Genomic DNA, 54,454 nt, shown 5'->3' on the forward strand with positions numbered 1-54,454 from the left:
CCCAGCGTGAACCGGAGTCTTTTCCGCCGGCCCGGTGAAGGGCACGGGAGTTGGACTCTGATTTTCGAAGGGGTTTGGCCGCCATGCTCGGGCGCTTTTTCAGCGTCCCTGCCGCGGCGACTTAGAAGACTTTACACAGGTTCGAGCCCACGTGCAACTCGGATCCGGGGTGACCCCGGACACCCTCTTTTTGCCCCATTCCAGGTGCTGGCTTGTGCGCCGTCACGAGGCATTCGGCCCGGCATGTTCGAGGTCTGTCCGCGCGATCGAGGCATGGATGAACCCTTGAATCCCCCGCCACGGGTCGCTCGGGTATACCCTCCCCTGACGGGACTGTCCGGGCTTCTCCGTTCCGACGCCCCATATCCATTTCCCCGGCACTTCTTATTGGGCTGAACCCGCCATAAGGCAGAACCGTCTATAGGGCTGCCCTCTCTACACGGCAGGACCGCCTCCAGTGCACTGCCGCCGACACTGACGGGGGTAGGACCTCACCGGCGTCGGGGCAACTTGGCAGCGGCAGGCAATCCGGGCCCGCGCCTGACCCCTTATAGGTGCCAGTCCGTATAGGTGCCACTCCTTATAGGTGCCACTCCTATAAGGCCGCTCGCCCGAATGCCGAATCCGAATGTTCCGTCTTATAGGGATGCCCCCGGCAGACGGGGCGCCCAGGCCCTGAGTCCCCTACCTATGGGCGCCCTGTGAGCGGGCGACATATAGGGGACAGATAGGGGACACCTCTATAGCTGCCGGCCCTACGGCAACCGTCGCCCTGTATGTGCTGCCCCGTATGTGTAGACCCGTATGTATACCGTTGCCCCGGTGTAGTAGTCCCGCAGATGTGAGGGCTTCCGCCGAGATCCGGGCGGCAGCACCTGGTGCGCCTTCCCATGGGGAGGTCCACCAAAGCGGCTCGGGAGCGGGCCCCCGGCACCCCAGACCAAAGCTCGGGAAATTTCGGGTAGACTTGTTCGCGGCCCCTCATGTGGTGTCATCCTGTGAACTCCCCCAGGACCGGAAGGTAGCAAGGGTAAGCGGGCTCTGGCAGGTGCATGGGGGGTCTTTAATTTTCCCCGGATAGTGCTTCGTCACCGCGCCGGGAGCCGGAGTGAAAACCGTCAGTGCCAACCGATAGGCTTCTATCTGTGAGTACAGCCCTTTACCGCCGCTACCGTCCCGAAAGCTTCGCGGATGTGATTGGCCAGGAGCATGTAACGGAGCCGCTGATGGCGGCCCTGCAAAAGAACCGCGTCAATCATGCGTATCTCTTCTCCGGACCCCGCGGCTGCGGTAAAACCACCTCCGCACGCATCCTGGCGCGCTGCCTGAACTGCGCCCAGGGCCCCACCCCCGTCCCTTGCGGCGAATGCGACAGCTGTGTCGAACTTGCCAGGGACGGATCCGGCAGCCTGGATGTCATTGAGATTGACGCGGCAAGCCACGGCGGCGTCGACGACGCCCGTGATCTGCGGGAGCGGGCCACCTTTGCACCCGTCCGGGACCGCTACAAGATCTTCATCATTGACGAGGCCCACATGGTCACGTCCGCCGGATTCAACGCGCTCCTGAAGATCGTTGAAGAACCGCCGGAACACATCAAGTTCATCTTTGCCACCACGGAACCGGACAAGGTCATCGGGACCATCCGCTCCCGTACGCACCACTACCCCTTCCGGCTGGTTCCGCCGGAGCCCCTGCTGGCCTACCTGGAAAAGCTCTGCACACAGGAGAACGTCAGCGTGGCTCCCGGCGTTCTCTCCCTGGTTATCCGCGCCGGAGGCGGGTCCGTCCGTGACACCCTCTCCGTACTGGACCAGCTCATGGCGGGAGCCGGCCCCGAGGGCCTGGATTATGAGCTGGCCGTGTCGCTGCTGGGCTACACACCTGTATCGCTGCTTGACGACGTCGTGGACGCCGTCGCCGCCGCGGATTCAGCCACCGTTTTCCGTGCCGTGGACCGGGTTATCCAGACTGGCCAGGACCCGCGCCGGTTCGTGGAGGACCTGCTCGAACGCTTCCGCGACCTGATCATTGTCAACGCCATGCCGGACAGCGCCGCCGCTGTACTCCGCGGCATGCCGGAAGACCAGATCAACCGGATGCAGAGCCAAGCTGCGCAAATGGGCGGCAGCGAGCTCTCCCGTGCTGCCGACATCACCAATACCGCACTCACCGAAATGACCGGTGCGACTTCTCCGCGCCTGCATCTTGAACTCCTTTGCGCCCGCATCCTGCTGCCGGCGGCTGACCAGACCGAGCGCGGCACCGCTGCCCGGGTGGACCGCCTTGAGAGGCGGCTCAGCTACGCCGGTGATCCCACCGAAGCCATGGGCCGCGCCGCAGCCGCAGCTTCACCGGTAAACACAGTCCCCGCGGCGGCGCCCACGGCGTCCCAGGCCGCTTCCCCTGCTCCGGCTGTGGACGAGGCGCCCTCAGCCCCGCGGGGAACTGATGTTGCAGCCACTCCGGCCCCCGGCAGCGAATCGCGGGCATCAGCAAACCGGAGCGACGACAGCTCTGCGGTGTCCTCCGGAAGCCAGTCCTCCGGCAGCTCCCTGGACTGGGGCGGCACCTGGTCCACTCCGGTGGAATCCCCGGCCGCATCTGCTTCCCCGACTGCAGCGTCCCAGGCTGCACCCGCCCAGCCGGAATCACCTCGCTCCGGCGCCGATCACAACAGCGCCTCACCGCAGGGCCCGGGGCAGCAGGGCCAGGGGCAGCGGGCTCCTGGACAGCACAGCCCGGCGCAGCAGGCTCCCGGACAACAGACGCCGCCAGCAACAGCTCCGCACCAGCCGGCAGCACAGCAGGGCCAGTTTCCCGCGCAGGCACAGGCTGCACGCCAGCCGGCATCTGCTGCCGGTGGCGGCGGCGGTCAGATTGAGATGATCCGCCGCGCCTGGCCGGAAATCATGGATGCCCTGACCAGCATCCGCCGCGCCACCTGGCTGAACGTCAGCAAGAACTCCAGCCCTCGGGCTTTCGACGGGAAAGTCCTCGAACTGGCGTTTACCAACCCCGGCGCTGCAACCAACTTCAACCGCCCAGACCATTTGGAGAACCTGCGTAAGGCCATCCACCAGGTCCTGGCGCTGGACTGCCAGATCAATCCGATCCATGACAGCTCGGCGTCAGCGGGTGAGTCGGGCCCAAAAGCCGATAGCCGGCGCGCGCCGGCATCCGCACCGGCAGCACAAGCCCCGGCTGCTGCCACCGCGCCAGTAGCCCCGGCTGCACCGGCTCCGATGGCTCCCTCGGCTCCCACGGCTCCCCCGGCCGGTGGAACCTCGGCAGCTGATTCAGCAGTGCGCGGAGCTTCCGCATCCGCACCTGCTTTCCAGAACAACCCGGGCCAGGCACGGACGGTTCTGGCTCGTTCGGACCAGAGCGCGCCGGCAGGGGCGGCGTGGGATAACCCCGCGACTCGGCCTGCGGCACAGGGCGCAACAGCGCGGACAGACGTTACAGCACCCGTTCCTGCTACCCCGGATTCCGCCACCCCGGCCAGTACGGCAGGGGCGAATGACACGGCGCGGAAAGCTTCTCCTGCGGCCGGCGATACCAGCGGCGCGGCATGGCCGATAGCCGCTGCGGGCACCACTACGGCGGGCACCCCTGCGGCCGGCGATACCAGCGGCGCGGCATGGCCGATAGCCGCTGCGGGCACCCCTGCGGCCGGAACCACTGCTGGAGCACCGGCGAACGGCGCACCGCCGCAAGCAGGCCCCGCGAACGGCGCGACCGTGAATGCGGCGTCCGCAGCACTTCGCCGCCGCTCTGGCGGTGCCCCCGGCGGTTCCGACCCCGCAGGGCCCGGCTCCGGCCGCAGCGGCGGGCGCCCCTCCCGCGGCACCGGCACCGACGGACCGCCCGACGCGCCATGGCCGGACGAGCCCTCCGATCCGTTTAACGACGCGCCTGAAAGCAACGCCTGGGAAACCGCGGAAGCGCCGACTGACGTGTACTCCGGCGGCCACCTGTCGGACTCCGAGTGGGCCACCACCAACTGGGCCGGCACCGGGTCCACCACCCGGCCGGGCGCGGCACCGGCACAGAACGCACCGGCGCCGTCCGGTCCTGCTTCCGTGCCCGGCACGCCGCGGGGGACCCCGGATGCCCGCGGCACAGCGGCTCGGGGCACAGGGGCTCAGGGCACAGCGGCTCACGGCCCCGCAGGACAGGGTGCGGGAGGACTGGGTGCGGCAGGTCAGCGATCCGCGGTTCCCGGTTCACCGGCATCAGCGGCAGGAGCCAGAGGGTCCGTTGCCGCGCCGTCTGCCCCTGCAGCACCTACCGCACCGGCGGGCAACAACCCGAACCAGCCGCTCAGCCGCTACCAGAAGCTGCTTAATGAAGCAGCCCAGCGCGGTGGCGGCGCCCCCGTGCGTGGAAGCCGGCCAGTAGAATCGTCCTACGTTGAAGACGTTCCCAGTGCTGATGACATCACGCTGGAGGATTCCGGATTGGTAGGCCGCAAGGCCATTGAGCGGATCCTGGGCGGACGGCTCATCGAGGAACGTAGCCTCGACGGCCGCTGACCGTCGCGACGGTCAGCCCACGCATCCGGTGCCGGCCGGCAGCACCCGCAGCAGCGCTTCACCGGCCAGGCGCCGGCAACAGGCTCACCTGAGCTCCAAACGCAGATCAACCCAGCAGAGAAGGTTACGTGTACGAAGGTGCGGTTCAGGAACTTATCGACGAACTAGGCCGGCTTCCCGGCGTAGGACCGAAGTCTGCCCAGCGCATCGCGTTCCACATCCTGGAGTCCGATCCCGACGACATGAAGAAGCTGGCCACCGCCATTGTCACCGTGAAGGACCGGGTGAAGTTCTGCAGCGTCTGCGGGAACGTGACGGAGCAGGAAACCTGCAGCATCTGCCGCGACCCGCGCCGGGATCCGACCATGATCTGCGTGGTGGAGGAATCCAAGGATGTCATCGCGGTGGAACGTACCCGCTCCTTCCGCGGCCGGTACCACGTGCTGGGTGGCGCCATTAATCCGATTGCGGGCATCGGCCCGGACCAGCTGCGCATCCGTGAACTGCTGAGCCGGCTCTCTGATGAACAGATCTCGGAAATCATCATCGCCACCGACCCGAACCTCGAAGGCGAAGCCACCGCCACCTATCTGATGCGCATGCTGAAAACCCTGGGCATCACGGTCACCCGCCTCGCCTCCGGGCTGCCGGTGGGCGGCGACCTGGAATACGCCGACGAAATCACCCTTGGCCGCGCCTTCGAAGGCCGCCGGAACATGTCCTAGCGGTCCGCCGGGGGCTAGGCGATCCGCGTTCCCACTGACAGCCGGCGTACCGGCGTGACCAGCCGCCGTCGTCCGAGGGCCAGGAGCAGCGCTGCCAGGGCCGCCTGAACCGTCAGGCCCAGCGGCCAGATGGGCAGGACGTCGGGCGCACCGGCTTGCTGTTCCTCACCGTTGAAGCAGGGAACGGAGTAGGCGGGGCCCGCCTGCGCGTAACGGACCAGGGAACTGATGCCCTCCATGACGCCGGTGGAGCCGTTCCGCTCAGCATCGGCTGATTCTGCGGGCATCGCATCGGCAACAATGACAAACGGGTTCGCGGACAGCATCCAGGCAACCCGTTCGGTGTGGACCACGGATATTGGCGTTAGCGGGCCCTCGCAGGTGTATTCGCCCAAATCCTGGTCTCCGGAATACAGCTCGTAGTTATACCGGGGACTGTTGGATGAGCCCGTACCCTCCGTCAGCGTGACGCTGAGCCCGAAGCCGATCAGTGTGCCCAGACCCAGCAGTGCCACGAGCATGTACGTCACCACAATGGAGAACAGCGGGCGGGAAGCCAGGACGGAGACACCCACCCCAATGGCGCAGACCATCCCCAGTTCCACCGCCAGCATCAGCACCGCCACCAGGGCGGAGAGCGGGCGCACCCCGCCCAGGGCCAGGGCCCAGAGCAGGAAGGGAATGCTGGCAACCAGGAACCCCAGCGACGCCGTCCAGGACGCGAGCCATTTCCCCGCAAGGATCTGCCCGGGCCGCAGCAGGGTCACCTGCAGGATGGCCAGGGTCCCTGCAGCCCGGTCCCCGTTGACGGCATTGGCGGAAAACGCGGGCGCCACCAGCAGGCCGAAGAACAGGACAAAACCGACCATCAGTTCAAACAGGACCGGCCCGCCCTCCCCCGCCCCGGCGTTCAGCGCGGTCAGCACGGCCACCAGGCCGATCACGAAGAACCAGACGGTCAGCAGCACATACCAGCTCCGTGAGCGCACCCGCTGCTTGATCTCGAGGAAAAAGACTGACCGGACCCCGTTCCAATAGCCGAGGGACGGTGCGGCCATGCCGGGATTCTGCGTGCTCATCGGCGATCGGTGTCCAGACTCATGTAGGTTTCCTCCAGTGCCCCGCTGGCCGGCGCGAAGGCCGTGACCGCGACGTCGGCCAGTACCAGGGTGCGCAGCAGGTCCGCCGCGGCGTCCTCACCGGCCAGCCGGACCTGCACCTGCGGTCCGTGCCGGTCCCCGGGTTGGCGGTACTCGATGCGCTGCTCATCGATCTGGCGCAGCAGGGACCCCGTGTTCAGGGCACGGATGGTGTACCAGCGCGCCTGGGCGCCGGCGTCGGACAGGGACTGGGCCTTCACGGTCTCGCCGCGGGCAACAAACACGGCACGGTCGGCCATTTCATCCAGCTCGGACAGGACGTGCGAGGAGACCAGCACCGTTTTGCCCTCTGCGGCCAGCCGGCGCAGCAGCACCCGAAGGTCCACCCGCGACCCCGGGTCCAGGCCCGACGCCGGTTCATCCAGCAACAGCACTGACGGATCGTGGATCAGGGCCCGGGCCAGGCTCAGCCGCTGCTGCTGGCCGCGGGAGAGCACTCGGGCCGGCTGGTCGGCGAAGTCTTCAAGGTGGACGGTTTCCAGCAGTTCGGCAGCACGGGCCGCGGCATGGGTGCGGGTGAGCCCGTAGAAGGTGCCCACGGTGGCCAGGATTTCCGCGGACGTCAGCGCCTCCCACGTGCCCAGTGTGTCCGGCATCCAGCCCACCGCTGAACGGACCTCCGCGGGATGGGTCAGCGGATCAAACCCGTTGATCCGCACCGATCCGCTGTCCGGGGCCAGCAGGGACGCCAGGATGAGGAGCAGGGTGGTTTTGCCGGAGCCGTTGGGGCCGATCAGTGCGGTCACTTCGCCCGCAGGCGCAGTGAAGTCCATGTTCCGGACCGCCTGCACATTGCCGAAACTGCGCTGGATGCCCTCGGCAACTATGCCGGTACCTGTCTCGGCTCTCTTCCCCATGGCGCCAGCCTAGGTTGCCGGATTGCAGCTTGCGGGACAGACTCACCACAACGTGACGTTAAGTGCATATTTCCCTTCTGTTTCGGCACTGCAGCAGACCGGCTATAGACTTTTTGGACGGACGCAGTGGGTCCCGCGGTCCGGTTTCCCGGGAAAAGACCCGGAACAATCCTGCCGCGCCGAAGATGCCGGGCACCAGCAACCACAACGAAATTTGGGAAAGTGTACGCATGAGCCTGATAGTGCAGAAATTCGGCGGGTCCTCCGTGGCGGACGCCGAAGGCATCAAGCGCGTCGCCAAGCGCGTGGTGGACACGCACGCTGCCGGAAACGAAGTTGTGGTGGTGGTTTCCGCCATGGGTGACAGCACGGACGAGCTGCTGGACCTGGCCGGACAGATCACTTCCCTGAGCAACGCGCGGGAAATGGACATGCTGCTCAGCGCCGGCGAGCGTATTTCCATGGCACTGCTGGCCATGGCCATCAACGAGCTGGGCGGCTCCGCGCAGTCCTTCACCGGCAGCCAGGCCGGCATGATCACCGACGCCATCCACGGCAAGGCCCGGATCATCGACGTCTCCCCGCACCGGATCAAAACGGCCATCGAAAAGGGCGACATTGCCATTGTGGCCGGTTTCCAGGGTGTCAGCCAGGAAAGCCACGACATCACCACCCTGGGCCGCGGCGGCTCGGACACCACCGCCGTCGCGCTGGCCGCTGCCCTGGAAGCGGACGTCTGCGAGATCTACACGGACGTCGACGGCGTGTACACGGCTGATCCGCGCGTGGCCCCGAGCGCACAGAAGATTGCCACCATTTCCAGCGAGGAAATGCTCGAGATGGCGGCCTCCGGCGCGAAGATCCTGCACCTGCGCTGCGTGGAATACGCCCGCCGCTTCGGCGTGCCCCTGCACGTCCGTTCGTCCTTCAGCCAGCATGAGGGAACCTGGGTACTGCCCAGCCCCGATGACAAGATCAAGATTCAAGAGGGAGAACCCTTGGAACAGCCCATCATCTCCGGCGTCGCCCATGACCGTTCCGAAGCCAAGGTCACCGTGGTGGGTGTTCCCGACATCCCCGGCAAGGCCGCGGAGATTTTCGGCATTGTGGCCGGGGCCAACTCCAACATCGACATGATTGTGCAGAACGTGTCCACCAAGGGGTCCGGCCGCACGGACATTTCCTTCACGCTGCCGATCATCGACGGCAAGGAAGCGATTGACGCGCTCAACGCCGCCAAGGAACAGGTCGGCTTTGACGCCATCCAGTACAACGAGCAGATTGGCAAGCTGTCGCTGATCGGCGCGGGCATGCGTTCAAATCCCGGCGTCTCGCACCGCTTCTTCGAGGCACTGCATAATGCCGGGGTGAACATCGACATGATCTCCACCTCCGAGATCCGCATCTCCGTGGTGACCAGCGCCAAGCTGCTGGATACCGCAGTGCGTGCGGTGCACGCGGCGTTCGGGCTCGACGGCGACGACGAGGCTACGGTCTACGGCGGCACCGGGCGCTAAGCAGACATCAGAGAAAGAGGCCGGCACCCAAGGGTGCCGGCCGCTTTCCGTTCTGGCATACGGTGTGCTGTTATCCGCTATTCCGGCTTGCGGGAGACGATGTAGCTGCTGCCGTCGGCCCGGGTGACGGTTTCCCACATGGCCTTTTCCTGCTCCTGCTGTGACTTGAGCAGCGCCTTGTTTTCCTCAGTCATCGGATGGTCCAGGGAACCCTGCTGCGCGGGCCCGAAAATCAGCCGCACCTTGCCCGTGGCCCGCATAAACCGGGATACGAAGCTTTCCTTCTCAACCATGCTGCTTACCTCTCCGACGGGATTCTGGCTCTATAGTACGCTAATAATTAGTGCACTAATTATCTGTTTCACCACCCCCACCTGCCTACCCAAAGGGGCGCATCATGGCAATCAATACAGCTCCTTCCGCAGAAGATGACCTGCTGCTCGAGCGCCAGCTTTGCTTCGCGCTCTCGGTCGCCTCCCGCTCCGTGGTGGGTGCCTACAAGCCGGTACTGGAGCGTCTTGGGCTGACCCACCCCCAGTACCTGCTGATGCTCGCACTCTGGGAAGAGAGCCCGCGCCGGGTCCGCGACCTGAGTGAGACCCTCCTAATGGAGCCGGCCACCCTCTCCCCCATGCTCAAACGCCTGGAGGCAGCGGGTCTGGTGAGCCGGGACCGCGCGCCGGGCGATGACCGGGCACTCGCCGTCGAGCTCACCGATGCCGGCCGGGCCCTGCGTGCTGCGGCACTGGAGGTTCCCGGAACCATGATGGATCGCCTGGGCCTGGACCGCACCGAGGTCGAAGAGCTCAACCGCAGCATGCACCGGCTGATTGCCGCCGCACAGGCCGCTCCGGCATCCGCCCCGTAGCAGCACAATTAGGCCTATCAAAATATTCGAAACGGTAGCCTGAAAATGGCTACAAACCGGTAACAATTGATGTGTGATATATACAACCCACATTTTTCCGGCATGCGGAAAAGTCGGTTGGAATTGATCCGGAAGCGCCACTATTCTCCCTAAGGTCCTGCTTAGCGCACACCCAAGGGCGCCGCACAGCGCCCCCGAGGAGAAGAGTCACGTGGCAACACGGCCAGCACACCAGCAGCACGATCCGAACGATTCCGAGCGCGTGAGCGGCTCCGGAACAGGGAAGCAGCAACCCCCGGAACCGGGCAGCGGCAAACCGAAACCGACAGTACGCGAACGTGCCGCCAAGGTCCTGCGCCGGGAACCGCGGTATCCGCATGACATGCATCCGGGCCTTGTACCGGGCATCGGCGTGGACGAGCAAAGGGTGCGCTACGGCACCGACCGTCTGGTGTTCGGTGTGGCAGCCACTCTGATCCTGGGCTTCGTGGGCTGGGGGATACTCTCCACGGAAAGCCTCAAGGCCGTTTCGGATGTCGCCCTGGCCTGGGTGGTGGACAATACCGGCTGGCTGTTTAACGCCCTGATTGCCGTCATTGTGATCTTTATGCTTTTTGTGGGTTTCAGCCGCTACGGCAAAATCCCGCTGGGCGTGGACGGCGAAAAACCGGAGTACTCCAAGTTCTCCTGGATCGCCATGATGTTTTCGGCCGGCGTGGGAATCGGCCTGTTTTTCTTCGGCCCCTATGAGCCGCTGACCTACTACCTCTCGCCGCCGCCGGGCACAGCGGAACCGGAGACCGCTGAAGCCATGCACCAGGCGATGGCCCAGTCCTACTTCCACTGGGGTTTCCACGCCTGGGCCATCTATGCCCTGGTCGGCGCCGCCGTGGCCTACGGCTCGTACCGTCGCGGCCGGGTGCCGCTGATGAGTTCGATTTTCACCCCGCTGCTGGGCCGTACCCGCACCGAGGGCCTGCCGGGCCGGGCCATCGATATGTTCGCCATTGTTGCGACCCTCTTCGGTACGGCAGCCTCCCTGGGCATCGGCGCCCTGCAGATCGGGCGCGGGGTCGAGATTGTCGGGGGCATCGGCCGGCTGCCCAACGCGGCGCTGATCGGCATCATCGCGATCCTCACTGCCGCGTTTATTGCTTCCGCCGTTTCGGGCATCGGCCGTGGAATCCGCTGGCTCTCCAACATCAACATGTCCCTGGCCCTGGTGCTGGCAGTGTTCATTTTCCTGGCCGGCCCCACACTGTTCCTGCTGAACCTGATTCCCTCCTCCGTGAGCACCTACTTCTCCGAAGTCCTGAACATGATGAGCAAGGGACCCTCCTGGGGCGAGGAGTCGGCGGCCTTTTCCGAGTCCTGGACGGTCTTCTACTGGGCCTGGTGGATTTCCTGGTCCCCGTTTGTCGGTATCTTCCTGGCCCGGATTTCCCGCGGCCGCACGCTGCGTGAATACGTCCAGTACGCCCTGGTGATGCCCACCCTGGTCTGCATCCTCGCCTTCGGCATCTTCGGCGGCACGGCCATCTGGATGCGCACCCAGGGCCAGCCCGGCATCAACATTGACACCTCACCGCAGGACCTCTTCTTCCAGGTCCTGAACGGGCTGCCGCTGAGCCAGTTCACCCCGTTCCTGGCCATGTTCTGCATTGCGATCTTCTTTATTACCTCTGCAGACTCCGCCTCACTGGTCATGGGCACCCTGTCCCAGCGGGGCAAGCCCGTGCCGGACCGCAAGGTCACCGTGTTCTGGGGCCTGGCCATGATGGGCATTGCCGTGGTGATGCTGCTGGTGGGCGGAAACACCGCCCTGGAGGGGCTGCAGAACCTGATCATTGTCTCGGCCTTGCCGTTCGCGGTGATCCTGCTGCTGATGATGGTGGCGTTCACCAAGGACCTGCATACCGATCCGCTGATCATCCGCAGGGAGTACGCCGCCCACGCACTGGAAAACGCGGTGCGGGCCGGCATTGACGAACACGGTGACAACTTCGCCATTGCCGTGGAAAAGGCACCGGACGGTGAAGGCGCCGGCGCGGGCTTCGACTCCTTTGACACCACTGTCACTGACTGGTACCAACGCACCGACGAGGAAGGCCGGCCGGTGGACTACAACTACGAATCCGGTGAATACGCTGACGGCTGGACCGCCGAAGGCGCTGCTGAGGAAGCCGGCAGCGAACGTTCGGCGCCTGGCACCGGCGAGCTGGCAGACGACGGCGAGCGCGCGGACGACGGCGACGCCGACCGGAGCCCGGCACCGGTGCGCTAGGTCCATGCGGGCAGGGGCTGCGGGAACTGCTGCGGGCGGGATAATGGACCCGTGAGCGTTTCCGTAGCCCCTGCCGTCCTGTCCCAGGAGCACTGGCGCGCCCGCCAGGCCGCCCACGAGGCCAGGGTCCGCCCCTTTACCGAGGGATACCTGGAGCGGCGCTCCGCGGGGCGGAAGCATCCCGTGGAGGACTTTCTTTTCACCTACTATTCCCAGAAGCCCGGCCAGCTGCTGCGCTGGCACCCGGGCGCCGGCGTCGTCCTGACCGGGGAGGCTGCCGCCGAACGGGCAGGCTGGAAGTTTTACCGCACCCTCACCGCGGACGAAGCTGCCGCAGCCGGCCTGGATGCCGGGACACCGGCGGTCACCGTGGACGTTGCCGCCTTTGCCGCTGCACGCGGCGACGCCGCAGCGTTTACCGCGATGCTGCTCTCCCGCACGGCCGCCCGGAAACCGGTGCTGGGGTGTTTCGGCATGCATGAATGGGCCATGGCGTACAAGTCCGAGGACAACGGGATCCGGCATGACTATCTGCAGCTGCGGCTCGGGCCCCAGGGAACTGACGAGCTGGTGGAGCGCAGCAAAATCCGCTGCACCCATTTTGATGCGTTCCGGTTCTACACTCCTGAAGCCGTTCCGCTGAACGAGCTCACCCCTACCCGCGAGAACCAGCGGGACCTGGAACAGCCCGGCTGCCTGCACGCGAACATGGACCTGTACAAGTGGGCGTACAAGCTGGTGCCGCTGCTGCCCAGCGAACTGGTGATGGACTGCTTCGAGCTGTCCTGGCGCATCAGGGCCATGGACATGCAGGCCTCTCCCTATGACCTCGCGGACTGGGGATATGAACCCATCCAGGTGGAAACACCACAGGGGAGGGCGGAGTACGCGGCGGCCCAACGGGCATTTGCCGAGGAATCACAGCAGTTGCGGACCCGCATCCTGACGGCCCTGGCGGCGTGTACGGAGCTACCGACCGAGCGGTGAGGCGATCTCGGACAGGTCGGCCACCGCGCGTTCATACAGCTCGGCCGGGTCCGCATCAGCGCCGCCGTCCTGCTCGTGGGCAAAACACTGCCAGGCCACGCGCCACGTGCACGCAATGACTTCCGCCACCAGCAGCGACTGCATCCTGTCCAGGAGCTTCCGCTCCATCAGGGAGTTGCTGAGTTCGGTCACGAGCTGAAGCTCCTGGCGCCTGACCATCTGCAGGATCTTCGGCTCACGCAGCACCAGGCGGGAGATCTGCAGGAACTCGTAGTTCTCCAGGTCATGGGCAAACTGTGCCCGGCAGACATCCATCAGCTCATCCCTGATCTGTGCCGGGGACATGTTCCGGGCCAGATCCCGTCCCACCAATGCCTCGATCAGTTCATCCTGGCCCGGCAGGGCGGCAGCTTCCTTGGAGACGTAGTACCGGAAGAATGTCCGTTCGGAAACTCCGGCACGCTCCGCTATCTGCGCCACAGTGGTCGCTTCCAGCCCGGCAGCCTCAATGAGGTCCAGCGCCGCCGCCTGGATATCCCTCCGCGTTGCCGCCTTGCGTTCAGCGCGTACGCCCATACCAGTCACCTCGGCTTTCCTTACTTCTACTTTGCCATGCCGCGAGCGCTGGGACCTGACTTGTTTTCTGTCACATTCTGCCAGGTTCTGACATCAAACCTGGCAGTCTGTGACAGAATCTTGCAGTTCACTCCACCAGGAAGAGGAAGTTTTGAGCCAAGCAAGCTCCGCAGCAACAGCAGGGGAAAAGCCGCACGCCGCCGAGGCGCCCGCACTCTCCACCAGGCAACTCACCGGAATCATCGGAGCCCTGGCCCTGGCGGCCTTCCTGATGATCCTGAATGAGACCGTCCTGACCGTGGCCCTGCCATCGATCATGGCGGACTTTGAGGTCTCGGCAGCGGCCGGCCAGTGGCTGACCACAGGCTTCCTGCTGACCATGTCCGTTGTCATTCCCACCACGGGATACCTGCTGCAGCGCTTTACCACCCGCAGCCTGTTTATCTTTGCTCTCTCCAGCTTCCTGGTCGGCACCCTGATTGCGGTCTTCGCTCCGGGGTTCGCCTTCCTGCTCGTCGCCCGCATCATCCAGGCCGTCGGCACCGCCATCGTCCTGCCCCTGCTGATGACCACCACCCTGACACTGGTTCCGGTACGCAGCCGCGGCGCCATCATGGGCCTGAACTCCATCGTGATCTCGGTGGGACCGGCCATCGGCCCCACCGTCTCGGGTTCGATCGTCAGCTCCTTCAGCTGGCACTACATCTTTGTGCTGATGCTGCCGCTGGCGGTCGTCATCCTGATCCTGGGCATCATCTTCATCAAGATCCCGTCCGCCACCCGCAAGCTCCCGGTGGATGTACTCTCCGTCATCCTTTCGGCCATTGCCTTCGGTTTCCTCGTCTACGGCATCTCCAGCCTCGAACACGCCGGCGACAACGTGGCGCTGACCATCGCATCCTTCGTCATCGGACTGGCAGCGCTGGTCCTCTTTGTGCGGCGCCAGGTGCGTCTGACACGTTCCGGCCGGGAACTGCTGAACCTCACCCCGTTCAGGAACCGCACCTTCACCTTCAGCGTCGCTATGATCATGATCGCCATGGGCACGCTGCTGGGCACCGTGGTCATTATTCCGATCATCCTGCAGACCGGCGGCGGCCTGAGCACAATGAGCATTGGCCTGATGCTGCTCCCCGGCGGCGTTGCCCAGGTGCTGGTATCGCCCATCTTCGGCCGGATCTATGACCGGTTCGGCCCCCGCCCGGTGCTGATCCCCGGCGCAGCCATGCTGGCGCTGGGCCAGTGGCTCTATGTCACCGTGGATTCCGATACGGAACTCCGGGTATTCATGGTCATCCATATTGTCTTCAGCATCGGCCTGGCCCTGCTGATGACCGGGCTGCTCTCCTCGGCGCTGTCCGCCGTGGAACCCCGCCTGTACGGGCACGGCTCGGCCATCTTCAACACGGGCCAGCAGCTGGGCGGCGCCATCGGCACCACCATCTTTGTGACCGTTATGTCCCTGCTCTCGGCATCGCGGCTGGAGTCCGGCTCGGACCTGGCCCACTCACTCTTTGCGGGTGCACACGTTGCCTTCATCATCGGCGGCATCCTGGCCACCATCGGCCTGGTGCTGGCACCGTTCGTCAAGGTACCCCGGCAGCACTAGTACTGCGCTTCGGTGCGGAAACGCGCCGCGGGCCCCGGAGATGGGAATCTCCGGGGCCTTTCGCATACCGCGGGGCGCCCCCGCGTACGGATGGGTTTACACGGAGCTGTTTGCACGGAGCTGTTTACAGGCTCCCCTCACGAGGCTGAAGCTGATAACGGTATGCGGCAGACTGCCGGCGCCGACCGCTCGGAGGATCACCATGCAGCCAGAACCAACCGGGCGGGTCCTCCGCACCGGAGACCAGTCCTACCAGCTGATTCTCACCCGCGGATTTCCCGTGCCGCCGGCGGACATCTGGGCGGCCCTTACCGAGTCGGAGCAGGCGGCAGCGTGGTTTGGCCGCTGGAACGCCGCCCCGGACCATAGCGGAGCCCTTGACCTGCAGATGCTGTATGAGGAGGGACTGCCCTGGAGCCGGGTGCAGGTCAGGGACTGCGTTGCTCCCGAACTCCTGCGGCTGCTGGTGGGCGACGACGAAGGGGTATGGGATGTGGAGGTCCGCCTTCAGGCTGCCGCCCGAGGCACAAGGATGGAATTCATCCAGCACCTGGCCGACCCTGCCGCTGCCGAAAGTTACGGTCCGGGCTGGGAATACTATCTGGACCGGCTCAAGGCAGCCCTGAACGGCGTCCCCGCACCGGAATTCGGGGATTATTATCCGGCGCAGGGCCCGTACTTCGAGGGCCAGGCGCGGACCGCCCGCGGCGGTGACGGTGGTGGCGGCGCAGGTAGCGATGGCGCAGGTGCCGTTGGTGGCGGCGCAGGTGCCGGTGCCGGTGCCGGTGCCGGTGCCGGTGGCGCAGGCTGAGCCCGTGAGGTCCGGGGTCACAGGTCCTGGGTCCACTACTGTCCCTTGACGGGGGAACTAGGCTGGGTGCCACCAACTGATGGAGGTCTCACCGTGATCCGTGCCCGCCATACCCGTGCCCGACGCAGCACTGTCCCGCTGCTCCTGCTCTGTTCCGTGCTGGCCCTGGCCGCCTGCGGTGCCGACAACGCAGGCAATCAGCCAGCAGACCCGGCGTCGCCGTCTGCCTCCGGCGCTGCTTCCGCCTCCGACGCTGCTTCTGCCTCCGGCTCCCCCTCCGCGGGGGGCACACCGGGCCCGACGGCGTCCCCCTCCCAGCCGGCGCCGGCCAGTGCGGCCGCAACCTCGCTCACGGTGGATTTTATGGCCGATGGCCAGAACACCACCGACACCTGGACCCTGCAGTGCGACGGCGCCGCCCCGCTTCCCGGCTCGAACGTGCCGGACCCTGCAGCCGCGTGTGCAGCCCTTGCCGAGCAGGGCGCGGCGCTGTTCGCCGAAGCGGACCGGAATGCCATGTGCACGCAGAACATCGTGGGAATGCAGCGCGCTCATGTCACGGGCACGGTGAACGGGGAAGCAGTCGACACATCCTTTGCCCTTACCGACGGTTGCCAGATTTCCCGCTGGGAGCGGCTGACCGGATTGCTGGGACCGGCCGAGGGCACCTTCTAGCGGCGGGCCCGCCTGGCCGTGGAAGACCTGGCAGCAGAAGACTTGTCAGCAGGGGACACAACCCGCTGGTCCCGGTGCCGCAACAGGGCAAGGGTCAGCACCGGCCCCAGCAGCGGAACCACAAGACAGAACAGCAGCAGGCCCAGCCGTTCAGCGGCCGCTACGGCCTGCGACCGCGCCAGCCGGACGACGGCGACCACGAGCAGGATGATCAGGGCCGCGGAAATCCCGGTGACCAGGAACTCCCAGCCCGTGGGGATCAGTGGGTTCTCTGCGTTATTCATTGCCGTTTCCTTCCGTAGCTACCGCCCGGTCGCGCTTCAACCGCACGTAGACCTGTTTACGGACCCGCGCCACAACCTCGCCGGAACCGTCCCGCACCTCCACCGAGAACCACTCGAGCACTTTGTCCCCGCCGGCCGCGAGCTTGCGCAGGCGTCCGACGTCGGCCGGGTCCAGGGTGAAGCGGGCGGTGAGCTCCCCGCGGCCCGGTTTCACGAAGTCAATCTCCGCCGCCTTGTCCCAGACAACATGGTCACGGCCCAGATGGTGCAGCAGCATCATCATCCAGAACGGGTCCGTCATTGCGAACAGGGACCCGCCGAAATGCACGCCCGCCACATTGCGGTTCCACCAGTGCTCGCGCAGCCGCACGGTGACGTTGAAGTACTCCGGGTCCAGGTGGATGATCCGGATGCCGGTGAAGGCAAACGGCGGCCAGAAGTTCATGAACCGGCGGAGAGTGCCCGGTTGTACTTTGAGGAGTCTCACCAGACCACTGTAGCCAAATGTGATCTGCATCATTTGCCTTGCTGGCCCGGCCGGCCACCGGAGCGAATATGCCGTATTATGAATAAGCATGCTTAGTATCCCCTCCGGACGAAGGCATTCTCCGTCCGGAGACCCGTGAACTGGAGGCGCACTATGTCAATCGAAGCAAGACCCGAGGACCTGTCAGGGGCAGACTCTGCCGGTCCGGGTGAGTTCGTCCCCTGGTGCAGCTACTGCGGCACCGATGAGTTCCTGATCATCGAATCCGTGGAACCGGCAGCGAAGCCGGGCAGCGGAGAATTCCTCGAAATCAACTACACGTGCGCGGAGTGTGACCGGTTCTACGGCCACCCCATCCGCCATTCCTCCGTCTGGGCGCGCTGCACGGTCCGCTCCGAAGACGATGCCGCGGACTACATGCATTGCGGTGAACCCATGCAGCCGCGGGACCACCGCCAGCAGTCCATCTTCGAGCCGCTCACCACCTCTTCCATGCAGGCCCAGGCGCCGGCGGAGGTTCAACTGGACACCACCGTGCTGCGCTGCCACTGCGGCTTCCAACTGGAGATTCCAGCCTGAGGCGAACGGCGTCCGCGTAACATACGCAACGCCGTTAGAATGGGCAGTGCAAGCTCGCGGAGCGCTGAATCAGCGTGAGACGGCAGGGTCCGCGGCCACCCATTTCACTCACAGGAGTTGCCGGATGCCCCGGATCGTTGTTGATGTCATGCCCAAACCTGAAATCCTGGATCCGCAGGGCAAAGCCATTGCCGGGGCTCTCCCCCGGCTGGGGCTGAGCGGATTTACCGGCGTCCGCCAGGGCAAGCGCTTTGAGCTGACCGTGGACGGTGACGTCACTGAGGAAGTCCTGGAACAGGCCCGCACGGCCGCGGCCACCCTGCTGTCCAACCCGGTGATTGAGGACGTCACCCGCGTCGAAGTTATCCCGGAGGCCTGATCTTGAGCACTCCCCTGATCGGCGACTTTTCCGCCGCTCCCGAAGACGCCGCCCTGCGGGCGGTCCGGATTGGTGTTATCACCTTCCCCGGCACCCTGGATGACCGCGACGCCGCCCGCGCCGTGACCATCGCCGGAGGCACCGCCGTCGGCCTCTGGCATGCCGACGCAAACCTGCATGACGTGGATGCCGTGATTGTTCCCGGCGGGTTCTCCTACGGAGATTACCTGCGCGCCGGAGCCATCTCACGCTTTGCTCCGGTCATGGAAAAAGTAGTGGACGCCGCGGCCGGCGGGATGCCCGTGCTGGGCATCTGCAACGGTTTCCAGATCCTCACCGAGGCACACCTGCTGCCCGGCTCCATGATCAAGAACAACCATTTGAAGTTCTCCTGCGCGGACCAGCTCCTGCGGGTGGAGAACAACAGCACCGCCTGGACCTCCGGGTACGAGCAGGGTGCAGGCATGGTCATTCCGCTGAAGAACCAGGACGGCCAGTACGTCGCGGATGAAAAAACACTGGACGAGCTCGAAGGCGAAGGCCGTGTGGTCTTCCGCTATGACGGGGAAAACCCCAACGGCTCCCGCCGCGGCATTGCCGGCATTACCAATGCGGCAGGCAACGTGGTGGGCCTGATGCCCCACCCCGAGCACGCCGTGGAACCGGGCTTCGGTCCGGATTCCTCCGCCTACGGGCAGGTCGGGCTGGGCTACGGCACCGACGGGCTCCGCATCTTCAGCTCAGTTCTCAACACGCTCGTTGCCGGAGGCAAGTCATGACCGTTTCCCCTGCCGCGCAGAAGTTCAACATCGACACCGTCGAGCACGCCGCCGCCACCCCGGACACCGAGCTGCCCTGGGCCGAACTCGGCCTGAAGGAAGACGAATTCCGCAGGGTCGTGGAGATCCTGGGCCGCCGCCCCACCGCCGCGGAACTGGCCATGTACTCGGTCATGTGGTCCGAGCACTGCTCCTACAAGTCCTCCAAGGTGCACCTGAAGCAGTTCGGGGACAAGGTCACCGAGAAGATGAAGGAACACCTCCTGGTGGGCATCGGCGAGAACGCCGGCGTGGTGGACATCGGCGAGGGCTGGGCCGTGACCTTTAAGGTCGAGTCCCACAACCACCCGTCCTTCGTGGAGCCCTACCAGGGCGCCGCCACCGGCGTCGGCGGCATTGTCCGCGACATTATCTCCATGGGCGCCCGTCCGGTGGCCGTGATGGATCCGCTGCGCTTCGGTGCCATCGACCACCCCGACACCGCCCGCCTGGTGCACGGCATCGTCTCCGGCATCGGCGGCTACGGCAACTCCCTGGGTCTGCCGAACATCGGCGGTGAACTGGTCTTCGACTCCGTGTACCAGGGCAACCCGCTGGTCAACGCGCTGGCCGTAGGCGTGCTGCGGCACGAGGACATCCGGCTGGCCAACGCCTCCGGCGCCGGCAACAAGGTGGTCCTCTTCGGTGCGCGCACCGGCGGCGACGGGATTGGCGGCGCCTCCGTGCTGGCTTCGGAATCCTTCGACGCGGACAAGCCCTCCAAGCGTCCCGCCGTCCAGGTGGGCGATCCGTTTGCCGAAAAGGTGCTCATTGAGTGCTGCCTGGAACTGTTCAAGGCCTCCGTGGTGGAGGGCATCCAGGACCTGGGCGCGGCCGGCATTTCCTGCGCGACGTCGGAGCTGGCCTCCAACGGCGACGGCGGCATGCACGTGGAACTGACCAACGTGCTGCTGCGTGACCCGTCCCTGACCCCGGGGGAAATCCTGATGTCCGAGTCCCAGGAACGCATGATGGCCGTGGTCACACCGGAGAACGTTGAGGCGTTCGAGGCAATCATGGATAAGTGGAACGTCGAGTACTCCTGGCTGGGTGAGGTCACAGGCACCGGCCGCCTGATCATTGACTGGGACGGCGAGACCATTGTCGACGTCGATCCGCGCACCGTGGCCCACGAGGGTCCCGTCTATGAGCGGCCAATGTCCCGCCCGGCCGTACAGGACAGCATCCAGGGGTCCTCCTTCGACGGGGAGCGGCCCATTGGCAGCGCCGCCATCAGGGATGCCATCCTGGAACTGATGGCCTCCCCCAACATGTGCGACAAGTCCTGGGTGACCAACCAGTACGACCGCTATGTCCAGGGCAACACCGCCCTGGCCATGCCGGATGACGCCGGCGTGATCCGCGTGGATGAAACCACCGGTCTGGGCGTGGCCATTTCCACCGATGCCAACGGCCGCTACTCCTACCTGAACCCCTACGAGGGCGCCAAGCTGGCCCTGGCGGAGTCCTACCGCAACGTAGCCACCTCCGGTGCCACCCCGCTGGCCGTCACCGACTGCCTGAACTTCGGCTCCCCCGAGGATCCCGAAGTGATGTGGCAGTTCGCCGAGTCCGTCCGCGGACTGGCCGACGGTTGCCGCGAACTCGGCGTCCCGGTCACCGGCGGCAACGTTTCGCTCTACAACCAGACCGGCGGCGTCGCCATCCATCCCACCCCCGTGGTGGGCGTGCTGGGCGTGTTCGACGACGTTGCCCGGCGCACGCCGTCGGGCTGGCGCGAGGACGGCCAGGCCATCTACCTGATGGGCGTGACCCGTGACGAGCTGGACGGTTCCGAATACGCGAACCTGCGCGGACACTTGGGCGGCCAGCCGCCGAAGGTGGACCTGCAGGCGGAGAAGCTGCTCGGCGAACTGCTGGTCAACGCCTCACGTGACGGCATGATCGACGCCGCGCACGACCTTTCCGAAGGCGGCCTGGCAGCGGCACTGTCCGAGATGGCACTGCGCTTCGGCGTCGGCGCACGGATAGGCCTGGATGAGGTCTGCGAGCGGGACGGCGTGGACCTGTTCACCCTGCTCTTCTCCGAGTCACAGGCCCGCGCCGTGGTTTCCGTGGCCCGCAGCGAAGAAGTCCGGTTCAAGGACATGTGTTCCGCCCGCGGCTTCGCCCACAGCCGGATTGGCGTGGTGGATACCGAGATTGGCGCACTGGACTTCCAGAGCCGGTTCTCCGTGCCGCTGAACGAGCTGAAGGCGGCCCACGAAGGCACCCTGCCGCGGCACTTCGGCTAAGCAGAACGGCAGAGCGGCACAGGCCCGGCGGGATTCTTCCGCCGGGCCTGTGCCGGTCCAGCGGCCGTGTAGGGTCACGAGTCATGGTGACAGCTAAGAAAAAACCGCGGGCACGAATCCTCTGCGCACTGGTGATCGCGGCCTTCGGCGCGGTCCCGCTGGTCGTGAACAACCCGTATCTTTCCAGCGACAACCAGGATCAGCTGATTTCAGCCTGGATCGGATCCGGTGCCGGCTTGCTGGTCCTGGGTTCGGCCCTCTGGCTGCTGAGCGGACCGCGACGCCGCGGTGAGCCGCTGGTGCTTACGGAAAGCACTGGCCGCCTTGCCTATGCCGGCATCATGGTCGCTGTTTGTGCACTGCTGCTGGCCGGAGCGCTGGTTAGCCGGCAGCCCACGGTGATGACCTCCCTGCCCGGCCTGCTGCTCGTGAGCCCTTTTATGCAGCTGTTCGTGGACGGCAAGGCTGCGGAAACAACCCCCGGAGCGGCGCGCCGGAGGGGCGTCTCCGGTCACTAAATACGGCAAATCGGGGAAGAAGAGGCAATATTAGCTCGTGAGCACAATCCCCGAGAACCTTGCAGCCAATGCAGGCATTCCCACTCAGCGGCTGCTGCTGGACCTCATGTCCGTGGCCGAGGTGGATGCCCTCATCATTCAGAAACGGCTGCCGGACTGGGCCGAGGACTTCCCCCAGCCCGCTGATTACGACGCCGCGCGCCGGTTTTTCGAGGCGGGGCTGCTTTCCCCCGCAGCTGCCGCCTTCGGCACACGGATGATCCGCGAACGTGCCACCTCCCTGGTGGTGGGCACCATCGGTTTCGAAGGCATTCCCGTTGAACACGCGGTGGAAATCAGTTACAGCGTGGCGCCCTCCAGCCGGCGGCAGGGCTATGCGTCGGAGGCGTTGATTGCCCTGTCCCGGTTTGCCTTGGCGCAGCCGGGGGTCGAGGAAGCCATTGCGTACACCGATCCGGGCAACACCGCCTCCAACTCGGTGCTGCTGACCGCCGGGTTCCTGCCGGAAGAAGAAGGCGACATTGCCCTGAAGTTCACGCTCCGGCGTGATCAGCTGCCGGAAGCGAGCCGGTAGGCCGAGGCGAAATACCGGTTGGTGTAGAACGCCTGCACGCGCACATTGACCCGGTCCGCGGCGGCAATGATGCGGTTGGCGGGCGTGCTGTAGGCAGCCACGCGGAAATAAAGCCTGCCGTCCTCATCCAGCTCGGCGTAAAACCCTTCCTCGCCACGTTCCGGATGCCCGGGCAAGGTGCCGTACCCAAACCCCGCGCGCTGGCCGGAGACCGGCTCCCCGCCGTCGTCGAGCAGCGCTTCCGTAGCCCACAGCACCCGGCACGGCGCGTAATAACGCACCCGCCAGACTCCGACACCGGAGGCCATCTCCACCCCGGGGGCGGCCCGGGGCGTACCGGGACGGACGAACAGTCCCGCTCCGCGGTGCAGATCCCAGTCCAGCAGGCCCTCCGTCAGGCGAAGGAACCCGGCGCGCGGGTCCGGCACCTCGAGCTCCTCCTTGCGCAGCACCAGCCGGTACCCGGCGGGCCACCGGTCAGTCATCGGCACCGGGTATGGCCGCTCGGTACTTCCCGTGTCCGGGTAGGTCAATGCACGCCGGGCCCCGCTCATCCGTCCGCCAGCCCCTTCCAGCGCAGTGATTCCCGGTCCTTTCGCGGCAGCGATGCCACCACCAGGTCATAGGAATCCTCCACCATGTCCGCCACCATTCCCGCAGGGAGCCCGGCGGCAACCTCCACTTGGTTCCAGTGCGTTTTATTCATATGCCAGGCCCCGCTGATTTCCGGATGCGCGGCACGCAGCTGGACCGCCAGCTCCGGTTCACATTTCAAACTGATCATCAGGGGCTCGGCTGCCAGCGCTGCCAGCGCGAACATCTTGGCCCGGCCGCCCGCAGCCCGCACCTTGAACACGGACGATTCCGGTCCGAAGGGAAAATCCTCATACGTCCCCGGCAGCGCCAGGCACACCCGGCGGAGGGCCTCTGCATCCATGTCTGAAGCCTATCCCCGCTTTCGGTGCTGCGGCACTGCCTGCTGATATGGATGGCAGGATGGAGGAAGAGGCATGCCAGCCGGCGTGCCGGAGACCAAGCAGAGGATGGACGGTTTGGAGCACAGGAACCGCACTGATAATTCCGTGGCGGAGACAGCCGGGCGCGCAGCGGACTCCAGGACCTTCGAACGGGTTGCCCGCCTGGGGTATGTAGCCAGCGGTATTGTCCACGTGGTCATCGGCGTCATTGCCCTGCAGATCGATTCCGGCGGATCCGGCAATGCCGACACCAGCGGCGCCGTGGCAGCCCTGGCCGAGCAGCCCGGCGGGGCGCTGCTGCTCTGGTTCTGCTTCATCGGCTGCTACGCCCTGGCCCTGTTCCAGCTCTCCCGCATCGTCCTGGCCGGACGACGGCTCAAGGACAAGGAGCTGTGGAAGGACCGGGCCAGCAATGCCGGCCAGGCCATTGTCTATGGAGCCATCGGCACCATCTTTGCCAGCTTCGCCCTGGGCCGCGGCAGCGATAACGGCAGCTCATCCTCGGTCAGCTGGACGGCCCGCCTCCTCGCCGTCCCTGCCGGCCAGTGGATCCTCGCGATCGCGGGCCTCGTGGTGGTGGGTGTGGGCGGCTATTTCATCTTCAAGGGTGTGACACGCCGGTTCCGCCGGGAACTGACGGGCATCCCCGGTTCGGCGTGGCGCCGGGCAGTGGACGTCACCGGCGTAGCCGGTTTTACCGCCAAGGGAATATCCCTCGCCGTGCTGGGTGTGCTGCTGACCTTGGCGGCGGTCAACGCGGATCCCGAACAGTCCACCGGACTCGACGGCGCGCTGCATACCCTGCGGGACCAGCCCTTCGGGGTGGTGGCCCTGGCCGCGGTAGGCATCGGATTGATGCTCTACGGCCTGTACATCGGCATTATCCGGGCCCGGTTCGCCAAGCTGTAGGCCTGCCGGCAGGATGGCTCAGAGTCCGAACCGCGGGGCCTCGATCACCGGGCAGGTGTCCATCACGACGTCGAGTCCCGCGGCCCTGGCCCGGGCCGCTGCCGCTTCATCCACCACGCCGAGCTGCAGCCACACGGCCTTCGCGCCCACCTCGATGGCCTGGTCCACAATGTCACCCACACGCTCCGAATTCACGAAACAGTCCACAACGTCAATGCTGCCCGGGATCTCGCTGAGCTTTTTGTAGCCCCTGTTGCCGTGCACGTCGTCTCCCTTCAGGCTTACGGGAACGATTTCCATCCCCAGATGGTCCTGGATGTAGCGGGAAACGCCGACGGCGGTGCGCATCGGGTTGTTGGACAGGCCCACCACGGCCCAGCGGCCGGGGGTGGCCATCAGCCTGCGGATGACCTCGGGATCATTGGCGTGCGCGGTAGCGGTGCCGTTGGAGTCTGACATCTGCCGTCCTTATGGGAAGCCGGGATGGGAGCTCCAGCTTACCCGGGCGTGCGTCACTGAAGGAAAGACTCAATGGCCTCGGTCAGCGCCGAATCGGGCAACCCGCTCGTGTCCGTCTCCAGCAGCCGGAATTCACCTTCGTCCAGCGCATCGGCGGCCCGCCGGGCAAGGTCCTGGGTTTCCCCGCCGCTGGCACTGCCGGCCAGGATCAGCACCGGAACGTTCACCCCGCCCAGTCCCTCAATCTCGCTCTGCAGCACCAGCAGCTCATCCTCCCCGTCGCCCGGCGAGAGGGTGGGCTCGAGCGCCACGACACGGCTCACCACCGTGGATTCCTCCGCCGCCCGCAAGGCCAGGAAGGCGCCGTCGTAAAATCCGTAGAGGTCCGTGGCCCCGCCTGCCACCTGCAATACGGCCAGCAGGTCATCGACGTCGGACTCCGCAGTGTATTCCTCGCCAATCCCGCTTTCCCCGATCCCCCTGCGGTCATAGGTATACACGGTGTGGGTTTTTGAAAGAGCGTCCGCCAAAGCCGCCGTGGCCCGGCTGCTCCGGTGTGCCAGCAGCGGTCCCACGATGGCCAGCGGCGGTCCGCTGCCCTGCCGCGACCACGCAATGGTTGTGCCGTCAGCGGATAGAACCGTTCCCGATGCGTTCGCTGCTTGTTCCATGGCTGCTCCTGCTCGTTGATCCAGGCTCGTTTAACCGAAGGCTCGTTGATTTCCTCAAAGAGACCGGCCGCGAAGAACGGGAATGGGCTCCGGCTGGCCTCTTCCAACCTTGGAGCCGGTGGCGCGTCAGGTCAATGCTCCGGGGTGTTCATGGCGGGGGCGGGCACCAAGAGCGTCCGCGTGAACATTTCCTTCTGTGAATCGGCTGCAGGGCCGGGACTTGTCCGATCCGTAAATCCGGCGTTTAGTAGTCCTTGACCATCCCGAGCGGCTGAGAGACCTGGATCGATGAAGCCGCAGCAACCCTGGTTGCCGTATTTCCTCCTTGAAGTACGGCAATAACGAGGCTGGTGTCGCAGGAAGCCGTTACCCCGGCTCAGGACACCTTCCGTAGGGTGCTACTGCCAGGACCGATGGAGTGTTTTCTATGACAGCAGTGTTGTCTCCTTCCACGACCGCGTCCGGCACCGGTACGGCAGCGCCGGCCGATCCCGCCCTGCCAGTCACCTTCGACGCCCTGGGCCGCAGTTTCGGCACCGGAGCAAATGAACACGTAGTGCTCCGCGACGTCACTTTTGACGTCAAACCCGGAGAGGTCCTGGCCATTCTGGGCTCCAGCGGCTGCGGAAAATCCACACTGCTGCGTGCCGCGGCCGGTCTGGACCGCCCCACCGCAGGTGACGTCCTGATTGGCGGCCGGCCGGTCCGCGGCATCGATGAGCGGTGTGCCTTCGCCTTCCAGGAGCCGCGGCTGCTGCCCTGGCAGACCCTGCAGGCGAACATCGCCATCGGACTGCCCAAGTCCGCGAGCGCCAGCCGGGGAAAGGCCAAGGTAGCCGAACTGCTGGACCTGGTGGGTCTGGCTGCGTTTGCCAAGCACCAGCCCCGGGCAGTGTCCGGCGGCATGGCCCAGCGCGCGTCGCTGGCCCGCGCCCTGGCCCGCGAACCGGGTGTGCTGCTCCTGGACGAGCCTTTCGGCGCCCTGGATGCACTGACCCGGCTGAAGATGCAGGATCTGCTCCTCGCCGTGCACGAGGCTGCCCCGGCCACGGTGATGCTGGTGACCCACGACGTTGATGAAGCCCTGCAGCTCGCGGACCGGATCATCGTCCTGGGCAGGGAACCCGGACAACCGGGCGCCACCATCACCAACGTGGTCACCGTCCCCGGTTCCCGACCGCGGGACCGCGCCTCGGCGGAGCTGGCCCGAATGCGCGGCGAGCTACTGGCCCTGCTCGGCGTCGACCGCCACTAGGCCTTCCTTTCACTCCGCAGGCACCCCTTTCCGGGCGCTGCCTGACCCAGCCCTTCCCGCTCCGGGGAGAGCTTCCCCTGTTTTGCCCTGATCCGGCCGCGCCCCTGGCGCCTGCGCCTGGCCCCGGCTTCCCCTTTTCCAGCCTGACCCTTCCAAAGGAACCATCATGACTTCCCCTGCACCCCGTACCCGACCGGCCTTCCTGCCCTTCCCCCGCTCCGTCCGCGGACGCACAGCACGTACGTTCGCCGGTCTGGCCGCGGTGGCCGGTTTGGCCCTCACCGGCTGCGTCGCCGGCGAGGACACTGCCGGCGCTGCCGCCGTCAAGGACGCCGACGGCGGCACCCTCACCCTCGACTTCGCCACCTACAACCCGCTCAGCCTGATCATCAAGGACCAGGGCTGGCTGGAGGAGGCACTGGCGGAGGACGGGGTCACCGTGGAATGGGTCCAGTCCGCCGGCTCCAACAAGGCCAACGAAAACCTGCGCTCCGGTGCCATCGACATCGGATCCACCGCAGGGTCCGCTGCCCTGCTCAACCGCGCCAACGGCTCCCCGATCAAAGTCATTGACGTGTTCTCCCAGCCGGAATGGGCAGCCCTGGTAGTGGGCCCGGACTCGGACATCACCTCCGTGGCAGACCTGGCCGGAAAATCAGTGGCTGCGACCAAGGGCACCGACCCGTACTTCTTCCTGGTCCAGGCCCTCGAGGAAGCCGGACTCAGCCTCTCCGACGTGACCGTGGAACAGCTGCAGCATGCCGATGGCCGCACCGCCCTGGAAAACGGATCCGTGGACGCCTGGATCGGGCTGGACCCCATCATGGCCGGCGCCGAGCAGAACGGGGCCAAACTCGCCTACCGCAACCTGGACTTCAACACCTACGGACTCCTTGCCGCCAATGAATCCTTCCTCGCCGAGGAACCGGAACAGGCCCAGGCCGTGGTCAACGCCTATGCCAAGGCCCGGGCCTGGGCAGCCGATAACCAGGAGGAGACCGCGCAGATCCTGGCCGACGTCGCCGGACTCGATCCCGCCGTCGCCAGCACGGTCATCCTGGAGCGAAGCAACCTGGATACGGATCCCGCCCCGGGCGAAGCCCAGCGCAAGGTCCTGGAGAAGATCGGACCCACGCTTGTGGAAACCGGAGACGTGGCCGGCCAGGATCAGATCGATGCGGCCCTGGACTCCCTGCTGGAGGACAGCTACGTCCTCAAGGCTGATCCGGACTCGCTGGGAGCCTCCTCATGAGCAGCGTCCTTCCCCGTGCAACACGGACCAACGAAACCACCCCTGTGACCAAGGCCCGGGGATCCCTGCTGGAGAACCGGTTCACCCGGCTGGGTCTGGGCCTGGTGGTCCCTGCCCTGATCCTGGCCGCCTGGCAGCTCACTACCGCCGCCGGGGTGTTCAGCCCCGTCCAGCTGCCCTCACCGGCAGCGGTCTACAGCGCCGCGGCGGATCTGGTGGAGCGCGGTCAGCTGGGCACCCACATTGCCATTTCCACTCAGCGGGTACTGACCGGGTTTGCGCTCGGGGCAGCGCTCGGACTGCTCCTCGGCGCACTGTTGGGGCTGTCCCGGCTGGCCGATGCCCTGCTCGGGCCGGCCGTCGGTGCGCTGCGCGCGGTGCCCTCACTGGCCTGGGTGCCGCTGCTGATCCTGTGGATGAAGATCGGTGAGGATTCGAAGGTCACACTGATCACCATCGGTGCCTTCTTCCCCGTCTTCACCACCGTGGCCCTGGCGCTGCGGCACGTGGACCGGAACCTGGTGGAGGCCGCCCGGGCCTTCGGCCTGCGCGGGGTGAAGCTGCTGACCACCGTTCAGCTGCCCGCCGTGGTTCCGGCCGTGTTCTCCGGTCTGCGGCTCGCCCTGGCGCAGGCCTGGCTGTTCCTGGTGGCGGCGGAACTGATTGCTTCCTCCATGGGGCTGGGGTTCCTGCTGACGGATTCCCAGAACAACGGCCGGACGGACCGCATGTTCCTGGCTATCATCCTGCTGGCCGTCATCGGCAAGACCACCGACGCCGTCCTGGGTATCGCCGAAAAGCAGGCGGTGAAGAAATGGGCGTAATCACGGACCTGGAAGCCGGACACCGGCGCGTGACGGAGGACGTTGCGGAGCCGGCCACGGAAGCCGAACGCATCGCCTTCTGGGAAGCGGCTGCCCGCACGCTTCAGTGGGAGCAGCCGTGGCAGCGCGCACATACCTTCCGGAAACCTGAACGCATCAGCGGGCCGGAGGTTCCCGAGGAGGACGCCGAGTACACCGTCCCGTCCATTGAATGGTTTGCCGGCGGCCGGTTGAACGCCGCGGTGAACTGCGTGGACCGCCATGTGGCCGCCGGGCGCGGTGACACCGTTGCCCTGCATTTCGAGGGCGAACCCGGAGACCGCCGCACCGTGACCTACGCGCAGCTGCAGCGGGAGGTCTGCCGTGCGGCCAATGCCCTGCAGTCCCTCGGCATTGAGGCCGGGGAACGGGTGGTGATCTACCTGCCGGTACTGGTGGAAACCATCGTCATCACCCTGGCCTGCGCCCGGATCGGCGCCGTGCATTCCCTGGTATTCGGCGGTTTCTCCGCTGAAGCACTGAAATTCCGGGTGGAGGACACCGGCGCCAAACTGCTGGTCACCACGGACGGGCAGTTCCGCCGCGGCGCGGCCGTACCGGTGAAGGACAATGCCGACGCCGCCGTGGCCGGGACCAACAACATTGAGCACGTGCTGGTCATCCGGCGTACCGGATCGGAGATCAGCTGGGTGCCCGGGCGTGACGTGTGGTGGCACGAGAGCGTGGAGACGGCGTCGGAGACCCATCAGGCACAGTCCTTCGACGCCGAAACGCCGCTGTTCATCATGTACACCTCCGGAACCACCGGCCGGCCCAAGGGACTGGTCCACACCACCGGCGGCTACCTGACGCAGGCGGCCTGGAGTTACGAATACCTTTTTGCCAACCCGGATCCCCGGCAGCGGGCTGCGGACGTGCACTGGTGCACCGCGGACCTGGCCTGGGTCACCGCACACACTTATGAGATGTACGGGCCGCTGGCCAACGGTGCCACGCAGGTGATTTTCGAGGGCACACCGGACACCCCGCACCCGGGCCGGCACCTGGAAATCATCGAACGCTACCGGGTCACCAGCTACTACACCGCCCCCACCCTGGTCCGGGCGCTGATGGGCTGGTTCCCTGACGGCGTGCCGCAGGACTATGACCTCTCCTCGATCCGGCTGCTGGGCACCGTGGGCGAGGCAGTGAACCCCGAGGCGTGGCGCTGGCTGCGCGACCAGTTCGGCCGCGGCGAAGTGCCGGTCCTGGATACCTGGTGGCAGTCCGAGACCGGCGCCACCATCCTCTCCCCGCGCCCCACAGACACCACCTTCAAGCCCGGCTGCGCCACCAGGGCACTGCCCGGGGTCTCCACCCGGATTGTGGACGACGCCGGGAATCCGGTGCCGGCAGACACCCAGGGCTTCATTGTGGTGGACCGGTCCGGGCCGGGCATGGCCCGCACCGTCTGGGGCAACCCGCAGCGCTACCTGGAGTCCTACTGGCGGCAGTATGCACGGCAGGGATGGTTCCTGGCCGGCGACGGCGCGCGGTATGACGACGACGGCGACACCTGGATCTTGGGCCGGGTGGATGACGTGCTGAACGTCTCCGGACACCGGCTCTCCACCATCGAAATTGAATCAGCCCTGGTCTCCCACCCCTGGGTGGTGGAGGCCGGCGTCTGCCCGGTGGCCGATGCCCGGACCGGGCACGCCGTCGCCGCGTTCGTGGTGCTCACCGCTGCGGCGGACCCGGACCGCGTCCGCGAGGAACTGCGGGCACACGTCACCCGGGAGATCGGCCCGATCGCCCGGCCATCCGCCGTCGTCGTGGTTCCGGACGTTCCCAAAACCCGGTCCGGAAAGATCCTCCGCCGGCTGCTCACCCAGCTGTTCGAGGGACGTCCGCTCGGGGATACGAGCAGCCTGCAGAATCAACCCTGCATCGCCCGGATTGCCGCGGTCTGTGCTGCCCGGCGGGCAGACAGGGAGGCTAATGCCTGCGCGTAAGGGTCACCCGGTCCAGCACCACGGATCCGCCCATGTTCTGCTGCACCTGGACAAATTCGGTGTGCGAAACCTCCAGGATGAACCGGTTGGTCCGGAACGGCAGCAGCTCCTCATGCCGGCCGTCCATGATCTCCAGGAACATCGTCTCGGCCTCCCGCCGCGGCATGGGCTCCGTGAAGGACACCCGGTGCGCTGCCGAAGCTTCCTTGTAGCCCGTTTCCACCACAATCACGTACTCGTCCACGCCGGCCTCCCTGAACGCCGTCAGTCCGTGTCCTGTCTCTGACCTCACTCCGCCTACCGCCACCTAAACCCATACCGGGGCCAAACCGCAACGCCGCAAGGCCTGATTCCCCCGGCCCCACCCCAGGAAGGAGCACTCAGCCAATGAGTGACCACCAGTTCGGTTTCCGTACCCGCGCCCTGCACGCGGGCGGTACCCCCGATGCGCTGCACGGCGCCCGCGCCGTGCCCATCTACCAATCCACCTCCTTTGTCTTCAAGGACACGGCCGACGCCGCGAACCTGTTCTCGCTGCAGAAGTACGGCAACATCTATTCCCGGATCGGCAACCCCACGGTGGCTGCGTTCGAGGAACGCATCGCGTCCCTGGAGGGCGGGATCGGTGCGGTGGCGACGGCGTCGGGCATGTCCGCGGAGTTTGTCACCTTCGCGGCGCTCTGTTCCGCCGGAGACCACATTGTGGCCTCCGCACAGCTCTATGGCGGCACCGTCACCCAGCTGGATGTCACACTGCGCCGGTTCGGCATCGACACCACCTTTGTCCCCGGCACGGATCCGGCGGACTATGCCGCCGCCGTGCAGGAAAACACCAAGGCTGTCTACGCCGAGGTGGTGGCCAACCCCAGCGGTGAGGTGACCGACATTGAAGGGCTGGCGAAGGTGGCACACGACGCCGGTGTGCCGCTGATCCTGGACGCGACACTGAGCACGCCCTACCTGGTGCAGCCCTTCGCGTACGGTGCGGACATTGTCATCCACTCCGCCACCAAATTCCTGGGCGGGCACGGCACCACCCTGGGCGGCGTCGTCGTCGAAAGCGGGAAATTCAACTGGGGCAACGGGAAGTTCCCGGCCATGACCGAACCGGTGCCCAGCTACGGCAACATCTCCTGGTGGGGGAACTTCGGTGAATACGGTTTCCTGACCAAACTGCGCTCGGAGCAGCTCCGGGACATCGGTCCCACCCTCAGTGCGACGTCGGCGTTTGCCCTCCTGCAGGGTGTGGAAACCCTGGCACCGCGGATGGACGAGCACCTGGCCAATGCCCGGGCAGTGGCGCAGTGGCTTGAGGCGGATCCGCGGGTGTTCTGGGTCAGCTACGCGGGCCTGCCCTCGCATCCGCACTATGAGAGGGCCCGCAAATACCTGCCCAAGGGCCCCGGATCCGTGTTCAGCTTCGGTGTGGCCGGCGGCCGGGCGGCAGGACAGAAGTTCATTGAGTCCCTGCAGCTGGCATCGCACCTGGCCAATGTGGGAGATTCCCGCACCCTGGTGATCCACCCCGGGTCCACAACGCATCAGCAGCTCTCCCCCGAGCAGCTTGCCGGAGCGGGCGTTCCGGAGGACCTGATCCGGATTTCCGTGGGGCTGGAGGATCTGGCGGACATCCTCTGGGATTTGGACCAGGCCCTGTCCGCCGCCGCAGAACCGGACCTCCCGTCCGCAGCACCGATTCTCGAGGAGAGCACCCATGTCCGCTGAAACTTCTGCCCGCACGGGCACCTGGACGGGGCCGACGGCGCCGGAGCGGCTGGCGCTGCTGCGTTCGGCTGAGTCCATCGCCATTGTCGGCGCCTCGGACAAACCGTCCCGGGCCTCCTACTTCGTGGCCACGTATCTGCTCTCTTCCTCCCGCTACCGCGTCTACTTCGTGAATCCGACGGCGAAACAGATCCTAGGCCGGCAGGTTTACGCCTCGCTGGCGGACCTGCCGGAGGCACCGGACATCGTGGATGTTTTCCGCCGCACGGAGGATCTTCCCGGTGTGCTGTCCGAAGCCGTGGCGGTGGGTGCGAAAACCCTATGGCTGCAGCTGGGGTCCTGGCATGAGGAGGTGGCGCGGGAGGCCGAAGCAGCGGGCCTGAACGTGGTGATGGACCGCTGCGTGAAGATTGAACACGCCCGGTTCCACGGCGGACTGAACCTGGCCGGGTTTAATACCGGCGTCATTTCGTCCAAACGCCAGCTGACGGCCTAGCGGTCCCGTCCGGGCCCGCCGTGGCCCGGGTGGGACTGGCCTTCGCCCGGGTGGAACTGGTCGTTTCGGCCGTGCTCCTGTGAGGACTGCCCACGGCCCTTCTCCGGAACCACTGCGCGGTTTTTGGTGTTGGGGACGCCCGGACCCATGGTGTCCCGAAGACCGCCGCCCGATCCCCTGTTGTGACCCGGGATATGGCCGGTTTGGGGGCCGGGGACTGCGACCTTGCCGTTTCCCGGGCCTGTGCCGGGAGCTCCGGGCCGCCCGGGGGCGGGCACCGGTGCCGGTGCGGGTTCAGGCGCTGCGGCGGGTGCGGGGACGGGCGCGGTCACCTCTTCCTCCGGGGCTTCGGCCGCCGGCGCGTCCTCCGCCACCGGCGGCACGGTTGGTTCCGGCAGCGGGGCGGCCGGAACCTGGACCTCGGCGCCGGACTCGGCTTCGGGCTCCTGCGCTGCCTTCTCCACGGTGGGGACGTCCTGCGGGGTGAAGGTGACAGAGGGAAGCGGATCGGCCCGGATCAGGAAATCGGAGTTCGCGGCCACACCGGTGGCACCGGCGGCCATGGCACCTACCAGGGCCGCGCTGAGGATGATTCCCCGGGTGCGCTTGGACTTGCGTGCCAGCGGCACCGGGGTGCCGGCGAGCAGTCCGCCCAGCTCCCCTGTTGTCTCGGGGGCTTTGCAGTGCGACTCGCTGCGCAGCGCCAGGAGGGCAGCAACCAGCTCGGGGGATTCCTCGATCCCGGCTTCCGTCAGGAGGCCGCGGACATAGAGTTTGTCGTCAGCTTGCCCGCTCATCCGCTGCCTCCTCCTTCCGTTCCAGTTGCTCTTTCAGTGTCCCCAGGGCCCGGCGTTGAAGCTGCTTTACCGCTCCCGGCGTTCGTCCCATGATCTTCGCCGATTCGTCGATGGAAAGATCAGCAACCACGCGCAGCAGGAGGACTTCCTTCTGCTGGGGCGGCAGTCCCTCCAGCAGGTAGGCAACACCGGCAGCGCCGCCCAGGACGCTGTCCTCAGCGGATTCCGAGGCCCGTGTATCCTCGCCCGGGTCAAAAGCAGCCATTCCCGGTTCACGCTCGCGCCGGCGGGTGTCATCCACCATCCGCGCATGCGCGACGGAGAAAGCGAAGGTGCGGGCGCCGCGGAGGCCGCCGTCGAGAGTGTCCAGCTTGGAAAACAGGGTCAGGAAGACTTCCTGGGTCAGCGCTTCCGGATCCTCGCAGCCCTTGGACCGGAGATAGCCGAGGATGCCCGGTGCGAAGTCGTCGTAGATTTCCCGCAGGGCCACCGGTTTCCGGGCGCGCGCATCACGGAGCGTTTGCTCGGTAATGGGGGCGGCCACGGCGGATCACTCTCGTAGGGTGCGGGGTGGTCCAAATGCTACCGTGCCCGTGCCTGTAAGCGCATGTGCAACGGCCGCACCGATGCTCGTTGGGGGGATAAGCCTCGGCGCGGCCGTTACAAATAGGTAATCGCCGGCGGGTACGAAAAGGTTACGCACCGGCGAAAAAAACTTTTTCCTGTTTACTGCAGGGCCTAGTGGGCCTCGACAATCCGCGGGTTTTCGGCGAAACGGCGGTTCTTCAGCACCGGCAGGAACTGGCGGACATCGTCAATCCGCCGTCGGGTGACGTCGGCTGTCACCACTGCCTCCCGTTCGTCAGCCAGGCTGGCCTGCGGCACTCCCATGGGGTCCAGGATCGCGGAGTGTCCCACCGTATGCCGGCTTGATGTTCCCGCCGCCGCAACCCAGAGCGTGTTTTCAATTGCCCGGGCCTTGAGCAGGGTTTCCCAATGCTCCACCTTGTGTTCGCCCTTGAACCACGCGGCCGGGACGGCCAGCAGGTCCGCGTCGAGGTCCGCGAGCGCGCGGGCGAGTTCCGGAAAGCGCAGGTCATAGCAGGTCATGACCCCCACCCGCAGGTCCCCCACTTGCATCACCATGACGCCGCCGTCGCCGGGCTTGATCCGGTCCGATTCGGCATAGCTGAACGCGTCATACAGGTGCAGTTTGCGGTATGTGCCGGCGATCCGGCCGGTGGCATCTATCAGGACCAGGGTGTTGTAGGGCCGTTCCTCATCGCTTGACTCGTACCCGCCGGCAATCACCGCGATGCCGAGCTCAGCTGCCAGCAGGGAAAGCTGCTGAACAAAGGTGGACCAGGACGCGGCGACGGCTTCGGCCAGCACACCTTCGACTTTCCCGATGCTGAACATGGATTCCTCGGGAAAAATGATCAGGTCCGAGCCCTCCGCCCGGGCTTTCCCAGCGAGGGTGCGCATGACGTCCAGATTTTCCCGGACGTCCCCTGAGGGGCTGAACTGGCCGACGCTGACTTTCACCGGAGAACCACCTTTGCTAAAGCACGTTTGCTGCCCAGCCTAGCCGAGGTCATCGCCGGGGCGCCGGGCCGGTTCGAGGATTACGGGCGGCGTGCTGCCGGACTGCCGGCCCGGTTCCCGGCCTGCGCTCCCCTACACTTGGGGCGCATGGATGAAATCACTGCTCCCGTTGATCTCGGCTCCCCTGCCGGAGCCCTGAATCCCGCTGCGGTGGGCTTTGCCCGCAGTGCGCTGCACCGCCCGGTGGTTCCCTCCGGGGCAGCCGGCGGCTGGCGGACCAAACGCTGGGAATACTGGGGCATTGTGACGCCGGATCTGGTGCTGGGCATGACCATCGCGCACCTGGACTACGCCTCGACCCTGCAGTTTTATGTGCTGGAGCGCGCAAGCGGGAAGGAAACCAGTGCCGAACCGTTGAAGCTGCTGCCCTCCTTCGCGGATGTCTCCGTCCCTGATGCGCTTCCGCCGCTGACCGCGTTCGGTTCCTTTGGCGGAGCCACCCTCCGCTTCCACGACGCCGACGGCGGCACGCATCTGCACGCCTCCTCCGCACGGATTTCCGCGGACCTGTTCGCTGCTGCTGACGGAGATGTGCTTGGTGTGGTGGTCCCCTGGTCCGAGCGCCGCTACCAGTACACCCTGAAGGACGTGGCACGCCGCGTCTGCGGCAGCGTCACGGTGGACGGCCGGGAATACACGGTGGGCGGCGAGGATTCCTTTGCCGTGCTGGACCGCGGCCGCGGACGCTGGCCGTACTCCCGCCGGTGGAACTGGGGCGTGGGTTCGGGCACCGTGGACGGCACACGGCTGGGACTGCAGTTCGGCGGCAAATGGACAGCCGGCACCCCGGCGACGGAAAATGCGCTCATTGTGGACGGCCGGCTGCACCATTACGACGGCGAACTGGAGTTCGAATACGACCTCACCGATCCGGCGTCGACCTGGCGGGTGCGCGGGCCCTGGATCGATGCGGTGCTGACGCCCTTCCACCGGCGCACCTCGGCAACCAACGCCGTCGTGATCAAGGCGCAGGTCTGGCAGGCCTTTGGCACCTGGGCGGGCACCGCCCGGACACCGGACGGGACGGAGTATTCGCTGGACGGACTGACCGGCTGGATCGAGGAAGCCCGGAACCGCTGGTAGGCCCGCCGGCCTACGGAACGCTTCCCGCTGCCAGCAGCCAGGTGCCGGCCGCCAGCATCAGTGCCGGAACAAGCAGCACCGCCACCCCCAGCAGCAGGACACGGGGCGGCGGTTTTCCGAGCCTGCCCGGCCGGTCCGTATCACCGGGATGACCTTCCGGCGGAGTCCGGTGGTTCAGGAGGCGACGGTTCAGGTGGCGGCGCAGCGAGAGTTTCACGACGCTGAAATGCACCGCTTCGGCCAGGACGAAGGCCCCGGCGAAGGCACTCGCGGCACCGGCAAACACAGTGTAGGTCTGCTGCAGCAGGGCCAGCAGGCCAAGCAGGGTTCCCAGCACACCAACCCAGAGGGCCTGGCCCGATCGGTCTCCGGCGTACCGGTCCCGGGCGGCCGCGTACTCAGGCGCCGCTTCCTCGGTGAAACCCTCCAACGCCCGGTAGGCGGCCCGGTGCAGCAGATACCGGGCAGCCAGCACGAGCACCGTTCCACCCATCAGCAGAACCAGGGACCATCGAAGGCCGTCGCCGGCAGCGGCGAGACCGGCACCAAAGCCGGCGGCCAGCACCCATGCCTCCGCAGCGATCAGGGCCACCACGCCCTTTCGGGCGTCCGGGGATTCCCGCAGCACGTCCCGGAGGAACCCGGCCGGAACGGCGCGGGACAGGCGCCGAAGCAGGAACCGTGCCCGGAGGATCACCGCCAATCCCAGCCAGAGCGCGAGCGCAGCGGCACCGCCCGCCGGGACCTGGGTGATCAGCGGCGCCAGGAAACAAAAGAGAACTCCCTGCAGCCAGGGCAGCAGGGCCAGATGCCGCCCCCGGGCCAGGACTTCCTGCTTCAGCTGGTCCAGGGGCCCGCGGTCCGTCGGGGACGCCGCCAGCATTCCGCTCAGCAGCTCAACCTGGTCCCCCACCACCTCTTCACCGTGGGACACGCGTCCGCTGAGCAGCAGCAGCTGCCGGTTCTGCGGGTCCGCGGCCAGCCCGTCCGCGAGCGCCCGGCGGGCCTGATCATGCTGGCCCATGCTGATCCGGATCTCGGCGAGCAAGGCGAAATTATCCCCCGAGGGCTGCAGGCGGAGGGCTTCCTGCACGCCTTCCAGCGCCTCCACGTAGCGGCCCTGCTCGTGGTGCACCAGCGCCAGCCACGCGTGTGTTCCGGCCTGCTGGTCGTCTAGGTCCCGGGCCTGCGCGGCGGCCGTTTCGGCTTCGGCGAACCTGCCCTGCAGCGCCAGTCCGCGGGAGAGGTTGATCAGTGCCGAGGTGCTGCGCGGCTCCAGTTCCAATGCCTCACGGGCTGCGGACTCCCCGTCCGTCCCCTCCCCCAGGTTGTTCAGCGTCTGGCTCAGCAGGGTCCAGACATACGGCTCCGCACGGTGGGCGTCAAGGTGTGCCTGAATCAGTTCCAGCGCATCCCGGTGGCGGGCCGCTGCGGTCAGGACCTGCCACCGGGCGCCTATCCGGTCCAGGTCAGCGCCGGTGCTCACAGCATCTGCCTCGCCCGCAGGTATTCGGCGAGGTCGTTATACCTGCCATGCCGGTTGCTGAACTTCACTACGTTGACCGCCGATTCGAGCCACGGCAGGGTGGAGGGCCGCACCTCGGCAAACGCGAGGTTGATGTGCTCCATGGTGACGGGCCGGATTTCGTTTGCCTCGATGGAGCGCATCATCGCTTTCTCCGCGGCGGTGGTGCACAGGTGGGCAAGGTCGGCGCCGGAGAAACCGTCCGTGCGGCCCACTATTTCCTCCAGGTTGATCCCGGCAAGCGGCCGGTCCTTGAGGTTGTGGTTCAGGATGGCCCGGCGCGCCGCCGGATCCGGCGGAATCACCAATACCGCGCGGTCCAGCCGGCCGGGGCGCATCAGCGCCTCATCCAGGTCCCAGGGATGGTTGGTGGCGGCCAGCACGTAGAGGCCGTCATTGTCTCCGGACATGGAGTCCAGTTCCAGTAGCAGCTGGTTGACCATCTGGCGCAGCCAGACCGAGCTTCCCACCATGGAACTGCGCTTGAGCCCGATGGCGTCCACCTCGTCAATAAACAGGACGGTCGGCTGGTGTGCACGTGCTGAGTCGAAGATGGCTTTGAGGTTCTTCTCCGTCTGGCCGATCAGCGGGTCAACCACGTCCGTGATGGACACGGACATAAACGCGGCGCCGAGCTCGCCGGCAACGGCGCGGGCAAGGAACGTTTTGCCGCATCCGGGCGGCCCGTACAGCAGCAGTCCGCCACGCAGGGATTTCCTAAACGTCTTGGCCACGTCGGCGTGCCGCATGGGCACCAGGAAGGATTCGTTGAGCCGCTGCTTGACCGGCTCAAGACCGCCGACGTCGGCCAGTGTCAGGGCCGGCACCTCGGGTTCGGTAATGGCGACCGGCTCGCCGTCCTCCCCCATGCTGATCCGCCCGGGTTCCACGAAGGGCGGCGGCAGGGTGGAATCGATGTCGGATTCCGCCCGCTCCCAGTCGAAATCCGGCCGGTCATCGCTTCCCGCGTCGGGGGCGGGCGTTTCGGGGGCGGGAGCGACGTCGGGGGCGGACGCGTCGGGGGCGGGAGCGACGTCGGAGGCAGCGCCGTCGGGCACGGTGGAACTCAGTGCGGCAGCTGCCCGGTTGAGCAATGCCAGGGCGGAGGCACTTGCGGGCTCGGAGCCCAGGACGGTGTTGATCTGTCCCAGTGCTTCCACGGCCCGGTTGCCGTCCAGCAGCAGCTGGGCCAGATGCAGCCGCAGCGCCGTGTCCTCCGGGGCTGCCGTGACGGCACGCCGCAGGCTGGCAATGAGTTCTTCACTGATTCCGTCCATGGTCCAAAACTCTAGCCCAGCGGCTGCCATGGCCCGGATGTGCCCGTCCGACGCGAGCGGCGTTTCCATTGACGGTGCCTCCTGCGTGCTGTTAGCTTCGGGCCACCCATCATGCGAAGTCAGGAGCCCCTCCATGAGCAGTGTCATCTCATCCATAGCCCTCGACGCAGCCGATCCCCGGCGGCTGGCGGAGTTTTGGACCCAGGCGCTCGGCTACCGGATCGAGGAAACCAACGACGCCGACGTCATTTCCCTGGTTGGAACGGACGGGGTGGGACCGGACATCGACATCATTCCCGTGCCCGAGGGCAAGACGGTCAAGAACCGGCTGCACCTGGACCTTCGTGCCTCCGAGGGCAGCACGCAGGCCCAGGAAGTGGACCGGCTGCTCTCACTCGGTGCTGCCCGCATCGACGTCGGACAGGGGTCCGAGGTGGACTGGGTGGTGCTGGCCGATCCGGAGGGCAACGAATTCTGCGTGCTCAGCCGTTCCGCCGAGGAAGTCGCCCAGGGCTGATCGTCCGCCCGTTAACGGCGAAAGCCCCGCAGCTTTGCGGGGCTTTCGGACGGAGCGTGCGGACCTAGTCGTTGATCAGGTCCCGAACCACAATGGTCTGGTCCCGGTCCGGGCCCACGCCGATCGCGGAGAACCGGGTGCCGGACATCTTTTCAAGCGCCAGCACGTAGTTGCGGGCGTTCTCCGGCAGGTCCTCCAGGGTCTTGGCGCCGGTGATGTCCTCGGTCCAGCCGTCGAAGTATTCGAAGATGGGCTTCGCGTGGTGGAAGTCGGTCTGCGTCATCGGCATTTCGTCGAAGCGCACGCCGTCGACGTCGTAGGCCACGCATACCGGGATCTTTTCAATGCCGGTGAGCACGTCCAGCTTGGTGACGAAGTAGTCCGTGAAACCGTTGACGCGGGACGCGTGGCGGGCCAGCACGGCGTCGTACCAGCCGCAGCGGCGCGGACGGCCGGTGTTGACACCGAATTCGCCGCCGGTCTTCTGCAGGTACAGGCCCATGTCATCGAACAGCTCGGTGGGGAACGGTCCGGCGCCCACACGGGTGGTGTACGCCTTGATGATGCCCACGGAACGGGTGATCCGGGTGGGGCCGATGCCCGAGCCCACGGACGCGCCGCCGGCGGTCGGGTTGGAGGAGGTCACAAACGGGTAGGTGCCGTGGTCCACGTCCAGGAAGGTGGCCTGGCCGCCCTCCATCAGGATGACCTTGCCCTCGTCCAGGGCGGTGTTCAGCTCGTACGTGGAGTCGATGACCATGGGCCGCAGCCGGTCCGCGTAGGAGAGGAAGTACTGCACCATCTCTTCGGCGTCGACGTCGCGCCGGTTGTAGACCTTCAGCAGCAGCTGGTTCTTCTGCTTCAGGGAGCCTTCGACCTTCTGGCGCAGGATGGACTCGTCAAAGATGTCCTGCACGCGGATGCCCAGACGGGCCACCTTGTCCATGTAGGCCGGGCCGATACCGCGGCCGGTGGTGCCGATGGCACGCTTGCCCAGGAACCGTTCCGTGACCTTGTCCATGACCTGGTGGAACGGCGCCACCAGGTGGGCGTTGGCGGAGATGCGCAGCTTGGAGGTGTCCGCACCGCGGGATTCCAGGCCGTCGATCTCGGTGAAGAGAGCTTCGAGGTTCACCACGCAGCCGTTGCCGATCACGGGAATGGCATTGGGGCTGAGGATGCCCGCAGGCAGCAGCTTAAGTTCGTATTTTTCACCGCCGACGACGACGGTGTGGCCGGCATTGTTGCCGCCGTTGGGCTTGACGACGTAGTCGACGCGGCCGCCGAGCAGGTCGGTGGCCTTACCTTTACCTTCGTCGCCCCACTGGGCGCCGACGATGACTATAGCTGGCATGGGATCCTCCCCCATTAGTTACGGCGGGAACCTGCTTGGTTGCAGATCCGCTACCGTGCATGAGAACGCCCCTGAACTTGCCGGTGCTGCCGTAACGGCCTACCTCAGCGCAAGTTGCGGGGCTCTTACCTGCCAAGTTTAGCCGATCATGCTTTCGCTCACCCGAAAATACGCTCTCCCGCAGGTACCGTGGGCGTCATGGACCGATTCCGCGGCTATATCGCCGGACTGGGCACCGCTTCCGGCACCCGTTTTGTGGTGGGGCACTGGCAGGATTCCCCGCTGGGCGCGTTCACCGATGTGATGGTGGAGGACGACGCCGGCCTCCGCACACTGTTGGCCCCCTCCGACACCGTGGCGGATTATGTGAACGCTACCTACCGTTTTGACCGGACCGTGGTGGCACCGGTGCACGCGGAGCTGGCGCCGGGCACCCTGCGGGTGGCCGCGGGGCCGCTGCGGCTGGACGTGCGGCTGGGGCCGGTAACGGTTCTGGGCCGGCTGCTGGAGCACGTGCCGGCGCCGCTCGCCGTCGCGCCCTGGTGGCTGCGGGCCATCAGCCCGGTGGCGGCCCTGCTGGTGCCCGGTGTGCAGACGGCAGGGTCTGCGGGCGGCGGACGGCGCGAGTTCTACGGTGTCCGGTCCATCCGTTCCCTTACCGGCGTGGACGCCGCATGGGGCGGGGCGGATCTGGGTCCGCTGCGGCCGGTTGATCCTCCGGTGAAGTTCGGTTTCAGCTCCGTGCCTGCCGCCCCGCAGATTGTCGCGGTCACCACCACCATCCTTCCGTGAATTACACCGGCGCCGGGAACGCTCAGACGGGCCGGACCGGCTGGCGCAGCACGGTGCGGAGCTTCTCCGGAGCGGTGCGGCGGGGATCGTTCAGGTAGATCTCGTGATGGTCGCCGTTGAAGGCCAGGTCCCGTTCGGGCATCCAGGTGTCGTGCAGCCGCGCGAGGACCGGCGCCTCGTCGTCGTAAGGACCGATAAACAGGATCTGCGCCGACAAGCCTTCATGCAACGGCAGCAGCCGCACCCTAGCCGCTTCCGGCAGTTTCTTTTTCGCCGCCACCTCGGCACCTGCCTGCTCGACCATCTCCGCCGTGATCCATTCCGGTTGCGGGATCAGCATGGTCCAGTCCCAGGAGTCCTTGTCTCCACTGACAAACGCCTCCGGGTTCTCCGCCCGCCAAAGCCCTTCCAACGGGCCCACGGTGAAATCCTGTTGCAGTTCCCGCTTGGACCGGAACTTCAGCGTATAGGCCACCGGATACAGGCACTCCAGGGCGCTGGCGTACTCGGGCGAGGTGTTCGGATTCCCGTGCCCGTCCACGGCCAGGTACTGCAGCGGCGGAACCTGTACCAGAGTGAAATCCCTGCGGCCGGGCGCGTAGAGCTCCGGATAGGACTTCCGGAATTCGAACGTGTCCATAAGAACGGTGCCCCTTCCCCTCCGGACTTCAGGGTAGGCGTTCCGGGCCGGCTTGGGCAGGACAATCGGCCCTGCACAACAAAAAACCGGCAGCCCCCGATATGGGGACCGCCGGCTCTCACGGAATGCAGTTAGGCGAGCTGGCCTTCGATGGCAGCCTTGGCCTGCGGATCGGAGTCATCCAGGAACTTCCGGATCCGGTCCACTTCGTCAGCTTCACCGATGGCGGCCGCCGCACGGCCCAGCGCGTACAGCGAGCGCAGGAAGCCGCGGTTGGGGACATGCGACCACGGGATGGGACCGACACCGCGCCAGCCGGCACGGCGCAGGGCATCCAGTCCGCGGTGGTAGCCGACGCGGGCGTAGGCGTAGGACTCAACATTCTGGCCCTCTTCGAACGCCTCGTCCGCCAGGGTGGCCCACACCTGCGAGGAGGTGGGGAATTTCGCGGCGAGGTCCACGGCTTCGTCGCCTGCCTCCAGGCGGGCGACGACGTCGGTTTCCTCGGGCAGGTAGGTGGCGTCCGGGCCGAGCAGGTTCTTGCGGAATTCGTCTGACATTAGAGCGCCTTGCCTGCCGATCCGAGGTTCTGTGCAGCTTCCACCACGCGGGCGGCCATGCCCTTTTCTGCGGAGGCACCCCAGACGCGCGGATCGTACTGCTTCTTGTTGCCCACTTCGCCGTCCACCTTCAGCACGCCGTCGTAGTTGCGCAGCATGTGGTCGACCACCGGGCGGGTGTAGGCGTACTGGGTGTCGGTGTCGATGTTCATTTTGATGACGCCGTAGGAGACGGCGTCGGCAATCTCCTGGGCGGAGGAACCCGAGCCGCCGTGGAAGACCAGGTCAAACGGGCGTTCCTTGCCGATGGACTCGCCCACCGCGTCCTGGATTTCCTTCAGGATTTCCGGGCGCAGCTTCACGCCGCCGGGCTTGTACACGCCGTGTACGTTGCCGAAGGTCAGGGCCGTGATGTAGCGGCCCTTGCTGCCGTCACCGAGGGCTTCGATGGTTGCCATGCCGTCTGCGACCGTGGTGTAGAGCTTGTCGTTGATGGCGTTCTCCACGCCGTCTTCCTCGCCGCCCACGGTGCCGATCTCCACCTCGAGGATCATCTTGGCGGCCGCGGTGCGGGCCAGCAGGTCCTGGGCGATGCGCAGGTTGTCCTCGAGGGTTTCGGCGGAACCGTCCCACATGTGCGAGTTGAAGATCGGGTCTTCGCCGCGCTTCACGGCGGCTTCCGAGGCGGCCAGCAGCGGCAGGACAAAGTCGTCCAGCTTGTCCTTGGGGCAGTGGTCGGTGTGCAGCGCAATGTTCACGTTGTAGCTCTTGGCTACTTCCTTGGCGTAGGCGGCGAACGCGAGGGAGCCGGTGACCATGTTCTTCACCGAGGCGCCGGACCAGTAGGCCGCGCCTCCGGTGGATACCTGGACAATGCCGTCGGATCCGGCCTCGGCGAAACCGGCCAGTGCCGCGTTGAGCGTCTGCGATGAGGTGACGTTGACGGCCGGGTAGGCGAAACCCCCTGCCTTGGCGCGGTCAATCATCTCGGCATAGATCTCCGGGGTTGCAATAGGCATGCTGACTCCAAGGTCGATTGTGGCAGGGCCTGGCGCCCTCGTTGGCTTCCTACATCCTAGCCATAAGTATCCTGCCGGCAGCAGGTGATGTCACCGGATAACGTGCCGCGGCGGACGGAACCGGTGCCGGTCCCCTAGTTCACCTTCTGGCCGAAGACATGGCGGCGGATCCAGCCGTGCATGGCAATGGCGGCGGCGGACCCGGCGTTGATGGAGCGGGTGGAACCGAACTGGGCAATGGACAGCGTCGCATCCGCCGCAGCGTGGACTTCCGGGCTGAGGCCCGGGCCCTCCTGGCCGAAGACCAGCACGCAGTTTTCCGGCAGTTCGTAGGTTTCCAGCGGCACGGAATCGGGGAAGTTGTCGATCCCGATGATGCTCAGGCCCTCGCCGCGCGCCCACTCGACGAAGTCCTCCACCGTCGGGTGGTTGCGGATGTGCTGGTAGCGGTCGGTGACCATGGCGCCGCGGCGGTTCCACCGGCGTCGTCCGATGATGTGCACTTCCTTCGCCATGAACGCGTTGGCGGTGCGGACCACGGTGCCGATGTTGAAGTCGTGCTGCCAGTTTTCAATGGCGACATGGAACGGATGCCGGCGGGTGTCCAGGTCCGCCACGATCGCATCATGCTTCCAGTACCGGTACTCATCCACCACGTTGCGGGCATCGCCGTTGGCCAGCAGTTCCGGGTCCCAGTGACCGCCGTCGGGCAGCGGGCCTTCCCAGGGGCCCACGCCCACTTGGTGCAGGGGAACGGCGGCCGGGTCTGCGGCGTCAACGGGGAGTTCTTCGGGGCTGTCTATCACCCTTCCAGCCTAAGGTGAAAGACTGGCAGGGTCCGCCGCGTCCCCTTTGACTCCGGTCCCTGGCGCGGCGGCAGGTAAGCAAGGCAACAACGATGTATGCGAGAAATGGGAGACCGTGGGCGAAAACGAGAACATTGAGTGCTGGCTGACGGACATGGACGGCGTGCTGGTCCATGAGAACCATCCGATTCCCGGAGCCGCGGAGCTCATTGACCGCTGGGTGGCAACCTCCAAGCGGTTCCTGGTGCTGACCAACAACTCCATTTACACCCCGCGGGACCTGGCCGCCCGGTTGCGGGCCTCGGGTCTGGAGGTGCCGGAGGAGAACCTGTGGACCTCCGCCCTGGCCACCGCCGAGTTCCTCAAGGACCAGGTCAAGAACGCCGGCGCGCCCGGCCGCTGCTTCGTGGTGGGTGAGGCCGGGCTGACGACGGCGCTCCATGAGGCGGGCATGATCCTTACGGACACCAACCCGGACTATGTGGTGCTCGGTGAAACCCGCACGTACTCCTTCGGCACCATCACCAAGGCCATCCGGCTGATCCTGGGCGGCGCCCGGTTTATTGCCACCAACCCTGACGTTACCGGCCCCTCGCAGGAGGGTGTGCTGCCGGCCACCGGCGCCATCGCGGCCCTGATCACTGCGGCCACCAACATGGAGCCCTACATTGTGGGCAAGCCGAACCCGATGATGTTCCGCTCCGCGATGCGCAAGATCGACGCGCATTCCGAGACCACCGCCATGATCGGTGACCGGATGGATACGGACATTGTCGCCGGCATCGAAGCCGGGCTGCACACCGTGCTGGTGCTCAGCGGCATTACCCAGCGCGAGGATGTGAACCGGTACCCGTTCCGTCCCACGCAGATCATGAATTCGGTAGCCGATCTGATCAACACCGTCTAGGCCGGACATCCGGGGACACCCGGGCCGGCTATTCCAGCGGCTCCGGGCCATCCGTCGGCTCGGGCGGGTCAACGATGCGGAACACTTCCGCCAGCGCATCCTGATACACCCCCGGACTCCACTGCGGGCTGGCGTGGGCGGGGCTGGCCCCCTCCGTGACCGTGGAGTCGGACACCAGGTTCGCGCCCAGGGCTGCCTTCCACGCGGATCTGGTGGAGTAGTAGTTCACTGTTTTGTCTTCGGGGTTGCCAATGAACGCCACCTTGGTGTCCCCGAGGGATTCGCCGAACCGCGGAGCGGTGAAGTGGTAAATATAGGACGCCTGGGACTGGATGAGCGTGGTGGAGGGCGCCAGCGGGGAAAGCTGGGCCAGCGTCTGCTCCCCGATGGTGCGCCAGGAGCGTTCGTTCTTGTGCATCACCCGCTCCCCCAGCTCGTATCCGCCGCGCATGCCCATGGGAATCCGGTAGCCGGCGTCGTACAGGAATACGGTGCCCTCAAACATTGCCCGGTCCCGCACATCGTTCTTTCCGGCCGGGCTGGAATCCAGAATGATCAGTTCGACGGCGATCCCGCGTTCCCGCAGCCCGGCAGCCACCTGCACGGCCAGCATGCCGCCGAAGCTGTGCCCGTAGAAGTAGATGCGTTCGAGCCGGTGTTTCCGGATGTAGGCGTGGACCGCCTCCAGGATGTCTCCGGGTTTCAGCCCGAGGTTGGAGTAGCCGATGCCCGCGAGCTGGCCGCGGGTGGTCAGGGCGGGGCGGAGCGATCCGAGGATCCAGTGCGCTTCTTCCCAGCTGGTTTTGTATCCCGGGAACAGGAACCACATGGCGCGCGGGAAGCTCCGCTCGGCGTCTTCATCGGCGACCCGGAGGATCTCCAGTTCCTCGCGGTACCGCTGAATCCGGTGCGTGATGCCCAGATCGGCGCTGAGGAGAAGCCCGGCGAGGGAACCGGCCAGAAAGCGGCGGCGCGAGACCCGGTGCAGCTCGGCAGCCTTGCGGAGGGTTTCCGCTGCCTCCCGGGCGGGTTCCGGAACAGGAAGGTCTGCGCCGAACGGTGCGGCGCTAGTCGAGTCCGAGTTCATCCTTGCCGAACGCGAACAGGTAAGGCACTCCGGCTTCAGCCTCGATGCGTTCCTTGGCTCCGGTGTCCCGGTCCACGATCACTGCCACGGCCACCACATTGCCGCCGGCCCGGCGCACGCCCTCAACGGCGGTCAGTGCGGACCCGCCGGTGGTGGACGTGTCTTCCAGGACCACCACGTTGCGTCCGGCGACGTCGGGGCCTTCCACCTGCCGGCCCATGCCGTAGGACTTCTGTGCCTTGCGCACCACGAAGGCGTCCACGGCGCGGCCGGCGCGCGCAGCAGCGTTCATGACCGCCGTGCCCACGGGATCAGCCCCCATGGTCAGGCCGCCGGCGTTGGTGAACTCGATGCCCGCTTCATCGAGCAGGTTCAGCATCACGTCGCCGACCAGCGGGGACGCCTCGTGCTGCAGCGTGACGCGGCGCAGGTCAATGTAGTAATCCGCTTCGGCACCGGAGGACAGCACCACTTTTCCACGGACCACCGCCAGTTCCATGATCAGGTCGAGCAGGCGGGTACGGGCCGGGGCGATCGCGGGCGATGTCATGCCTTAATCCTATCCGGCAGCCCCTGCGGCTCCCGATTTAAGCCGCTTTGCGACGCCGCCCGCCGGGCAGGTGCCGCACCTCAATCCCGTCATTTTCCCGGGCGCCGGAGAAGAGTGGCATATAGGCTGAGGTCCATGCGTGAACTACAAAAGGAAATCATTGCCGAATTGGGAGTTCAGCCCTCCATTGACGCCGCCGGGGAAATCCGGCGCCGGGTGGACTTCCTCAAGGAGTACCTGCGGGCCTCACATACCAAGGGCTATGTCCTGGGCATCAGCGGAGGCCTGGATTCCACCCTGGCCGGGAAGCTCGCCCAGCTGGCCGTGGACGAACTGACGGCCGAGGGCACCGAGGCCAGGTTCATAGCCCTGCGCCTTCCCTACAAGGTCCAGCATGACGAAGAGGACGCCCAGGCAGCCCTGGCGTTCATCAACCCGTCCGAGTCCCTGGTCTACAACGTGGGCCCGGCCGTGGACGGCTTTGAAGACGAGTACGTGAAGATGACCGGCGAGAAGATCACCGACTTCAACAAGGGCAACATCAAGGCCCGGGTCCGCATGACCGCCCAGTATGCTGTCGCGGGCCAGCACAACCTGCTCGTTATCGGCACCGATCACGGCGCGGAGTCCGTCACCGGATTCTTCACCAAGTTTGGCGACGGCGGTGCGGATGTCCTGCCGCTCTCCGGCCTGAACAAACGGCAGAACCGGGCCCTGCTCACCGAGCTGGGCGCACCGGAGCGGCTGGTGAAGAAGGCACCCACCGCTGACCTGCTGGACGGTAAGCCCGGCCAGACGGATGAGACCGAGCTGGGCCTGAGCTACGACACCATCGACGGCTACCTCGAAGGCGAAGATGTTCCGGCTGAGGACGCCGAAAAGATCGAAGCGCGGTTCCTGATGACCCGGCACAAGCGCACCGTACCGGTCATGCTGAGCGACACCTGGTGGAAATAACGCCGTTGCACCCGGCCGGGCAGCTCCGCTGCCCGGCTGCGGGGCAGCAGGCGGAACGGCCCGGCCGGCCACGGCCACAGTGTGGGAGCTGGCCGGATTCGGTAACGTAGCAGTTGTGAAGATAGCTACTTGGAATGTGAACTCCATCCGCGCCCGTGCCGACCGCATCGAGGCGTGGCTGCAGCGCTCCGACGTCGACGTCCTGGCCATCCAGGAAACCAAGGCCAAGGACGAGAACTTCCCCTGGGAACTGTTCGAGAAGAACGGCTACGAGGTGGCCCACTTCGGGCTGAGCCAGTGGAACGGTGTGGCGATCGCGTCCCGGGTGGGGCTCGACGACGTCGAACGCACCTTCCCGGACCAGCCGCACTTCGGCAAGACCGAGGAAACCACGGTGGCCGAGGCGCGTGCCATCGGCGCCACCTGCGGCGGGGTACGGGTGTGGAGCCTGTACGTTCCCAACGGCCGTGCCGTGGATGATCCCCACATGCCCTACAAGCTGCAGTGGCTGAAAACCCTCAAAAACCATGCAGCCGAGTGGATCACTGCGGATCCGTCCCTGAACCTGGCGCTTATGGGTGACTGGAACATTGCCCCGCAGGATGACGACGTGTGGGACATCGACTGGTTCCGCGCCCAGAACGCCACGCACATCACCGAACCCGAGCGGCAGGCCTTCAACGAGTTCCTGGACGCCGGCTTCACCGACGTCGTCCGCCCCTTCAACCCGGGGCCCGGCGTATACACATACTGGGATTACACCCAGCTTCGCTTCCCGAAGCGCCAGGGCATGCGCATCGACTTTGTCCTGGGCTCCCCCGCCCTGGCCAAGCGCGTCACCGGTGCCGTGATTGACCGGGAAGAACGCAAGGGCAAGGGCGCCTCGGACCACGCTCCCGTGATTGTGGAACTGGACTAGCCGTGGCGCGGCCGCCGCAGCAGTCCCTGTACCGGACGTTCCCGTTCGTCTCCTACCTGCGGGTCTACGAGCCGCTGGATGCGTTCGACGACGCCGCGCAGCTGGCCATCATGGAACAGCGCGCCCGGGGCCGGCACGAAACCGAGATCCTGGAGCGCACCGACGCTGTCCGGCGGCTGGTCCGGGTGGTCTCGGACCCGTTCCCGCACAATGCCACCGATCTGGTCCGGGTGCTGCACTTCCCGGCCGAGGAAGGCATCACCAACCGGCTGTACTGCCCCAACCAGCTGGCGGTCCGCGCCTCCCTGGCCGCCGAATCCCTGGGCGAGTCCATCCGCGGCCCGCTGGTGGACGTCCTGGTTCCCGAGGTGGCCCGCGAGGCCCACGCAGCACGGCTGGACCCGGATTCCTTCGCGGACTCGCTGGCGAAGCTGCACACCCGCTCCGCCACCTGGGGTGTTCCCTTCGGCTGGTTTGTCCTGCTGCACGAGGATGATCACACCGAAGTGGTGGAGGATGACGGGCGGGTCCAGACGGTCAGGCTGTCCGCCCCCGTGCCGCAGGCCATCGAACGGGCACGCGCTGCCTCTGCTGCCCTGGCCCTGGCCGCCCCGGAGCTGGACCTGCTGGATGAGCTGGCAGCACTGACCGAGTGGCTGGAGGTCTTCGATCCGGAGGCGGTCGTGGAACTGGACTACGGCCCGGTGGCGGACCTGGTTTTCCCCGACGATTCCCCGTCCGACGTGCGGCTGGGCATTGAATCCCTGGCCGAAGGGGACATGGGCGGGGCAGCTGCCGCCTACCGCCGGCTGGCGTCCCGGTGGATCCCCATCCGCCAGCTCGCCCGGGCGTCCTAGGCGGGCACCGCGTTTAGCGGACCCGGTCCTCGCGGCTGAACCGCAGGCGGCGGCCGGACTCCAGGCTCAGCAGGACCGGGGTCTGGCAGCCCAGGGCGGTGTCCAGTGTTTCCACCAGGGCAGTGGCATCTGCGGCAATAAGATGCGGAGCTGCGCCCTGCCGCGGGGTGATCCGGACGCGCAGGGCGGTGCGGCCCTTCATGGAATAGGTGCTGACTGCGGCACCGGCCACGTCCGGGTCCTCCTGCAGTGCACTGCGCAGCGCCTGTTCCGCCACGTTACCGCTGAGGGCCACGGTGCCGGGAGCGCCGTCGTCGTTGTACTCCGAAATCAGTGTTGACGTGCGCCCGCCGCCCTGGGCCGCAATCCACAGGATCATCAGCACAATCCCGACGAAACTGAGCAGCGCCAGCCCCACCCACACCCAGCTGCCGCCGAGCCCCGGAATGGCGGTCCTGCCCAGCACGGCGCCAATGGATGCCATGGCATCCGGAGCATAGGCCTGCCAGGCCCGCGCCGCAGCCGGCCAGGCGGAAATCAGCAGCAGGCCGGCTCCAACCCCGAGCATGATCAGCCCGAGCAGTCCCAGCAGGAGCCGGTTCAGGGCACGCGGTGTCGCATTCACTGGCCGATCACCCCCACCGGGGCAATGCGTACGCGGACGGCCGGCTGCGGATCGAGTTTGGTGAGCAGCAATTCGTCCTCCACCGCCGCGCGGATGGCTTCATCGTCCACCGGGATGCCGGAGGTTGGCCGGATCTGGACATCAACGGCGGTCCGGCCCACCGTCACCAGCACCTGCTGGGGGGTCACACCCGCCTGCAGCCGCGCGCACCGGGCCAGCGATGCGGCCAGCACCTCGGCGTCCACTACGACGGCGGCGCGCGGGTTCGGCAGGGCATAGCGGGCGCGGCGGCCGGGCAGCACCGCCTGCAGGAAGAACAGGAGGCCGGCGAAGAGGATGAGTGCTCCGGAGAGTCCCAGAATGAGCGGATCGGTGCCGGCGGGCAGACCCGCCAGCCAGTGCCCGAAGGTGGGCGGATCAATCAGCCAGGCCGGCTGGCCGAGTGCCTGGAGCACGGATTCAAGCAGCACGTAGCCACAAAAGAGGATGCCGAGGACGGCGGCAGCCACGGCCGCGGGGGTCCGCGCCGAATGGGTTTCGCGCCGCAGGATCCGGCCGGTCAGTTCCCTGTCCGCCCGCTTCACTGCACCCGCCGCCCTTCGGACAGGAGCGCACCGGTGATGCGCACATCAACCCGGGACAGCATGGACCCGGTGAGCTCGGAGATCCGCTGCAGCAACACGGGCTTGGCCGCATGTGCCCGTTCCCACACGGTGCCTCCGGCACGGTGCAGCATGCCGGGGTGCTGTTGCAGGACCTGGAGCGGGGGCAGGGCAATGGGCAGGGACACGGTCAGGGCCAGCAGCCCCCGGTCATCAGCCCAGCGCACGCGGACCTGCTGCGCGGGGACGCCGAAGTATTCGGAGGCGGCTGCCTGGGCGGTGCTGGTCAGCGCCTGGGTGCTGATCCGGTTATGCCCGGATAGCACCGCGCCGGTCTCGGCTGCGGTCATCACGGCGGTGCTCACGAAGAGGAGCGGCGGCCCGTGAGCGCATCAGTGACGCTGCGGAAGTCGATTTTGCCTTCCGCTGCACGTCCCAGCAGCGCACCCACCGCTATGAACAGGGCAGTCAGCATAAAGCCCCAGAAATCGAAGATCAGCGCGGCGAAGGCCAGTACGGCCCCGGTTGCCATTCCCACCACTGTTGGTTTCATTTCCCCTGCCTCATAATCCGCTCGCGACCCGCGCCTCCTGCGAGGAACCTGCTTTCGACCCTATACCGCTTTGGCGCCGGTCACAGGCTTGGCGCCGGGGTCAGCAGATTCGGCAGGCAGGTGGACGTCATTGATTTCCACATTCACTTCCACCACGCGCAGGCCCACCAGCTGCTCCACCGCTCCGTAAACCGCCGCGCGGACGTTGTTGGCCACCGTGGTGAGGGCGGTGCCATAGACCGCCACCAGGCTGATATCCACGGCAACTTCACGTTCACCCACCTCCACATGCACGCCCTGGGTGGCGCTGGAGCCGCCGACGGCGTCCCGCACGGCTCCCAGCGCGCGTCCGGTGGTATTGCCGAGGGCATACACGCCGGAAACGGAGCGGGCGGCTATCGCAGCGACCTTGGCCACGGCCTGTTCACTGATCGCCGTCCGGCCGCCGATTCCGGTGGCGTCCGGGAGGCCGGCTGTGTCCGACGGCGGCACGGCAGCCGCGGAGGCGGGTGTGGTGACGGGGGCGGCGTGCGCGGGGGCAACGGGCGCTGGTGTGTTCCGGAGCTCATCCATGGGTTCAGCGTATCCCGGCGGCCCCGGGTTGTGCAGGGCGGCGGGTGGGCGGCTGCTCCATGCAGGGCGGCGGGTGGGCCTGCCATCTGCCCGGACACAAAGAAAAACCCCGTCCTGCCTCTTCCGAGACAGCTACGGGGTTTTAGCTGGTGGCTCCGACCGGCGTCGATCCGGTGACCTTTCGATTTTCAGTCGAACGCTCTACCAACTGAGCTACAGAGCCTGGCATCATCAACCGATGATCACCGAGATCTTCCAAATCGCTTCAGAAAATCCGAGCGACCCTGACGGGACTTGAACCCGCGACCTCCGCCGTGACAGGGCGGCGCGCTAACCAACTGCGCTACAGGGCCTTGCATTTCACGAGTGTCAACTCTACCAGATGAAATCCGGTTGAATTACCACTCCTGAGTACCCCCAACGGGATTCGAACCCGTGCCGCCGCCGTGAAAGGGCGGTGTCCTAGGCCGCTAGACGATGGGGGCCAACAGAACACACATGGATTGAAGCGGCCGGTGAACCAGTCGTTTCGCTCCGTTGTGGACTCTAAAACTATAGGGCCTATTTCCGGAATAAACAAAACGCCTCCGGTGAGGCACACGCCACTACAGTGGAGGGGTGCCAATTCAGATGAGTGCCGACGAGTTCGAGGCCTGCGTGGAAGCCGCCATCGACACCATTCCCGCAGATCTCTCCCGCGCCATGAGCAACGTGGCCATCTTCATTGAGGATGAGTACGTACCGGGCCCGCACGAGGATCCGGACACCGAGCTGCTGGGCGTGTACGAAGGCACACCTTTGACCGAACGGGACTCCTGGTGGGATGCCGGCTCGCTGCCGGACCGCATCGTGGTGTTCCGCGGACCCCTGCTGCGCATGTGCGAAAGCCGGGATGAAGTAGTGGATGAAGTCCGCATCACCGTCATTCATGAGGTGGCCCATCACTTCGGCATCGATGACGAGCGGCTGCACGAACTCGGTTGGGGCTAGCCTTAAACCATGAGTGACCATTCCGGCCACAGCCACGGCCTCAGCCCCGTCACCGCCACCGGGAAGCACCGCCGCCGCCTGCTGATTGTTTTCATCATCACTATGTCCGTGGTGCTGATCCAGGTGGCCGGCGCGCTGCTGTCCGGTTCACTGGCGCTGCTTGCCGACGCCGGGCACATGCTCTCGGACGCTGCCGGTGTCTCCATTGCCCTGGTGGCTGCGTGGATTGCGGCGCGCCCGCCCACAGCCCGGCGGACGTACGGCTACCAGCGCGCCGAGGTCCTGGCAGCGCTGGCCAATGCGGTGCTGCTCATCGTCATCGCGTCGGTCATCTTCATCGAGGCCCTGCGCCGGCTGGGGTCCCAGACGGAGGTCCACACCGGACTGATGCTCATCGCGGCGATCGTGGGCGGGCTGGCCAACCTGGCCTCCCTGCTGGTGCTGCATTCGGGCCGCAAGGAGTCCCTGAACGTACGCGGGGCCTATCTGGAAGTGCTCGGGGACCTGCTGGGCTCGGCGGCAGTGGTGGTTTCCGCCGTCGTTATTATGCTCACCGGCTACCAGCAGGCGGACACCTGGGCCTCCATCCTGATTGCCCTGATGATCCTGCCCCGGGCATGGTCGCTGCTGAAGGAAGTCATCGACGTGCTGCTTGAGGCCACCCCGGCCGGCGTGGATATTGCGCTGATCCGGGACCATATCGTCTCGGTCGACGGCGTAGCGGATGCACATGACATCCACATTTGGACCATTACCTCAGGGGTCCCGGTGTTCTCCGCGCATGTGGTGGTGGACG

General features: G+C 66.3%; 59 protein-coding genes, 3 tRNA genes and 1 other RNA gene (1 of these 63 cut by a window edge). 32 read left to right on the plus strand and 31 right to left on the minus strand.

The annotated features are described in order from the left end of the window. The first annotated feature begins 972 nt into the window (after positions 1-972). The 3 genes from ffs to recR all read left to right on the plus strand — a co-directional run bounded on the left by ffs (position 973) and on the right by recR (position 5,263). Positions 973-1,068: signal recognition particle sRNA small type (gene ffs, locus QWJ37_RS00005), an RNA gene on the plus strand. A gap of 77 nt (positions 1,069-1,145) precedes the next feature. Further along, on the plus strand, positions 1,146-4,538 hold the full coding sequence (locus tag QWJ37_RS00010) for a DNA polymerase III subunit gamma and tau (RefSeq protein ID WP_290243177.1): 3,393 nt from the start codon (positions 1,146-1,148) through the stop codon (positions 4,536-4,538). A gap of 128 nt (positions 4,539-4,666) precedes the next feature. Next, positions 4,667-5,263 carry a recombination mediator RecR gene (gene recR, locus QWJ37_RS00015; protein ID WP_227905842.1) on the plus strand — a complete coding sequence of 199 codons (597 nt, stop codon included), beginning with the start codon at positions 4,667-4,669 and terminating at the stop codon, positions 5,261-5,263. 14 nt (positions 5,264-5,277) lie between these two features. Here recR and QWJ37_RS00020 read toward each other — a convergent pair whose 3' ends face one another. Further along, positions 5,278-6,342, minus strand: coding sequence for an ABC transporter permease subunit (locus QWJ37_RS00020; RefSeq protein WP_290243181.1), 1,065 nt, complete (start codon positions 6,340-6,342; stop codon positions 5,278-5,280). Then, positions 6,339-7,280: an ABC transporter ATP-binding protein gene (locus QWJ37_RS00025; protein ID WP_290243183.1), complete on the minus strand. Its 942-nt coding sequence runs from the start codon at positions 7,278-7,280 to the stop codon at positions 6,339-6,341. Before QWJ37_RS00025 ends, QWJ37_RS00020 begins: the two co-directional genes overlap by 4 nt. A 230-nt stretch (positions 7,281-7,510) precedes the next feature. On the opposite strand from QWJ37_RS00025, the gene QWJ37_RS00030 reads away from it, so the two are divergent. Continuing rightward, the gene (locus QWJ37_RS00030; protein ID WP_227905850.1) at positions 7,511-8,797 is read left to right on the plus strand and encodes an aspartate kinase; all 1,287 of its coding nucleotides are present in this window, start codon (positions 7,511-7,513) and stop codon (positions 8,795-8,797) included. A gap of 77 nt (positions 8,798-8,874) precedes the next feature. Here the strand turns inward: QWJ37_RS00030 and QWJ37_RS00035 are convergent, their stop codons facing one another. Continuing rightward, positions 8,875-9,090, minus strand: coding sequence for a hypothetical protein (locus QWJ37_RS00035; RefSeq protein WP_227905852.1), 216 nt, complete (start codon positions 9,088-9,090; stop codon positions 8,875-8,877). A gap of 104 nt (positions 9,091-9,194) precedes the next feature. On the opposite strand from QWJ37_RS00035, the gene QWJ37_RS00040 reads away from it, so the two are divergent. From QWJ37_RS00040 to QWJ37_RS00050, 3 genes are all read left to right on the plus strand, one after another. After that, on the plus strand, positions 9,195-9,665 hold the full coding sequence (locus QWJ37_RS00040) for a MarR family transcriptional regulator (protein ID WP_227905854.1): 471 nt from the start codon (positions 9,195-9,197) through the stop codon (positions 9,663-9,665). A gap of 211 nt (positions 9,666-9,876) precedes the next feature. Next, positions 9,877-11,949 carry a BCCT family transporter gene (locus QWJ37_RS00045; protein WP_290243187.1) on the plus strand — a complete coding sequence of 691 codons (2,073 nt, stop codon included), beginning with the start codon at positions 9,877-9,879 and terminating at the stop codon, positions 11,947-11,949. A 51-nt stretch (positions 11,950-12,000) separates the two neighbouring features. Next, positions 12,001-12,936: a 3-methyladenine DNA glycosylase gene (locus QWJ37_RS00050; RefSeq protein ID WP_227905859.1), complete on the plus strand. Its 936-nt coding sequence runs from the start codon at positions 12,001-12,003 to the stop codon at positions 12,934-12,936. On the opposite strand, the gene QWJ37_RS00055 is transcribed toward QWJ37_RS00050, so the two are convergent. Continuing rightward, positions 12,919-13,512 carry a TetR/AcrR family transcriptional regulator gene (locus QWJ37_RS00055; protein WP_290243189.1) on the minus strand — a complete coding sequence of 198 codons (594 nt, stop codon included), beginning with the start codon at positions 13,510-13,512 and terminating at the stop codon, positions 12,919-12,921. The two genes, QWJ37_RS00050 and QWJ37_RS00055, sit on opposite strands and share 18 nt — an antisense overlap. 151 nt (positions 13,513-13,663) lie before the next feature. Here QWJ37_RS00055 and QWJ37_RS00060 point away from each other — a divergent pair, with 151 nt between their 5' ends. The 3 genes from QWJ37_RS00060 (at position 13,664) to QWJ37_RS00070 (ending at position 16,607) form a co-directional block, all read left to right on the plus strand. Next, positions 13,664-15,121: an MDR family MFS transporter gene (locus tag QWJ37_RS00060; RefSeq protein WP_290243192.1), complete on the plus strand. Its 1,458-nt coding sequence runs from the start codon at positions 13,664-13,666 to the stop codon at positions 15,119-15,121. A 202-nt stretch (positions 15,122-15,323) separates the two neighbouring features. Then, positions 15,324-15,932 carry an SRPBCC domain-containing protein gene (locus QWJ37_RS00065; RefSeq protein WP_290243193.1) on the plus strand — a complete coding sequence of 203 codons (609 nt, stop codon included), beginning with the start codon at positions 15,324-15,326 and terminating at the stop codon, positions 15,930-15,932. 93 nt (positions 15,933-16,025) lie between these two features. Beyond that, positions 16,026-16,607 carry a serine protease inhibitor gene (locus QWJ37_RS00070; RefSeq protein ID WP_290243195.1) on the plus strand — a complete coding sequence of 194 codons (582 nt, stop codon included), beginning with the start codon at positions 16,026-16,028 and terminating at the stop codon, positions 16,605-16,607. Here QWJ37_RS00070 and QWJ37_RS00075 read toward each other — a convergent pair. Together QWJ37_RS00075 and QWJ37_RS00080 are read right to left on the minus strand one after the other, a co-directional pair. Next, positions 16,604-16,891, minus strand: a complete 288-nt coding sequence (locus QWJ37_RS00075; protein WP_290243197.1) for a hypothetical protein — start codon at positions 16,889-16,891, stop codon at positions 16,604-16,606. The genes QWJ37_RS00070 and QWJ37_RS00075 overlap by 4 nt on opposite strands. Continuing rightward, the gene (locus QWJ37_RS00080; protein ID WP_227905867.1) at positions 16,884-17,378 is read right to left on the minus strand and encodes a DUF4442 domain-containing protein; all 495 of its coding nucleotides are present in this window, start codon (positions 17,376-17,378) and stop codon (positions 16,884-16,886) included. Before QWJ37_RS00080 ends, QWJ37_RS00075 begins: the two co-directional genes overlap by 8 nt. A gap of 153 nt (positions 17,379-17,531) precedes the next feature. Here QWJ37_RS00080 and QWJ37_RS00085 point away from each other — a divergent pair, with 153 nt between their 5' ends. From QWJ37_RS00085 to QWJ37_RS00110, 6 genes are all read left to right on the plus strand, one after another. Continuing rightward, the gene (locus tag QWJ37_RS00085) at positions 17,532-17,957 is read left to right on the plus strand and encodes a hypothetical protein (RefSeq protein ID WP_290243198.1); all 426 of its coding nucleotides are present in this window, start codon (positions 17,532-17,534) and stop codon (positions 17,955-17,957) included. A gap of 124 nt (positions 17,958-18,081) precedes the next feature. Continuing rightward, the gene (gene purS / locus QWJ37_RS00090; RefSeq protein ID WP_227905872.1) at positions 18,082-18,336 is read left to right on the plus strand and encodes a phosphoribosylformylglycinamidine synthase subunit PurS; all 255 of its coding nucleotides are present in this window, start codon (positions 18,082-18,084) and stop codon (positions 18,334-18,336) included. Positions 18,337-18,350: 14 nt separating this feature from the next. After that, a complete protein-coding gene (gene purQ / locus QWJ37_RS00095) occupies positions 18,351-19,115 on the plus strand; it encodes a phosphoribosylformylglycinamidine synthase subunit PurQ (RefSeq protein ID WP_290244806.1) in 765 nt (254 codons plus the stop codon). After that, on the plus strand, positions 19,112-21,409 hold the full coding sequence (purL, locus tag QWJ37_RS00100; protein WP_227929709.1) for a phosphoribosylformylglycinamidine synthase subunit PurL: 2,298 nt from the start codon (positions 19,112-19,114) through the stop codon (positions 21,407-21,409). The genes purQ and purL overlap by 4 nt, the downstream gene beginning before the upstream one ends. Positions 21,410-21,492: 83 nt before the next feature. After that, complete coding sequence (locus QWJ37_RS00105) at positions 21,493-21,927, plus strand: hypothetical protein (protein ID WP_290243203.1); 435 nt, start codon at positions 21,493-21,495, stop codon at positions 21,925-21,927. A 37-nt stretch (positions 21,928-21,964) separates the two neighbouring features. Beyond that, positions 21,965-22,501 (plus strand): GNAT family N-acetyltransferase, encoded by a 537-nt coding sequence (locus tag QWJ37_RS00110; RefSeq protein ID WP_227905874.1) that lies wholly within the window; start codon positions 21,965-21,967, stop codon positions 22,499-22,501. Here the strand turns inward: QWJ37_RS00110 and QWJ37_RS00115 are convergent. Together QWJ37_RS00115 and QWJ37_RS00120 are read right to left on the minus strand one after the other, a co-directional pair. Then, complete coding sequence (locus QWJ37_RS00115) at positions 22,477-23,055, minus strand: DUF1990 domain-containing protein (protein WP_227929710.1); 579 nt, start codon at positions 23,053-23,055, stop codon at positions 22,477-22,479. The genes QWJ37_RS00110 and QWJ37_RS00115 overlap by 25 nt on opposite strands. Continuing rightward, the gene (locus QWJ37_RS00120) at positions 23,052-23,438 is read right to left on the minus strand and encodes an MmcQ/YjbR family DNA-binding protein (protein WP_227905876.1); all 387 of its coding nucleotides are present in this window, start codon (positions 23,436-23,438) and stop codon (positions 23,052-23,054) included. The genes QWJ37_RS00115 and QWJ37_RS00120 overlap by 4 nt, the downstream gene beginning before the upstream one ends. A 73-nt stretch (positions 23,439-23,511) precedes the next feature. Here QWJ37_RS00120 and QWJ37_RS00125 point away from each other — a divergent pair, with 73 nt between their 5' ends. Continuing rightward, a complete protein-coding gene (locus QWJ37_RS00125; RefSeq protein WP_290243208.1) occupies positions 23,512-24,387 on the plus strand; it encodes a DUF1206 domain-containing protein in 876 nt (291 codons plus the stop codon). Positions 24,388-24,405: 18 nt separating this feature from the next. On the opposite strand, the gene QWJ37_RS00130 is transcribed toward QWJ37_RS00125, so the two are convergent. Beyond that, entirely contained in the window at positions 24,406-24,846 is a 441-nt protein-coding gene (locus QWJ37_RS00130; RefSeq protein ID WP_290243210.1) for a CoA-binding protein, read from the minus strand. Positions 24,847-24,899: 53 nt separating this feature from the next. Further along, a complete protein-coding gene (locus QWJ37_RS00135) occupies positions 24,900-25,517 on the minus strand; it encodes an alpha/beta hydrolase (protein ID WP_227929714.1) in 618 nt (205 codons plus the stop codon). A 427-nt stretch (positions 25,518-25,944) separates the two neighbouring features. Between QWJ37_RS00135 and QWJ37_RS00140 the strand changes: the two genes are divergently transcribed. The 4 genes from QWJ37_RS00140 to acs all read left to right on the plus strand — a co-directional run bounded on the left by QWJ37_RS00140 (position 25,945) and on the right by acs (position 30,842). Continuing rightward, entirely contained in the window at positions 25,945-26,772 is an 828-nt protein-coding gene (locus QWJ37_RS00140; RefSeq protein ID WP_290243212.1) for an ABC transporter ATP-binding protein, read from the plus strand. A gap of 166 nt (positions 26,773-26,938) precedes the next feature. Beyond that, positions 26,939-28,024 (plus strand): aliphatic sulfonate ABC transporter substrate-binding protein, encoded by a 1,086-nt coding sequence (locus tag QWJ37_RS00145; RefSeq protein ID WP_290243214.1) that lies wholly within the window; start codon positions 26,939-26,941, stop codon positions 28,022-28,024. Then, complete coding sequence (locus QWJ37_RS00150; RefSeq protein ID WP_227929716.1) at positions 28,021-28,848, plus strand: ABC transporter permease; 828 nt, start codon at positions 28,021-28,023, stop codon at positions 28,846-28,848. The genes QWJ37_RS00145 and QWJ37_RS00150 overlap by 4 nt, the downstream gene beginning before the upstream one ends. Beyond that, the gene (acs, locus tag QWJ37_RS00155) at positions 28,839-30,842 is read left to right on the plus strand and encodes an acetate--CoA ligase (protein ID WP_290243217.1); all 2,004 of its coding nucleotides are present in this window, start codon (positions 28,839-28,841) and stop codon (positions 30,840-30,842) included. The genes QWJ37_RS00150 and acs overlap by 10 nt, the downstream gene beginning before the upstream one ends. Here acs and QWJ37_RS00160 read toward each other — a convergent pair. Continuing rightward, positions 30,826-31,134 (minus strand): hypothetical protein, encoded by a 309-nt coding sequence (locus QWJ37_RS00160; protein WP_290243219.1) that lies wholly within the window; start codon positions 31,132-31,134, stop codon positions 30,826-30,828. The genes acs and QWJ37_RS00160 overlap by 17 nt on opposite strands. A 95-nt stretch (positions 31,135-31,229) precedes the next feature. Between QWJ37_RS00160 and QWJ37_RS00165 the strand changes: the two genes are divergently transcribed. Continuing rightward, on the plus strand, positions 31,230-32,567 hold the full coding sequence (locus QWJ37_RS00165) for an O-acetylhomoserine aminocarboxypropyltransferase/cysteine synthase family protein (protein ID WP_290243221.1): 1,338 nt from the start codon (positions 31,230-31,232) through the stop codon (positions 32,565-32,567). After that, positions 32,557-33,063, plus strand: a complete 507-nt coding sequence (locus QWJ37_RS00170) for a CoA-binding protein (protein WP_290243223.1) — start codon at positions 32,557-32,559, stop codon at positions 33,061-33,063. The genes QWJ37_RS00165 and QWJ37_RS00170 overlap by 11 nt, the downstream gene beginning before the upstream one ends. Here QWJ37_RS00170 and QWJ37_RS00175 read toward each other — a convergent pair. From QWJ37_RS00175 to QWJ37_RS00185, 3 genes are all read right to left on the minus strand, one after another. Then, on the minus strand, positions 33,060-33,860 hold the full coding sequence (locus tag QWJ37_RS00175; RefSeq protein ID WP_290243225.1) for a hypothetical protein: 801 nt from the start codon (positions 33,858-33,860) through the stop codon (positions 33,060-33,062). The two genes, QWJ37_RS00170 and QWJ37_RS00175, sit on opposite strands and share 4 nt — an antisense overlap. Next, on the minus strand, positions 33,844-34,404 hold the full coding sequence (locus QWJ37_RS00180; protein ID WP_227905897.1) for a sigma-70 family RNA polymerase sigma factor: 561 nt from the start codon (positions 34,402-34,404) through the stop codon (positions 33,844-33,846). Before QWJ37_RS00180 ends, QWJ37_RS00175 begins: the two co-directional genes overlap by 17 nt. Before the next feature lie 194 nt (positions 34,405-34,598). Then, the gene (locus QWJ37_RS00185; protein WP_227905903.1) at positions 34,599-35,405 is read right to left on the minus strand and encodes a carbon-nitrogen hydrolase family protein; all 807 of its coding nucleotides are present in this window, start codon (positions 35,403-35,405) and stop codon (positions 34,599-34,601) included. A 147-nt stretch (positions 35,406-35,552) separates the two neighbouring features. On the opposite strand from QWJ37_RS00185, the gene QWJ37_RS00190 reads away from it, so the two are divergent. Next, positions 35,553-36,548, plus strand: coding sequence for a DUF2804 domain-containing protein (locus QWJ37_RS00190; protein WP_227929722.1), 996 nt, complete (start codon positions 35,553-35,555; stop codon positions 36,546-36,548). A gap of 10 nt (positions 36,549-36,558) precedes the next feature. Here QWJ37_RS00190 and QWJ37_RS00195 read toward each other — a convergent pair whose 3' ends face one another. Together QWJ37_RS00195 and QWJ37_RS00200 are read right to left on the minus strand one after the other, a co-directional pair. Further along, positions 36,559-38,034 carry a tetratricopeptide repeat protein gene (locus QWJ37_RS00195; RefSeq protein ID WP_290243228.1) on the minus strand — a complete coding sequence of 492 codons (1,476 nt, stop codon included), beginning with the start codon at positions 38,032-38,034 and terminating at the stop codon, positions 36,559-36,561. Continuing rightward, positions 38,031-39,350, minus strand: a complete 1,320-nt coding sequence (locus QWJ37_RS00200; RefSeq protein ID WP_290243229.1) for an ATP-binding protein — start codon at positions 39,348-39,350, stop codon at positions 38,031-38,033. The genes QWJ37_RS00195 and QWJ37_RS00200 overlap by 4 nt, the downstream gene beginning before the upstream one ends. A 133-nt stretch (positions 39,351-39,483) precedes the next feature. Here QWJ37_RS00200 and QWJ37_RS00205 point away from each other — a divergent pair, with 133 nt between their 5' ends. Next, complete coding sequence (locus tag QWJ37_RS00205) at positions 39,484-39,867, plus strand: VOC family protein (RefSeq protein ID WP_290243231.1); 384 nt, start codon at positions 39,484-39,486, stop codon at positions 39,865-39,867. A 64-nt stretch (positions 39,868-39,931) separates the two neighbouring features. Here the strand turns inward: QWJ37_RS00205 and QWJ37_RS00210 are convergent, their stop codons facing one another. Next, on the minus strand, positions 39,932-41,221 hold the full coding sequence (locus tag QWJ37_RS00210) for an adenylosuccinate synthase (RefSeq protein ID WP_227905912.1): 1,290 nt from the start codon (positions 41,219-41,221) through the stop codon (positions 39,932-39,934). Positions 41,222-41,419: 198 nt separating this feature from the next. Here QWJ37_RS00210 and QWJ37_RS00215 point away from each other — a divergent pair, with 198 nt between their 5' ends. Beyond that, entirely contained in the window at positions 41,420-42,013 is a 594-nt protein-coding gene (locus QWJ37_RS00215; protein ID WP_290243234.1) for a hypothetical protein, read from the plus strand. A 22-nt stretch (positions 42,014-42,035) separates the two neighbouring features. Here QWJ37_RS00215 and QWJ37_RS00220 read toward each other — a convergent pair whose 3' ends face one another. The 4 genes from QWJ37_RS00220 to QWJ37_RS00235 form a co-directional block, all read right to left on the minus strand. After that, the gene (locus QWJ37_RS00220; protein WP_290243236.1) at positions 42,036-42,653 is read right to left on the minus strand and encodes a GyrI-like domain-containing protein; all 618 of its coding nucleotides are present in this window, start codon (positions 42,651-42,653) and stop codon (positions 42,036-42,038) included. A 131-nt stretch (positions 42,654-42,784) separates the two neighbouring features. After that, positions 42,785-43,213 carry a DUF3151 domain-containing protein gene (locus QWJ37_RS00225; protein WP_227905918.1) on the minus strand — a complete coding sequence of 143 codons (429 nt, stop codon included), beginning with the start codon at positions 43,211-43,213 and terminating at the stop codon, positions 42,785-42,787. Continuing rightward, the gene (fbaA, locus tag QWJ37_RS00230; protein ID WP_227905920.1) at positions 43,213-44,232 is read right to left on the minus strand and encodes a class II fructose-bisphosphate aldolase; all 1,020 of its coding nucleotides are present in this window, start codon (positions 44,230-44,232) and stop codon (positions 43,213-43,215) included. The genes QWJ37_RS00225 and fbaA overlap by 1 nt, the downstream gene beginning before the upstream one ends. 134 nt (positions 44,233-44,366) lie before the next feature. Next, positions 44,367-45,035, minus strand: a complete 669-nt coding sequence (locus tag QWJ37_RS00235) for an RNA methyltransferase (RefSeq protein WP_290244807.1) — start codon at positions 45,033-45,035, stop codon at positions 44,367-44,369. Between the two features lie 157 nt (positions 45,036-45,192). Here QWJ37_RS00235 and QWJ37_RS00240 point away from each other — a divergent pair, with 157 nt between their 5' ends. Next, positions 45,193-45,945 (plus strand): HAD-IIA family hydrolase, encoded by a 753-nt coding sequence (locus QWJ37_RS00240; protein ID WP_227906026.1) that lies wholly within the window; start codon positions 45,193-45,195, stop codon positions 45,943-45,945. A 28-nt stretch (positions 45,946-45,973) separates the two neighbouring features. Here QWJ37_RS00240 and QWJ37_RS00245 read toward each other — a convergent pair whose 3' ends face one another. Further along, a complete protein-coding gene (locus QWJ37_RS00245; RefSeq protein WP_290243238.1) occupies positions 45,974-47,032 on the minus strand; it encodes an alpha/beta fold hydrolase in 1,059 nt (352 codons plus the stop codon). Further along, positions 47,013-47,582, minus strand: coding sequence for an orotate phosphoribosyltransferase (gene pyrE / locus QWJ37_RS00250; protein ID WP_227905933.1), 570 nt, complete (start codon positions 47,580-47,582; stop codon positions 47,013-47,015). The genes QWJ37_RS00245 and pyrE overlap by 20 nt, the downstream gene beginning before the upstream one ends. 135 nt (positions 47,583-47,717) lie before the next feature. Between pyrE and nadE the strand changes: the two genes are divergently transcribed. The 3 genes from nadE (at position 47,718) to QWJ37_RS00265 (ending at position 50,315) form a co-directional block, all read left to right on the plus strand. Then, positions 47,718-48,539, plus strand: coding sequence for an ammonia-dependent NAD(+) synthetase (nadE, locus tag QWJ37_RS00255; RefSeq protein WP_290243240.1), 822 nt, complete (start codon positions 47,718-47,720; stop codon positions 48,537-48,539). A gap of 115 nt (positions 48,540-48,654) precedes the next feature. After that, positions 48,655-49,458 carry an exodeoxyribonuclease III gene (locus QWJ37_RS00260; RefSeq protein ID WP_227905938.1) on the plus strand — a complete coding sequence of 268 codons (804 nt, stop codon included), beginning with the start codon at positions 48,655-48,657 and terminating at the stop codon, positions 49,456-49,458. Positions 49,459-49,460: 2 nt separating this feature from the next. Continuing rightward, positions 49,461-50,315 (plus strand): hypothetical protein, encoded by an 855-nt coding sequence (locus QWJ37_RS00265; RefSeq protein WP_290243243.1) that lies wholly within the window; start codon positions 49,461-49,463, stop codon positions 50,313-50,315. 13 nt (positions 50,316-50,328) lie between these two features. Here QWJ37_RS00265 and QWJ37_RS00270 read toward each other — a convergent pair whose 3' ends face one another. From QWJ37_RS00270 to QWJ37_RS00305, 8 genes are all read right to left on the minus strand, one after another. Continuing rightward, positions 50,329-50,940: a hypothetical protein gene (locus tag QWJ37_RS00270; protein WP_227905941.1), complete on the minus strand. Its 612-nt coding sequence runs from the start codon at positions 50,938-50,940 to the stop codon at positions 50,329-50,331. Beyond that, entirely contained in the window at positions 50,937-51,524 is a 588-nt protein-coding gene (locus tag QWJ37_RS00275) for a DUF6286 domain-containing protein (protein WP_227905942.1), read from the minus strand. The genes QWJ37_RS00270 and QWJ37_RS00275 overlap by 4 nt, the downstream gene beginning before the upstream one ends. After that, positions 51,521-51,892 (minus strand): hypothetical protein, encoded by a 372-nt coding sequence (locus QWJ37_RS00280; RefSeq protein WP_290243246.1) that lies wholly within the window; start codon positions 51,890-51,892, stop codon positions 51,521-51,523. The genes QWJ37_RS00275 and QWJ37_RS00280 overlap by 4 nt, the downstream gene beginning before the upstream one ends. A gap of 11 nt (positions 51,893-51,903) precedes the next feature. After that, on the minus strand, positions 51,904-52,095 hold the full coding sequence (locus tag QWJ37_RS00285; RefSeq protein ID WP_227905944.1) for a DUF2273 domain-containing protein: 192 nt from the start codon (positions 52,093-52,095) through the stop codon (positions 51,904-51,906). Positions 52,096-52,155: 60 nt separating this feature from the next. Continuing rightward, on the minus strand, positions 52,156-52,668 hold the full coding sequence (locus QWJ37_RS00290; RefSeq protein ID WP_290243248.1) for an Asp23/Gls24 family envelope stress response protein: 513 nt from the start codon (positions 52,666-52,668) through the stop codon (positions 52,156-52,158). Between the two features lie 147 nt (positions 52,669-52,815). Beyond that, positions 52,816-52,891 (minus strand) — tRNA-Phe (locus QWJ37_RS00295). A 56-nt stretch (positions 52,892-52,947) separates the two neighbouring features. Then, a tRNA-Asp gene (locus QWJ37_RS00300) sits at positions 52,948-53,021 on the minus strand. A 59-nt stretch (positions 53,022-53,080) separates the two neighbouring features. Beyond that, a tRNA-Glu gene (locus QWJ37_RS00305) sits at positions 53,081-53,153 on the minus strand. Positions 53,154-53,298: 145 nt separating this feature from the next. Between QWJ37_RS00305 and QWJ37_RS00310 the strand changes: the two genes are divergently transcribed. After that, a complete protein-coding gene (locus QWJ37_RS00310) occupies positions 53,299-53,658 on the plus strand; it encodes a metallopeptidase family protein (protein WP_290244808.1) in 360 nt (119 codons plus the stop codon). A gap of 9 nt (positions 53,659-53,667) precedes the next feature. Then, a protein-coding gene (locus QWJ37_RS00315; RefSeq protein WP_227929731.1) for a cation diffusion facilitator family transporter crosses the window boundary here: on the plus strand, positions 53,668-54,454 show its 5' portion. Its footprint extends 143 nt past the window's final position; the window shows 787 of its 930 coding nt (coding positions 1-787); it begins with the start codon at positions 53,668-53,670; its stop codon lies beyond the right edge, outside the window.

The sequence above is a fragment of the Arthrobacter sp. YD2 genome, assembly GCF_030410475.1.
Classification (GTDB): Bacteria; Actinomycetota; Actinomycetes; order Actinomycetales; family Micrococcaceae; genus Arthrobacter_B; species Arthrobacter_B zhangbolii.

What these genes read in the sequence shown, in the direction of transcription:
- QWJ37_RS00020 (WP_290243181.1), bottom strand. Translation starts at nt 6,342, where the DNA reads ATGAGCACGCAGAATCCCGGCATGGCCGCACCGTCCCTCGGCTATTGG.
- QWJ37_RS00025 (WP_290243183.1), bottom strand. Translation starts at nt 7,280, where the DNA reads ATGGGGAAGAGAGCCGAGACAGGTACCGGCATAGTTGCCGAGGGCATC.
- QWJ37_RS00030 (WP_227905850.1), top strand. Translation starts at nt 7,511, where the DNA reads ATGAGCCTGATAGTGCAGAAATTCGGCGGGTCCTCCGTGGCGGACGCC.
- QWJ37_RS00035 (WP_227905852.1), bottom strand. Translation starts at nt 9,090, where the DNA reads ATGGTTGAGAAGGAAAGCTTCGTATCCCGGTTTATGCGGGCCACGGGC.
- QWJ37_RS00040 (WP_227905854.1), top strand. Translation starts at nt 9,195, where the DNA reads ATGGCAATCAATACAGCTCCTTCCGCAGAAGATGACCTGCTGCTCGAG.
- QWJ37_RS00055 (WP_290243189.1), bottom strand. Translation starts at nt 13,512, where the DNA reads ATGGGCGTACGCGCTGAACGCAAGGCGGCAACGCGGAGGGATATCCAG.
- QWJ37_RS00065 (WP_290243193.1), top strand. Translation starts at nt 15,324, where the DNA reads ATGCAGCCAGAACCAACCGGGCGGGTCCTCCGCACCGGAGACCAGTCC.
- QWJ37_RS00075 (WP_290243197.1), bottom strand. Translation starts at nt 16,891, where the DNA reads ATGAATAACGCAGAGAACCCACTGATCCCCACGGGCTGGGAGTTCCTG.
- QWJ37_RS00085 (WP_290243198.1), top strand. Translation starts at nt 17,532, where the DNA reads ATGTCAATCGAAGCAAGACCCGAGGACCTGTCAGGGGCAGACTCTGCC.
- purS (WP_227905872.1), top strand. Translation starts at nt 18,082, where the DNA reads ATGCCCCGGATCGTTGTTGATGTCATGCCCAAACCTGAAATCCTGGAT.
- purL (WP_227929709.1), top strand. Translation starts at nt 19,112, where the DNA reads ATGACCGTTTCCCCTGCCGCGCAGAAGTTCAACATCGACACCGTCGAG.
- QWJ37_RS00105 (WP_290243203.1), top strand. Translation starts at nt 21,493, where the DNA reads ATGGTGACAGCTAAGAAAAAACCGCGGGCACGAATCCTCTGCGCACTG.
- QWJ37_RS00115 (WP_227929710.1), bottom strand. Translation starts at nt 23,055, where the DNA reads ATGAGCGGGGCCCGGCGTGCATTGACCTACCCGGACACGGGAAGTACC.
- QWJ37_RS00120 (WP_227905876.1), bottom strand. Translation starts at nt 23,438, where the DNA reads ATGGATGCAGAGGCCCTCCGCCGGGTGTGCCTGGCGCTGCCGGGGACG.
- QWJ37_RS00125 (WP_290243208.1), top strand. Translation starts at nt 23,512, where the DNA reads ATGCCAGCCGGCGTGCCGGAGACCAAGCAGAGGATGGACGGTTTGGAG.
- QWJ37_RS00130 (WP_290243210.1), bottom strand. Translation starts at nt 24,846, where the DNA reads ATGTCAGACTCCAACGGCACCGCTACCGCGCACGCCAATGATCCCGAG.
- QWJ37_RS00135 (WP_227929714.1), bottom strand. Translation starts at nt 25,517, where the DNA reads ATGGAACAAGCAGCGAACGCATCGGGAACGGTTCTATCCGCTGACGGC.
- QWJ37_RS00140 (WP_290243212.1), top strand. Translation starts at nt 25,945, where the DNA reads ATGACAGCAGTGTTGTCTCCTTCCACGACCGCGTCCGGCACCGGTACG.
- QWJ37_RS00145 (WP_290243214.1), top strand. Translation starts at nt 26,939, where the DNA reads ATGACTTCCCCTGCACCCCGTACCCGACCGGCCTTCCTGCCCTTCCCC.
- QWJ37_RS00150 (WP_227929716.1), top strand. Translation starts at nt 28,021, where the DNA reads ATGAGCAGCGTCCTTCCCCGTGCAACACGGACCAACGAAACCACCCCT.
- acs (WP_290243217.1), top strand. Translation starts at nt 28,839, where the DNA reads ATGGGCGTAATCACGGACCTGGAAGCCGGACACCGGCGCGTGACGGAG.
- QWJ37_RS00165 (WP_290243221.1), top strand. Translation starts at nt 31,230, where the DNA reads ATGAGTGACCACCAGTTCGGTTTCCGTACCCGCGCCCTGCACGCGGGC.
- QWJ37_RS00170 (WP_290243223.1), top strand. Translation starts at nt 32,557, where the DNA reads ATGTCCGCTGAAACTTCTGCCCGCACGGGCACCTGGACGGGGCCGACG.
- QWJ37_RS00175 (WP_290243225.1), bottom strand. Translation starts at nt 33,860, where the DNA reads ATGAGCGGGCAAGCTGACGACAAACTCTATGTCCGCGGCCTCCTGACG.
- QWJ37_RS00190 (WP_227929722.1), top strand. Translation starts at nt 35,553, where the DNA reads ATGGATGAAATCACTGCTCCCGTTGATCTCGGCTCCCCTGCCGGAGCC.
- QWJ37_RS00200 (WP_290243229.1), bottom strand. Translation starts at nt 39,350, where the DNA reads ATGGACGGAATCAGTGAAGAACTCATTGCCAGCCTGCGGCGTGCCGTC.
- QWJ37_RS00205 (WP_290243231.1), top strand. Translation starts at nt 39,484, where the DNA reads ATGAGCAGTGTCATCTCATCCATAGCCCTCGACGCAGCCGATCCCCGG.
- QWJ37_RS00210 (WP_227905912.1), bottom strand. Translation starts at nt 41,221, where the DNA reads ATGCCAGCTATAGTCATCGTCGGCGCCCAGTGGGGCGACGAAGGTAAA.
- QWJ37_RS00215 (WP_290243234.1), top strand. Translation starts at nt 41,420, where the DNA reads ATGGACCGATTCCGCGGCTATATCGCCGGACTGGGCACCGCTTCCGGC.
- QWJ37_RS00220 (WP_290243236.1), bottom strand. Translation starts at nt 42,653, where the DNA reads ATGGACACGTTCGAATTCCGGAAGTCCTATCCGGAGCTCTACGCGCCC.
- QWJ37_RS00225 (WP_227905918.1), bottom strand. Translation starts at nt 43,213, where the DNA reads ATGTCAGACGAATTCCGCAAGAACCTGCTCGGCCCGGACGCCACCTAC.
- fbaA (WP_227905920.1), bottom strand. Translation starts at nt 44,232, where the DNA reads ATGCCTATTGCAACCCCGGAGATCTATGCCGAGATGATTGACCGCGCC.
- QWJ37_RS00240 (WP_227906026.1), top strand. Translation starts at nt 45,193, where the DNA reads ATGGACGGCGTGCTGGTCCATGAGAACCATCCGATTCCCGGAGCCGCG.
- QWJ37_RS00245 (WP_290243238.1), bottom strand. Translation starts at nt 47,032, where the DNA reads ATGAACTCGGACTCGACTAGCGCCGCACCGTTCGGCGCAGACCTTCCT.
- pyrE (WP_227905933.1), bottom strand. Translation starts at nt 47,582, where the DNA reads ATGACATCGCCCGCGATCGCCCCGGCCCGTACCCGCCTGCTCGACCTG.
- nadE (WP_290243240.1), top strand. Translation starts at nt 47,718, where the DNA reads ATGCGTGAACTACAAAAGGAAATCATTGCCGAATTGGGAGTTCAGCCC.
- QWJ37_RS00280 (WP_290243246.1), bottom strand. Translation starts at nt 51,892, where the DNA reads ATGACCGCAGCCGAGACCGGCGCGGTGCTATCCGGGCATAACCGGATC.
- QWJ37_RS00285 (WP_227905944.1), bottom strand. Translation starts at nt 52,095, where the DNA reads ATGAAACCAACAGTGGTGGGAATGGCAACCGGGGCCGTACTGGCCTTC.
- QWJ37_RS00290 (WP_290243248.1), bottom strand. Translation starts at nt 52,668, where the DNA reads ATGGATGAGCTCCGGAACACACCAGCGCCCGTTGCCCCCGCGCACGCC.
- QWJ37_RS00310 (WP_290244808.1), top strand. Translation starts at nt 53,299, where the DNA reads ATGAGTGCCGACGAGTTCGAGGCCTGCGTGGAAGCCGCCATCGACACC.